At 64.7% G+C, this 55,576-nt stretch carries 55 protein-coding genes and 1 pseudogene (1 of these 56 running past the window's edge); 27 read left to right on the forward strand and 29 right to left on the reverse strand.

What is annotated here, in order from left to right:
- Nucleotides 1-59: 59 nt before the first annotated feature.
- Nucleotides 60-257 (reverse strand): hypothetical protein, encoded by a 198-nt coding sequence (locus AC20117_RS14320; RefSeq protein WP_139186724.1) that lies wholly within the window; start codon nucleotides 255-257, stop codon nucleotides 60-62.
- 145 nt (nucleotides 258-402) lie between these two features.
- Here AC20117_RS14320 and AC20117_RS14325 point away from each other — a divergent pair, with 145 nt between their 5' ends.
- The 3 genes and pseudogenes from AC20117_RS14325 to AC20117_RS14335 form a co-directional block, all read left to right on the forward strand.
- A complete protein-coding gene (locus tag AC20117_RS14325; protein WP_074702853.1) occupies nucleotides 403-981 on the forward strand; it encodes an IS607 family transposase in 579 nt (192 codons plus the stop codon).
- On the forward strand, nucleotides 978-2,567 hold the full coding sequence (locus AC20117_RS14330) for a zinc ribbon domain-containing protein (protein WP_074699160.1): 1,590 nt from the start codon (nucleotides 978-980) through the stop codon (nucleotides 2,565-2,567). The genes AC20117_RS14325 and AC20117_RS14330 overlap by 4 nt, the downstream gene beginning before the upstream one ends.
- Before the next feature lie 30 nt (nucleotides 2,568-2,597).
- Nucleotides 2,598-2,854, forward strand: a pseudogene (locus AC20117_RS14335) (M20/M25/M40 family metallo-hydrolase); the annotation flags it as partial.
- On the opposite strand, the gene AC20117_RS14340 reads toward AC20117_RS14335, so the two are convergent.
- The gene (locus tag AC20117_RS14340) at nucleotides 2,829-3,533 is read right to left on the reverse strand and encodes a potassium channel family protein (protein ID WP_170837929.1); all 705 of its coding nucleotides are present in this window, start codon (nucleotides 3,531-3,533) and stop codon (nucleotides 2,829-2,831) included. The pseudogene AC20117_RS14335 and the gene AC20117_RS14340 sit on opposite strands and share 26 nt — an antisense overlap.
- Entirely contained in the window at nucleotides 3,526-4,893 is a 1,368-nt protein-coding gene (locus tag AC20117_RS14345) for a TrkH family potassium uptake protein (protein ID WP_074702851.1), read from the reverse strand. The genes AC20117_RS14340 and AC20117_RS14345 overlap by 8 nt, the downstream gene beginning before the upstream one ends.
- Nucleotides 4,894-5,314: 421 nt before the next feature.
- Between AC20117_RS14345 and AC20117_RS14350 the strand changes: the two genes are divergently transcribed.
- From AC20117_RS14350 to AC20117_RS14365, 4 genes are read left to right on the forward strand one after another with little or no spacing between them, the layout of a single operon-like run.
- Complete coding sequence (locus AC20117_RS14350; RefSeq protein WP_074699158.1) at nucleotides 5,315-5,665, forward strand: PadR family transcriptional regulator; 351 nt, start codon at nucleotides 5,315-5,317, stop codon at nucleotides 5,663-5,665.
- A 2-nt stretch (nucleotides 5,666-5,667) separates the two neighbouring features.
- Entirely contained in the window at nucleotides 5,668-6,033 is a 366-nt protein-coding gene (locus AC20117_RS14355; protein WP_074699157.1) for a DUF1048 domain-containing protein, read from the forward strand.
- Nucleotides 6,034-6,058: 25 nt separating this feature from the next.
- On the forward strand, nucleotides 6,059-6,892 hold the full coding sequence (locus tag AC20117_RS14360) for an ABC transporter ATP-binding protein (RefSeq protein ID WP_074699156.1): 834 nt from the start codon (nucleotides 6,059-6,061) through the stop codon (nucleotides 6,890-6,892).
- Entirely contained in the window at nucleotides 6,889-7,653 is a 765-nt protein-coding gene (locus AC20117_RS14365) for an ABC transporter permease (RefSeq protein WP_074699155.1), read from the forward strand. The genes AC20117_RS14360 and AC20117_RS14365 overlap by 4 nt, the downstream gene beginning before the upstream one ends.
- A gap of 98 nt (nucleotides 7,654-7,751) precedes the next feature.
- Here the strand turns inward: AC20117_RS14365 and AC20117_RS14370 are convergent, their stop codons facing one another.
- The 3 genes from AC20117_RS14370 to AC20117_RS14380 form a co-directional block, all read right to left on the reverse strand.
- Complete coding sequence (locus AC20117_RS14370; RefSeq protein ID WP_074699154.1) at nucleotides 7,752-9,380, reverse strand: efflux permease Rv1217c-related protein; 1,629 nt, start codon at nucleotides 9,378-9,380, stop codon at nucleotides 7,752-7,754.
- On the reverse strand, nucleotides 9,380-10,285 hold the full coding sequence (locus AC20117_RS14375) for an ABC transporter ATP-binding protein (protein ID WP_074699153.1): 906 nt from the start codon (nucleotides 10,283-10,285) through the stop codon (nucleotides 9,380-9,382). Before AC20117_RS14375 ends, AC20117_RS14370 begins: the two co-directional genes overlap by 1 nt.
- Before the next feature lie 81 nt (nucleotides 10,286-10,366).
- Complete coding sequence (locus AC20117_RS14380) at nucleotides 10,367-10,969, reverse strand: dihydrofolate reductase family protein (protein WP_211482272.1); 603 nt, start codon at nucleotides 10,967-10,969, stop codon at nucleotides 10,367-10,369.
- A 48-nt stretch (nucleotides 10,970-11,017) separates the two neighbouring features.
- On the opposite strand from AC20117_RS14380, the gene AC20117_RS14385 reads away from it, so the two are divergent.
- Both AC20117_RS14385 and AC20117_RS14390 read left to right on the forward strand, forming a co-directional pair.
- Nucleotides 11,018-12,655, forward strand: coding sequence for a LuxR family transcriptional regulator (locus AC20117_RS14385; RefSeq protein ID WP_074699151.1), 1,638 nt, complete (start codon nucleotides 11,018-11,020; stop codon nucleotides 12,653-12,655).
- A 170-nt stretch (nucleotides 12,656-12,825) separates the two neighbouring features.
- On the forward strand, nucleotides 12,826-13,695 hold the full coding sequence (locus tag AC20117_RS14390) for an alpha/beta fold hydrolase (RefSeq protein WP_074699150.1): 870 nt from the start codon (nucleotides 12,826-12,828) through the stop codon (nucleotides 13,693-13,695).
- An 87-nt stretch (nucleotides 13,696-13,782) separates the two neighbouring features.
- Here the strand turns inward: AC20117_RS14390 and AC20117_RS14395 are convergent, their stop codons facing one another.
- On the reverse strand, nucleotides 13,783-15,762 hold the full coding sequence (locus tag AC20117_RS14395; RefSeq protein ID WP_074699149.1) for an APC family permease: 1,980 nt from the start codon (nucleotides 15,760-15,762) through the stop codon (nucleotides 13,783-13,785).
- 181 nt (nucleotides 15,763-15,943) lie between these two features.
- Between AC20117_RS14395 and AC20117_RS14400 the strand changes: the two genes are divergently transcribed.
- Nucleotides 15,944-17,782 (forward strand): DUF4118 domain-containing protein, encoded by a 1,839-nt coding sequence (locus tag AC20117_RS14400; RefSeq protein WP_074699148.1) that lies wholly within the window; start codon nucleotides 15,944-15,946, stop codon nucleotides 17,780-17,782.
- 393 nt (nucleotides 17,783-18,175) lie between these two features.
- Nucleotides 18,176-18,859: a response regulator gene (locus AC20117_RS14405; RefSeq protein WP_074699147.1), complete on the forward strand. Its 684-nt coding sequence runs from the start codon at nucleotides 18,176-18,178 to the stop codon at nucleotides 18,857-18,859.
- Nucleotides 18,860-18,885: 26 nt separating this feature from the next.
- Here AC20117_RS14405 and AC20117_RS14410 read toward each other — a convergent pair whose 3' ends face one another.
- On the reverse strand, nucleotides 18,886-19,113 hold the full coding sequence (locus AC20117_RS14410; RefSeq protein WP_074699146.1) for a hypothetical protein: 228 nt from the start codon (nucleotides 19,111-19,113) through the stop codon (nucleotides 18,886-18,888).
- Nucleotides 19,114-19,240: 127 nt separating this feature from the next.
- Nucleotides 19,241-19,774, reverse strand: coding sequence for a flavin reductase family protein (locus AC20117_RS14415; RefSeq protein ID WP_074699145.1), 534 nt, complete (start codon nucleotides 19,772-19,774; stop codon nucleotides 19,241-19,243).
- Nucleotides 19,775-19,925: 151 nt separating this feature from the next.
- Between AC20117_RS14415 and AC20117_RS14420 the strand changes: the two genes are divergently transcribed.
- Nucleotides 19,926-21,194, forward strand: a complete 1,269-nt coding sequence (locus AC20117_RS14420; RefSeq protein WP_236777314.1) for an FUSC family protein — start codon at nucleotides 19,926-19,928, stop codon at nucleotides 21,192-21,194.
- An 11-nt stretch (nucleotides 21,195-21,205) separates the two neighbouring features.
- Here the strand turns inward: AC20117_RS14420 and AC20117_RS14425 are convergent, their stop codons facing one another.
- Nucleotides 21,206-21,427 (reverse strand): hypothetical protein, encoded by a 222-nt coding sequence (locus AC20117_RS14425; RefSeq protein ID WP_074699144.1) that lies wholly within the window; start codon nucleotides 21,425-21,427, stop codon nucleotides 21,206-21,208.
- Between the two features lie 166 nt (nucleotides 21,428-21,593).
- On the opposite strand from AC20117_RS14425, the gene AC20117_RS14430 reads away from it, so the two are divergent.
- Both AC20117_RS14430 and AC20117_RS14435 read left to right on the forward strand, forming a co-directional pair.
- Nucleotides 21,594-21,935 (forward strand): hypothetical protein, encoded by a 342-nt coding sequence (locus AC20117_RS14430; protein ID WP_139186723.1) that lies wholly within the window; start codon nucleotides 21,594-21,596, stop codon nucleotides 21,933-21,935.
- A 188-nt stretch (nucleotides 21,936-22,123) separates the two neighbouring features.
- On the forward strand, nucleotides 22,124-22,870 hold the full coding sequence (locus AC20117_RS14435; RefSeq protein WP_074699142.1) for a GAF and ANTAR domain-containing protein: 747 nt from the start codon (nucleotides 22,124-22,126) through the stop codon (nucleotides 22,868-22,870).
- Nucleotides 22,871-22,912: 42 nt separating this feature from the next.
- Here AC20117_RS14435 and AC20117_RS14440 read toward each other — a convergent pair whose 3' ends face one another.
- On the reverse strand, nucleotides 22,913-23,269 hold the full coding sequence (locus tag AC20117_RS14440; protein WP_074699141.1) for a hypothetical protein: 357 nt from the start codon (nucleotides 23,267-23,269) through the stop codon (nucleotides 22,913-22,915).
- Between the two features lie 12 nt (nucleotides 23,270-23,281).
- Nucleotides 23,282-24,001, reverse strand: coding sequence for a GAF and ANTAR domain-containing protein (locus AC20117_RS14445; protein WP_074699140.1), 720 nt, complete (start codon nucleotides 23,999-24,001; stop codon nucleotides 23,282-23,284).
- A 270-nt stretch (nucleotides 24,002-24,271) separates the two neighbouring features.
- Between AC20117_RS14445 and AC20117_RS14450 the strand changes: the two genes are divergently transcribed.
- Together AC20117_RS14450 and AC20117_RS14455 are read left to right on the forward strand one after the other, a co-directional pair.
- A complete protein-coding gene (locus AC20117_RS14450) occupies nucleotides 24,272-24,997 on the forward strand; it encodes a GAF and ANTAR domain-containing protein (RefSeq protein ID WP_074699139.1) in 726 nt (241 codons plus the stop codon).
- 89 nt (nucleotides 24,998-25,086) lie between these two features.
- A complete protein-coding gene (locus AC20117_RS14455; protein WP_074699138.1) occupies nucleotides 25,087-25,353 on the forward strand; it encodes a hypothetical protein in 267 nt (88 codons plus the stop codon).
- 849 nt (nucleotides 25,354-26,202) lie between these two features.
- Here the strand turns inward: AC20117_RS14455 and AC20117_RS14460 are convergent.
- Together AC20117_RS14460 and AC20117_RS14465 are read right to left on the reverse strand one after the other, a co-directional pair.
- Nucleotides 26,203-27,204, reverse strand: coding sequence for an SDR family oxidoreductase (locus tag AC20117_RS14460; RefSeq protein WP_335644152.1), 1,002 nt, complete (start codon nucleotides 27,202-27,204; stop codon nucleotides 26,203-26,205).
- Between the two features lie 20 nt (nucleotides 27,205-27,224).
- Entirely contained in the window at nucleotides 27,225-28,313 is a 1,089-nt protein-coding gene (locus AC20117_RS14465; protein ID WP_074699136.1) for a substrate-binding domain-containing protein, read from the reverse strand.
- A 176-nt stretch (nucleotides 28,314-28,489) separates the two neighbouring features.
- Between AC20117_RS14465 and AC20117_RS14470 the strand changes: the two genes are divergently transcribed.
- The 3 genes from AC20117_RS14470 (at nucleotide 28,490) to AC20117_RS14480 (ending at nucleotide 31,024) form a co-directional block, all read left to right on the forward strand.
- Complete coding sequence (locus AC20117_RS14470) at nucleotides 28,490-29,953, forward strand: protein adenylyltransferase SelO (protein WP_074699135.1); 1,464 nt, start codon at nucleotides 28,490-28,492, stop codon at nucleotides 29,951-29,953.
- A gap of 129 nt (nucleotides 29,954-30,082) precedes the next feature.
- Complete coding sequence (locus AC20117_RS14475) at nucleotides 30,083-30,358, forward strand: hypothetical protein (RefSeq protein ID WP_074699134.1); 276 nt, start codon at nucleotides 30,083-30,085, stop codon at nucleotides 30,356-30,358.
- A gap of 15 nt (nucleotides 30,359-30,373) precedes the next feature.
- Nucleotides 30,374-31,024 carry an SGNH/GDSL hydrolase family protein gene (locus tag AC20117_RS14480; protein WP_074699133.1) on the forward strand — a complete coding sequence of 217 codons (651 nt, stop codon included), beginning with the start codon at nucleotides 30,374-30,376 and terminating at the stop codon, nucleotides 31,022-31,024.
- A gap of 249 nt (nucleotides 31,025-31,273) precedes the next feature.
- On the opposite strand, the gene AC20117_RS14485 is transcribed toward AC20117_RS14480, so the two are convergent.
- Together AC20117_RS14485 and katG are read right to left on the reverse strand one after the other, a co-directional pair.
- Nucleotides 31,274-31,741: a GNAT family N-acetyltransferase gene (locus AC20117_RS14485; protein WP_074702846.1), complete on the reverse strand. Its 468-nt coding sequence runs from the start codon at nucleotides 31,739-31,741 to the stop codon at nucleotides 31,274-31,276.
- Between the two features lie 99 nt (nucleotides 31,742-31,840).
- Nucleotides 31,841-34,132 carry a catalase/peroxidase HPI gene (gene katG / locus AC20117_RS14490; protein WP_074699132.1) on the reverse strand — a complete coding sequence of 764 codons (2,292 nt, stop codon included), beginning with the start codon at nucleotides 34,130-34,132 and terminating at the stop codon, nucleotides 31,841-31,843.
- A 291-nt stretch (nucleotides 34,133-34,423) separates the two neighbouring features.
- On the opposite strand from katG, the gene AC20117_RS14500 reads away from it, so the two are divergent.
- Nucleotides 34,424-35,539, forward strand: a complete 1,116-nt coding sequence (locus AC20117_RS14500) for a M20/M25/M40 family metallo-hydrolase (protein ID WP_236777315.1) — start codon at nucleotides 34,424-34,426, stop codon at nucleotides 35,537-35,539.
- 53 nt (nucleotides 35,540-35,592) lie between these two features.
- Here the strand turns inward: AC20117_RS14500 and AC20117_RS14505 are convergent, their stop codons facing one another.
- Nucleotides 35,593-37,278 (reverse strand): serine hydrolase domain-containing protein, encoded by a 1,686-nt coding sequence (locus AC20117_RS14505; protein ID WP_083339521.1) that lies wholly within the window; start codon nucleotides 37,276-37,278, stop codon nucleotides 35,593-35,595.
- Nucleotides 37,279-37,535: 257 nt separating this feature from the next.
- Here AC20117_RS14505 and AC20117_RS14510 point away from each other — a divergent pair, with 257 nt between their 5' ends.
- Nucleotides 37,536-39,005 (forward strand): NCS1 family nucleobase:cation symporter-1, encoded by a 1,470-nt coding sequence (locus AC20117_RS14510; RefSeq protein ID WP_236777316.1) that lies wholly within the window; start codon nucleotides 37,536-37,538, stop codon nucleotides 39,003-39,005.
- A gap of 91 nt (nucleotides 39,006-39,096) precedes the next feature.
- On the opposite strand, the gene AC20117_RS14515 is transcribed toward AC20117_RS14510, so the two are convergent.
- Nucleotides 39,097-40,164, reverse strand: coding sequence for an LLM class flavin-dependent oxidoreductase (locus tag AC20117_RS14515; protein ID WP_074699130.1), 1,068 nt, complete (start codon nucleotides 40,162-40,164; stop codon nucleotides 39,097-39,099).
- Between the two features lie 168 nt (nucleotides 40,165-40,332).
- Nucleotides 40,333-40,974 carry an isochorismatase family protein gene (locus AC20117_RS14520; protein ID WP_074699129.1) on the reverse strand — a complete coding sequence of 214 codons (642 nt, stop codon included), beginning with the start codon at nucleotides 40,972-40,974 and terminating at the stop codon, nucleotides 40,333-40,335.
- A gap of 129 nt (nucleotides 40,975-41,103) precedes the next feature.
- Here AC20117_RS14520 and AC20117_RS14525 point away from each other — a divergent pair, with 129 nt between their 5' ends.
- Complete coding sequence (locus tag AC20117_RS14525) at nucleotides 41,104-42,078, forward strand: GlxA family transcriptional regulator (protein ID WP_170837977.1); 975 nt, start codon at nucleotides 41,104-41,106, stop codon at nucleotides 42,076-42,078.
- On the opposite strand, the gene AC20117_RS14530 is transcribed toward AC20117_RS14525, so the two are convergent.
- Complete coding sequence (locus AC20117_RS14530) at nucleotides 42,057-42,779, reverse strand: class F sortase (RefSeq protein ID WP_074699127.1); 723 nt, start codon at nucleotides 42,777-42,779, stop codon at nucleotides 42,057-42,059. The two genes, AC20117_RS14525 and AC20117_RS14530, sit on opposite strands and share 22 nt — an antisense overlap.
- Before the next feature lie 24 nt (nucleotides 42,780-42,803).
- Nucleotides 42,804-43,655 carry a GVDTG sorting domain-containing protein gene (locus tag AC20117_RS14535; RefSeq protein WP_335644164.1) on the reverse strand — a complete coding sequence of 284 codons (852 nt, stop codon included), beginning with the start codon at nucleotides 43,653-43,655 and terminating at the stop codon, nucleotides 42,804-42,806.
- A gap of 107 nt (nucleotides 43,656-43,762) precedes the next feature.
- On the opposite strand from AC20117_RS14535, the gene AC20117_RS14540 reads away from it, so the two are divergent.
- Entirely contained in the window at nucleotides 43,763-44,437 is a 675-nt protein-coding gene (locus tag AC20117_RS14540; RefSeq protein ID WP_074699126.1) for an aspartate/glutamate racemase family protein, read from the forward strand.
- 23 nt (nucleotides 44,438-44,460) lie between these two features.
- On the opposite strand, the gene AC20117_RS14545 is transcribed toward AC20117_RS14540, so the two are convergent.
- Both AC20117_RS14545 and AC20117_RS14550 read right to left on the reverse strand, forming a co-directional pair.
- Nucleotides 44,461-44,673, reverse strand: coding sequence for a hypothetical protein (locus AC20117_RS14545; protein ID WP_074699125.1), 213 nt, complete (start codon nucleotides 44,671-44,673; stop codon nucleotides 44,461-44,463).
- A gap of 126 nt (nucleotides 44,674-44,799) precedes the next feature.
- A complete protein-coding gene (locus AC20117_RS14550; protein ID WP_074699124.1) occupies nucleotides 44,800-45,093 on the reverse strand; it encodes a hypothetical protein in 294 nt (97 codons plus the stop codon).
- Nucleotides 45,094-45,342: 249 nt separating this feature from the next.
- On the opposite strand from AC20117_RS14550, the gene AC20117_RS14555 reads away from it, so the two are divergent.
- Nucleotides 45,343-45,786 (forward strand): YkvA family protein, encoded by a 444-nt coding sequence (locus AC20117_RS14555; RefSeq protein ID WP_074699123.1) that lies wholly within the window; start codon nucleotides 45,343-45,345, stop codon nucleotides 45,784-45,786.
- Between the two features lie 25 nt (nucleotides 45,787-45,811).
- Here the strand turns inward: AC20117_RS14555 and AC20117_RS14560 are convergent, their stop codons facing one another.
- The 4 genes from AC20117_RS14560 to AC20117_RS14575 form a co-directional block, all read right to left on the reverse strand.
- A complete protein-coding gene (locus AC20117_RS14560) occupies nucleotides 45,812-46,939 on the reverse strand; it encodes an AI-2E family transporter (protein ID WP_074702838.1) in 1,128 nt (375 codons plus the stop codon).
- Between the two features lie 7 nt (nucleotides 46,940-46,946).
- Nucleotides 46,947-47,363: a GNAT family N-acetyltransferase gene (locus tag AC20117_RS14565; RefSeq protein ID WP_074699122.1), complete on the reverse strand. Its 417-nt coding sequence runs from the start codon at nucleotides 47,361-47,363 to the stop codon at nucleotides 46,947-46,949.
- Nucleotides 47,364-47,464: 101 nt separating this feature from the next.
- Entirely contained in the window at nucleotides 47,465-48,304 is an 840-nt protein-coding gene (locus AC20117_RS14570) for a glucose 1-dehydrogenase (protein ID WP_074699121.1), read from the reverse strand.
- Nucleotides 48,305-48,646: 342 nt separating this feature from the next.
- The gene (locus AC20117_RS14575) at nucleotides 48,647-48,823 is read right to left on the reverse strand and encodes a CsbD family protein (RefSeq protein WP_074699120.1); all 177 of its coding nucleotides are present in this window, start codon (nucleotides 48,821-48,823) and stop codon (nucleotides 48,647-48,649) included.
- Between the two features lie 525 nt (nucleotides 48,824-49,348).
- On the opposite strand from AC20117_RS14575, the gene AC20117_RS14580 reads away from it, so the two are divergent.
- Together AC20117_RS14580 and AC20117_RS14585 are read left to right on the forward strand one after the other, a co-directional pair.
- Nucleotides 49,349-52,372, forward strand: coding sequence for a DUF11 domain-containing protein (locus tag AC20117_RS14580; protein ID WP_074699119.1), 3,024 nt, complete (start codon nucleotides 49,349-49,351; stop codon nucleotides 52,370-52,372).
- A 139-nt stretch (nucleotides 52,373-52,511) separates the two neighbouring features.
- A complete protein-coding gene (locus AC20117_RS14585) occupies nucleotides 52,512-52,724 on the forward strand; it encodes a hypothetical protein (RefSeq protein ID WP_074699118.1) in 213 nt (70 codons plus the stop codon).
- Nucleotides 52,725-52,966: 242 nt separating this feature from the next.
- On the opposite strand, the gene AC20117_RS14590 is transcribed toward AC20117_RS14585, so the two are convergent.
- Nucleotides 52,967-54,148: a carboxylate-amine ligase gene (locus tag AC20117_RS14590; RefSeq protein WP_074699117.1), complete on the reverse strand. Its 1,182-nt coding sequence runs from the start codon at nucleotides 54,146-54,148 to the stop codon at nucleotides 52,967-52,969.
- A 550-nt stretch (nucleotides 54,149-54,698) separates the two neighbouring features.
- Here AC20117_RS14590 and AC20117_RS24085 point away from each other — a divergent pair.
- The gene (locus tag AC20117_RS24085; RefSeq protein WP_335644172.1) at nucleotides 54,699-54,854 is read left to right on the forward strand and encodes an acyltransferase; all 156 of its coding nucleotides are present in this window, start codon (nucleotides 54,699-54,701) and stop codon (nucleotides 54,852-54,854) included.
- On the opposite strand, the gene AC20117_RS14600 is transcribed toward AC20117_RS24085, so the two are convergent.
- On the reverse strand, nucleotides 54,839-55,576 hold the 3' portion of the coding sequence (locus AC20117_RS14600; protein ID WP_139186722.1) for a hypothetical protein. Its footprint extends 306 nt past the window's final position; 738 of the gene's 1,044 nt are visible here — the last part of the coding sequence; its start codon lies off the right edge, out of view; it ends in the stop codon at nucleotides 54,839-54,841. The genes AC20117_RS24085 and AC20117_RS14600 overlap by 16 nt on opposite strands.

The raw sequence follows: 55,576 nt of genomic DNA on the forward strand, positions 1-55,576 counted from the left end.
ATCGGTGGCGAATTCGAGACGCCTCGGGTAGCGCTCCTTGCCCGCCATCGCGTCCAGCGTCAGCTCAATCGCCTTGGCAACGGCGGACTCAGGTCCTCGCCGGAAACGGCATCCCCGGAATACTCGGGGATGGCCCGCACCCGCTCGACGAACGTCTCCTGCATCTTCGGCAGCTTGTCCTTTAGCTCGCCCACCAACTGCACCCAGCGGGCACTGTCAGCTGGGGATGCCAGGACTGTGACGGCCTGCCCTGACATCAACTCTGAGTGCATCGTCAGAATGGAATCCGGACTAAGATCATCGGCAAGGACAAACTGTCAGACCCGGAAACTAGTGTCGAAAATAGTTTTAGAAGTATGGACCATATATAGATAGAACTGCAGGGATGATTTTGTGGCTGACGTGAAGTTCTCGCAGTACGCGAAGAATGCTGGCATTGGCTATCGTGCTGCGTGGAACCGGTACAAGGCGGGGCGGATCGAGGGCGCTTGGCAGGACGAGCACGGAACGATCCACGTTCCTGACCCCGCGTCGGCCCTGGCTCCTAAAGCCGCCGTCTATGCGCGGGTCTCTTCGCACACCCAGAAGGAGGACTTGGAGCGGCAGGCGCAGCGGATGATTGACTACGCGCTGGCGCGTGGGCTTCAAGTTGTCTCGGTGACCAAGGAAGTGGCGAGCGGCGCCGACGACTCCCGCCCCAAACTGTCGAAGCTCCTGGCCTCTGAGGATTGGGGCACCCTCGTTGTCGAGCACCGGGACCGCCTCACGCGTGTCGGGTTCAACTGGTTTGACGTTCTCCTCTCCCGGCAGGGGCGCCGCATCGACGTGGCAAATCTCGCGCAGGAGCAGACCTCTGACCTGATGGACGACTTCTTGTCCATCATCTACTCCTTCACCGCACGCCTGTACGGGCTTCGCGGGTCCAGGAACCGCAGCAGGAAGCTGATCGCCGCGCTTGAAGACGAGGCCGCCGGCATATGACCGAAGCGACCGGGCTGCCCAGGGAAGCCATGAAGGTGCGGGCGTATCCGCTCCAAGCGTTTGCCAACGCCGGCAAACTCTCGCGCGTCCACGCGCTGCTGGGACCGTGGCGGTCCGCTCTCGGAGGCATGCAGTCCCAGCTTTACCGGCAGCTCCTCGACGGCCAGCCGCTGATGAAGCGGATGCCGACGAAAGTTACGGACCTCAGCTTCACGACGGAGCTGTCGGCCCGGCAGGTCAAGTCCATTTACAACCAGACGTTCCAGGCCATGAACTCATGGACCGGCCTGGTCAAGAACGCCGTTCGGGAGCTCATCAGCGGCTCCCATCTGGACGATGAGGCTCGCACCATCCTCTACCGGGTGAACGCCCGTAAGGCCTGGTTCGCAAAGGAGCTCAGCCTCCCGGTCCTGGTCAACCTTGGGACGGGCGAAGTCCGGCACAGTGACGGCAAGCCCGGCAAAGGCTGGGCCGCCCAGGATCTTCCGGTGCCTGCTGAACTGCTCAGGCTCTGCCGCCATATGGTCAAGCAGGTGGGCAAGCATGCTGTTTCGTTGCCGGACCTGTCCCGGGTGAACACGATGCTCATGGACGGCACCATAGCGCGGGTGGAGCCCTCGAAGGACAGCTCCTTCGATTACTGGCTGCGCATCTCGACGTTGCAGAAGGGCGACGTCGCACGAGTTCCACTCAGAGCCCACCGGCACTTCCGTGACGCGCCGGGCGAGGTGTCCGACTTTGTGCAGCTGAACGTCCTGAAGGACGGCTCCCTTCAGTTCGTCCTTCAGAAGAAGTCTCCGCTCGCGCAGCCGCGCCCCGACGGTGTCCACCTCGGCCTCGACTGGGGCATGAAGTCCCTGTTCGCGACCAGCGACGGCCGCCTGCTCGGCGTCGGCGCCATGCCGCATCTGATGGAGCTGGACCGGCAAACGCTGGAACTCGCCAAGAGCCTGCAGCGGCAGGGCATCCGACCCAAGACGAACCGCCGGTACCGCAACCTCCAGCGACGCATGGGCGAATACATCACCAACGAGGTCAACCGCATCCTGAACAAGCTCTCGACCGAGGACATCCAGGGCCTGGCCGTCGAGAAACTCGACGCCAGGGGCGGCGGCATGAGCCGGGACATGAACCGGCTCGTCACCCGCTTCGGCCGTGCCGCCGTCAAGAAAAAGCTCGCAGCGTTGACCGAGGACACCGGTCTCGACGTCGTCGAGGTCAACGCCGCGTACACTTCCAAGGAATGTTCCTCCTGCGGTCTCGTCCACGACGGGAACCGCAGTGGACTGAAGTTTCATTGCCGCTTCTGCGGCAGGAAAACCCACGCCGACATCAACGGTGCACGGGTCGTTCTGTCAAGACGTTCTTGGCATACCCAGGGCGACTCAAGAACCAAGTCACAGCGTGGGACTGTCCGCCGAAGGCTGGACGGTGCGTTTGAAGCCCGTTGGGGTTGCGCGCCGCCTACCGCAGGCTCGACAGGGAGCCGGATCCCCGGTTCCCGACGCCGCTCCGCAGTGCGGCTAGCCACGGCCCCTTCCCAGGCGCCAGTGCGAATGCGTGAAAACGTGGAGAAAGTTCCATGAATTCACGAACTGTGCATGAGCACAGTGTAGAAGATTGCCGTGGACCTGGGGCTGGCGTACGGGCGGGTCAAGACCTTGGCCGGGCACGACTCCACCAACATGAAGGACATCGTCCCCACGTTTATGCTGTTCGTGCCGTCCGTGGAGGGCATCTCGCACAACGAACATGAGTACATCCGGGACGAGGACATCGTCCCGGCCTGCATACGCTCACCGCCGTGGTGCAGCGCCTCGCCGAGGGTGGGCTGGAAGTGCCATCGGTCACCGATATGAGACGAGGGCGCTGAATGCTTCGGCTTTGTCCTTTGCTCCCTGGACGATGACTTGGTCGTCGTCGTAGAGCACGGTCTGCGGGGTGGTGTGTTCCCATTGTCCGCCCTTGCGCTTAACAGCGACCACGGTGACATCGTATTTTGAGCGAAGCTGCAATACCTCCAGTGGGCGGTCCTGTGCCACAGCCGGCGGGGTGGTGCGGATCATGACGAAATTGTCTTCGAACTCGACATAGTCCAGCATCGCTCCGCGGACCAGGTGCGCGACCCGGCGACCCATGTCGTGCTCGGGCCGAATCACATGGTGCACCCCGAGTTGTTCGAGGATCTCGGCGTGCGGTTCGCTGATGGCTTTGGCCCAGATTCCGGGTTTAGCGAATTTCAGGAGCCGGGATGTGGTGAGGATGCTGGCCTCCACATCGGTGCCGATGCCCACCACAGCGCGGTCGAATTCGTGCACGGAGAGCTGCCGCAGCACTTCGTCCTTGGTGGCGTCGGCGCGGACGACGTGGGTGAGCAGCCCGTTGAAGGACTGGACGGTTTCTTCGCTGTCGTCGATGCCCAGGACCTGGGTGCCCAGGGACTCAAGCTCCAGTGCCAGTGCGCCGCCGAAGCGGCCCAGGCCGATAACGACGACGGAGTCCGCCTCAGCGATCCGGTCGAAGGATCGTGTGGGGAAGGGGATCTTAGCCAATGAGGGGCCTTTCTTTCGGGAATTCGTACAGGATGGGCCGTGAGCGCAGCGCCAGCGCGGAAGCCAGCGTGACCGGGCCCAGGCGGCCGACGAACATCAGGATGATCAGGATGACCTGTCCGGCCGGCGGCAGCGAGGCAGTGATACCGGTGGACAGGCCCACGGTGGCGAAGGCGGAGACGGCTTCGAACAGCAGTTTCTCCATGCCCGCGTCGGAGAGGAACATCAGTGCCATGGTGGCGGTGACGACCAGGGCGATGGCCAGCAGCACCACGGTCATGGCCTGGCGGTGCACCGAACGGGAGAGCCGCTTGCCGAAGATGTTTACAGCGGCTTCGCCGCGGATTTCGGTGTAGAGAATGAAGTACAGCACGGCGAAAGTCGTGATCTTCAGGCCGCCCGCGGTGCCCGCCGGGCCGCCGCCGATGAACATCATGATGTCCATGCCAAGCCAGGACACTGGGTTCATCTGACCGATGTCGATGCTGTTGAACCCCGCCGTACGGGTAATGACGGATTGGAAAAAACCGGCCAGAATCCGTGCGCCCGGATCCAGTGCGCCGAGCGTCGCTCGGTTCGTCCACTCCACCGCGGTGAGGAAGACCGTCCCGCCGGCTAGTAGGATCGCCGAGCCCGTCAGCACCAGCTTTGTGTTCATGGACCAGTGGATCGGGCGCCGGTAGTGCCGCGCCAGCTCGAACAGAACCGGGAAGCCGAGCCCCCCGATGATGACCGCCGCGGCGATCGGCAGACAGATCCACGGATCCGCGACGAAGCCCATCAAGCTGTCCGAATACAGTGCGAAACCTGCGTTGTTGAACGAAGACACCGAGTGGAACACACCGTGCCAGAGAGCCTCGCCGGGCGAGTAACCGTAGCCGGCGATGAAGCGGGCGGTGAGCACCAGGGCCAGTACGGCTTCGGTGATCAGGCTGAACTTCAGGACGCCGAGCAGCACGCGCCTCACATCGCCGAAGCCAGTGCTCTTGGTCTCTGCCGCCGCCGAAATTCGCGCGCGCAGTCCCAGCCGCCCGGCCAGCAGCACGCCCAGCAGCGCACCGAAGGACATCACACCGAAACCGCCCAGCTGGATCAGCACCATGATCACGACCTGCCCGAAGGTCGTCCAGTAGACCGGCGTGTCCACAACGATCAGCCCCGTCACGCAGACCGCGGAGGTCGCCGTGAACAGCGCTTCCAGGAACGTAGCGCCGCCTGGGCCCTGCCTGGACATTGGCATCATGAGCACTGCAGTGCCGGCCAGGATCGCGCCGCCAAAGCCGAGGGCGATGACCTGCGCCGGATGCCGCGGACGGACCTGTTGCAGGAGGGCTGCACCGGCATGCGCCCTGGGCGTCAGCCGGTCAAGGGCCCGCCCGAAAGTTCTGCCGACCCGGCCAGCCGTTTTGGTCTTGGCGGTTGGGAGTCTGTTGCGAGGCTTAACCAATGTGGGTCCTGGGTCGGCTCTGTGGGTCGGATTCGTACGTGCGGACAATCTCCCGACGGGTTCCATCCGGGAGGCGGGAGGCCGGCTGCTGACAGAAGGAGACCAGGGGCAGGACTTGCGGAACAAGGGACTGGCTTGAACCACCCAAGATAGGTCTTCTTTCTAATGCGGTTTCTGAAGCGATTGATCACATTACTCCGAGGGAGGGGGCAAAACAGCGTAAAACAGCAGGTGGAGGCGTTAAGAAATCATCAAAAATTGGCGTGGTTCGACCGCTATTCAGTGGTACTATGTACTGGTAGTCAGCAACACTGAGTAGTTGAAGGCAGGTTCCATGGGCAAGCAGATGACCGAGATGCTGAAGGGCACGCTCGAGGGCATCGTCCTCGCGACGCTGGCCGTGCAGCCGGCGTATGGCTACGAGATTACGGCGCGGCTCCGCGAGCAGGGTTTCGCCGACATCGCCGAAGGCACCGTGTACGCGCTGCTGGTCAGGATCGAGCAGCGCGGTCTCGTCGACGTGGCGAAGGTCCCGTCCGAGAAGGGGCCGCCGCGCAAGGTCTACTCACTGAACGCACAAGGCAATGAGTACCTCGACGAGTTCTGGAAGGCCTGGAACTTCCTCACCGAGCGGATCGAGCGGCTCAACCACGACACCGAGCACCCGCAAGAAGAAGGAGATTAACCATGGCCGCAGAATGGATCGAGCAGATCACCGGATCCTTCGAGGACAAGAAGCGCTGGCGCCAGTACAAGGCCCGCAAGAAACAGCTGCCCGCGAGCTACCGGACCGCGATCGACGGGATCGAACGCTACCTCATGTACGCCGGGTCGATTGTCAAGGGCGATGTCTTCCTGCAGATGCTCGAAGATCTCGCCGACCTGATCGAGCGCGCCGCTGTTGACGGCACCCCGATCCGCGACATCGTCGGGGACGATCCGGTCGATTTTGCCGACACCTTCATCCAGAATTACTCCGACGGCCAATGGATCAACAAGGAGCGCAAGCGCCTGACCGACGCCATCGATCAGGCGGCGGACGACGAGGCGTGAACGCGCCGGGAATGGAGCAGCGGACATGACCACCAACCAGGCCCTCGAACCCGAGATCCGGGTACAGGGCATCGAGAAGTCGTTCAAGGACCTGCAAGTGCTCCGCGGCGTCGACTTCGAGGTAGCGGCGGGGAGCATTTTCGCCCTGCTCGGCTCGAACGGTGCCGGCAAGACCACGGTGGTGCGGATCCTCTCCACACTGCTGAAGGCCGACTCAGGCACCGCCATGGTCCACGGCTTCAACGTCGCCGCCCAGCCCGGCGATGTGCGGGGATCGATCAGCCTGACCGGCCAGTTCGCCGCGATCGATGACGTGCTCACCGGCCGCGAGAACCTCGTACTGGTCGCCAGGCTGCGCCATCTGGAGAACCCGGGCGCGATCGCCGACGACCTGCTCGCCCGCTTCTCGCTCACCGAAGCCGGGAACCGCAGGGCCTCGACGTACTCGGGCGGCATGCGCCGCCGGCTCGACATCGCGATGAGCCTGATCGGAAACCCGCCGGTCATCTTCCTCGACGAACCGACCACCGGACTCGATCCCCAGGCGCGCATCGAGGTCTGGCAGACCATCAAGCAGCTCGCCCGCAGCGGCACGACAGTGCTGCTCACCACGCAACACCTCGACGAGGCCGAGCAGCTCGCCGACCGGATTGCAATCCTGCACAACGGCAGGATCATCCAGAACGGCACGCTCGCCCAGCTCAAGGGACTCCTCCCGTCCGCCAAGGTCGAGTACATCGAGAAACAGCCCTCCCTCGAGGACGTCTTCCTCGCCCTCGTCGGCGACGCGGGCGAGACCGAAACCGCCGTCGACGACCGCACCAACGGCACGTTCGCGGCAGGAAGGGAACCGCGATGACCACCCACGTCCTCGGCGACGCCCGCGTCCTTACTGGCCGCTCGCTGAAACACATTCTCCGCAGCCCCGACACAATCATCACCACCGCGGTCACCCCGATCGCGCTGATGCTGCTGTTCGTCTACGTTTTCGGCGGCGCGATCAGCACCGGATCCGACGAGTCCTACGTGAACTACATGCTCCCCGGCATCCTGCTCATCACGATCGCCTCCGGCGTCGCGTACACCGCCTACCGGCTGTTCCTCGACCTGCAGGGCGGTATCTTCGAACGCTTCCAGTCCATGCCCATCGCGAGGCCCAGCGTGCTCTGGGCTCACGTGCTCACCTCCCTGGCCGCGAACCTGGTCTCGGTCGCGATCGTCATCGGCGTCGCGCTGATCATGGGGTTCCGCACCGGAGCATCAGCAGCGGATTGGCTCGCGGTCGCCGGCATCCTGATCCTGTTCACCCTCGCACTGACCTGGATCGCGGTGATCGCCGGGCTCTCGGCGAAGACCGTCGACGGCGCAAGCGCGTTCAGCTACCCCCTGATCTTCCTGCCGTTCATCAGCTCGGCGTTCGTACCCACGGACTCGATGCCCGGCCCGGTCGCGTGGTTTGCCGAGAACCAGCCCGTAACCTCCATCGTGAACATCATCAGAGCCCTGTTCGCGGAGGAGCCCATCGGCAGTGATATTTGGATCGGACTCGCGTGGCTCGCCGGTATCCTCGTCGCAGCGTACGCCTTTGCCATTGCCATTTACCGGCGGAAGATCAGCTAGGTTGAGCGCTGGCCGCGGACAACCGACCGCACGTGAATGCTCCCGGTGCCCCGGCCCCAGTCGGGGCGCAGTCGTGCAGCCGCCGTCGTCGTCGTTGTTTAGCTCGTGAGGTCGCGTCGCCTGAGCAGGCCGGCAGCCGCGGCGGCAAGGACGGCCGCGGCTCCAGTCAGGAGGAGCGTTGTGGTGATGGCGGCAAGGTCCAGGTTTTCGACTGGCAGGGCCGGGGAGTGCCGGAAGGGGCTGAGGTTCTGCAGCCAGCCGGGCAGCCGGAGCAGTTCCCCGAACTGGCCGAGGACCAGGCCTGCCGCGAGCAGCCCCCAGCCCAGCGGAACGGACAGCCGTGGCACAACGGCGAAGACCAGGGCGGCTGCCGCGGTGAATACGAGTGCCGCGGGAACATGGGCGAGGGCAGCCAGAACCATGGTTCCCCCGTTGCCGGTGGTGGTGCCCGTAACTTCCAGCGCGACTGTCGCGGCCGTTCCCGCTGCGGTGGATACAGCCGTGACCGAAAAAGCGGCGACGGCGAGATTCGCGGCCAGCCAGACGGAGCGGGGTTTCGGTGCAGCAAGGAGCAGTTCTGCCCGCGCCTCGGCTTCCTCGGCACGCATCCGCAGCATCGCCTGCACTCCGGCCGCAGCGCCGAGGACACCTGCCATGCCCAGCAGCGCGGCAGCGAAGACATCAACCACATCTGCCCGGCTTCCCGGCACCAGCCGGGCGATGAGCTCAGCGAGTGAAGGATTGCCGGCCACGGTGTCGGAAACAACTGGTCCGAGCGCGCCGGCAACGGTTCCCAACGCTGCCCCGCCCAGAGCCCACCCGGCCAGAGTCGCCCGCTGCAGCCGCCACGCCAGGCCAAGCATCGACCGGCTCGCCGCGCTGCCGCGGTCCCGGCCTGCCCGGTCGGGCAGGAGGCTTGCGCCGAGATCCCGCCGTTGCCGAATCCGGAGAGCCAGTACCGCCAGGACGGCAGCCGCCACGGCCGGGACGAGCAACGGTAGCGGGTCCGCAACAGTGAAGGGGCGCGAACGCTGTCCCCATCCGATGGGTGAGAGCAGGGACGGCCAGGCGCTGGTGACCCTCATGAGGCCGGACTCTGGCGTTCCAAGAGCGTCGCCGATCCCCCTGAGGAGGTACGCCAGGCCGACAAGGGCGGCGGCGGCCCCGTTGGCGCCGCGGCCGGAGGGCATGAACTGTGCGAGCACCGCCGCGGCGGCAACGAAGAAGAAGCCTGCGGCGCCGACCGCAAACCCGGCAACAGCTGAACCCGCGGCGGGAAGCCCGCCAGCGGCGAAACCCGCGGCAGCGAACGTCGACAACAGGACGTTGGCAGCAGCACCCAGCAGCAGGGTCGCGGCCAGCGGAGCGCTTCTGGCGATGGGGGAGGAGCCCAACAGTTCCGCACGCCCGAGTTCCTCTTCGCTTCGGGTGTGCCGGACGATCATGAAGGTGCTCATCAATCCGGCGAGCACCGCCATGAAAGCATAGCCCTGGAAAAATACGACTGCCCCGATTCCGGTCCCATCGGGGAGCCCGCGCAGAAACAGGAAGGCCGGATTGGCAACCGCCACTGCGATGATGCCCGCGCGTTCGGCCTCGGCGTCGAACTCGCTGCCCACCGCGGCGGCCGCGGCGAATCCCAAGACGGAGATGCCCAGGATCCAGATACATAGCTGCCAGCGGTCCCGTCTGGCCTGGGTCAGGGCCAGGCGCAGTGTCGCGCCCATCAGCGGGCCGGTCCATCCAGGCGGCTGTAGTGGCGCAGGAACAGTGATTCCAGCGACGGCGGCGCCACTTCGAGACCGTTGATCCCGGCTTCGGCAAGGCTGGCCAGGACACCGTCAAGGTCTGCCGCTTCGGCATCGAATTCAACCGTTGTCCCCTCGACGCGCAGATCGTGCACGTCCGGACGAGAGGTGACGGCTCCTGGTTCCCTGACACCGGTGGCACGCACATGTGTTCGTCGAAGATGGCGCAGATCCGCCAGCGAACCCGATTCCACGACCGTTCCTTTGCGGATGATCGTGACCCTGTCGCACAACTGCTCGACCTCGCCCAGAATATGGCTTGAGAGCAGAACTGTTGCTCCTTCAGCGCGGACGCGCCGGATCTGTCGGCGGAAGACAGTGTCCATGACCGGGTCCAGGCCGGCGCTCGGCTCGTCCAGCACATACAGGCGGGCCGGCCTTGCAAAAGCGGCAATGAGCGCGGCCTTCTGCCGGTTTCCCCTCGAATAGGTCCGGGCCCTGCGGCGGGGATCGAACTCAAACTCGTCAATGAGCTGTTGACGCAGACGCTCATCGGCGCCTCCGCGCAGCCCGGTCAGCAGATCGATCACTTCACCGCCGCTGAGATTCGGCCAGAGATTCACATCCCCCGGAACGTAGGCGATATCCCGATGCGTCTGCACGGCCTGTGCCCAGGGATCCAGGCCAAAGACCCGAACTGTTCCCGAGGTGGCACGGATATGGCCTAGCAGCACCCGCAGCGTAGTGGATTTCCCTGCTCCGTTGGGACCCAGGAACCCATGAACCTCGCCTTCTGCAACCGAAAGTCGAAGGCCTTCCAAGGCCCGGACACGACCGAAATCCTTCACGAGAGCTACAGTTTCAACAATTGACCCAGTACCCATGACCAGTCCCCTTCCGGGCAATGCCAACGCGGCCACGAGCGAACCAGCGTTCCGCAGCGCTGTTATCAGACCTGAGCGCAGTTAGTTGCCAGGCCGGTGGCGCACTGTGTAGGACAGGACGATGATGCCGTTCTTGAGGGCTTGAGTGTTCACCAGGTCCAGCCGCGCGGCGGGAGTATGTCCGAACAGCAGGCTGTCTGTATCGGTCCCGCCGATGAAGAACGGGTGGACCCACAACCGGATCTCGTCCAGCAAGCCATGTTCCATCAGCGCGCGCCCCAGCCGGCCGAAGCCATAGGTCACAATGTCCTTGCCGGGCTGCCCCTTGATCCGCCGTACCTCGGCGGCAGGATCGCCCGTGATGACGATGCTGTTCTCCCAGCTCGGCTCGACCAGCGTCGACGAGACAACGTATTTAGTCATGCGGTTGATCTGGTCGGTATAAGGATCCCCGGATTGTCCCTCCCACACGGAGGCGAAGCTTTCGAAGGTCTCTTTGCCCAGCAGGACGGCGTCGCACTGTTGCAGCAGCTCAAGCTGAAGATCCGAGCCGGCGTCGTCGTGCCCTTCTAGCTTCGGCCAGGTCTGGGGATTCTTGATGACCCCGTCGAGCGAGATGTAGGTCGAGTTGATAATCCGCCGCACGATGTCCTCCTGGCTCAGCGGTGCTGGCTGTCCCTCCACAGCGTACTCACCCCGGACGTAAAATGGAGCCCTCGATGAGAGGCAGTTATGGCCATCACGGAATCGCTCGAGCGGGGCCGCGCAGCTTGCACGGAGCATGCCTGGGACGACGCGTACCAATTCTTGTCGGACGCGGACGGTGCACGCTCTCTGGAAGCTGCCGATCTTGAGCGCCTCGGGGTAGCCGCCTACCTCACCGGCCGGGATGAGGCCGCCGTTGCGGATCTGGAGCGCGCCTACCAGGCGTACCTCGGACAGGGCGGAATCGAAAGGGCCGTGCGGTGCGCGTTCTGGCTCGGGATCACGTTGCTTCTGCGCGGCCAGCATGCCCGCGGCGGAGGATGGCTCGGCCGGGCTCAGCGGCTGGTCGAGGAACGGTTGCCCGGCTCGGTCGAGCAGGGGTATCTGATGATTCCGGCCGGCCTGCAGGCCTTGGAGGCAGACCCTGCAAGCGCCTACGAGACCTTTGACAAGCTGGTGGCCATCGCCAATGAGTTCGACGACGCCGATCTCACGGCCCTCAGCCGGCTCGGTCTTGGCCAGGCGCTGGTCGCGATGGGGGAGGCGGCGCGTGGCGTTGCCATGCTGGATGAGGCAATGCTCTGTGTGACCGCAGGGGAGGTTTCTCCGATTGCGGCCGGGATTGTCTACTGCGCCGTGATACTTGCCTGCAGGGACACCTTCGACTTGGGCCGCGCCCAGGAGTGGACGGCGGCTCTGAGCGAATGGTGCTCCAAGCAGCAAGGTCTCAGGCCCTACCGGGGCCAGTGTCTTGTGCACCGCTCGGAGATCATGCAGCTGCACGGCCAGTGGGAGGACGCGATGGCGGAGATACGCCGCGCCTGTGAGCATCTTGCTGCGCAGCCGGGGAACCCGGTCATGGGGATGGCTCAATACCAGCAGGCAGAGATCCTCCGCCTGCGGGGCAAGTACGCCGATGCCGAGCTGGCTTACCGCGAGGCCGCTGCCTACGGGCATAATGTGCATCCGGGTCTGGCCCTGCTGCGGCTGGCCCAAGGCCACGTACAAGACGCCCATGCGGCGATCCGCCGGGTGGCATCGGACGCGGCCGAGCGTCCGGTCGAGCGGGCGAAAATCCTCGCAGCGTACGTCCGGATCGCGCTCGCAGCGGGCGACACGAACGGGGCCAAGCAGGCCGCAGAGGATCTGCAGGAGATTGCCGCGCGGTTCGACTCCCAGTACCTGCAGGCCATGGCCGGATCGGTACGGGGCACGGTAATGGTCAGCGAAGGCGACTACACGTCCGCCTGCACCACGCTGCGTGCGGCGTGGCTGGCTTGGCAGGAGGTGGAAGCTCCCTACGAAGGGGCGCGGCTCCGCGTCATTATGGCCCGCGCCTACCATGCATTGGGGGATCATGACACTGCAGAAATGGAACTCGACGCCGCGGCTCACGTCTTTGAGCAGCTGGGGGCGGCACCGGACCTGAGGGAGATCGCAGAAGTTTCGAGACGTTCGACGGCGCAGGCACCCGGAGGACTGAGCGCCCGGGAAATCGAGGTGCTCCGGCTTGTCGCCACCGGCGCGACCAATCGCGGGATTGCGAATACATTGGTCATCAGTGAAAAGACGGTCTCCCGCCACATCAGCAATATCCTGACCAAACTCGGTCTGTCATCACGCACCGCAGCCGCGGCCTTCGCCTACGATAACGACCTCGCTTAACCCGGGCCCGCACGCCAACTTGCTGCCCAGCTGCTGCGGCTCCCGCCAGCGCCCTACACCAAATTGCCCATTACCCTTCGTCGGGCCGGATGGTCCGTCTTCCCGATGCGGCACACGAATGCCCGGTGGGATGCTCGAGCATAAGGAACGGTTTGAGGAAGGTGAGGACGATGAACAGGAATGAAGGGAACGGGATACGGGAGCGACTGCTCGCCGCGATCCCACTGACAGATAAGATCCGGCAGCTCAATGGCGTATCCACCGCGGTGCTGGAGGGCGGCGACGGCCCGCCGATCGTGCTGTTGCACGGCCACGGAGAGTTCGCGGCGGTCTGGCTCCGGGTGGTACCCGAACTCTTGAAGACGCATCATCTGGTCATACCGGATCTGCCCGGGCAGGGCGCGTCGGAATACACGGACGGAGGCCAGCTCGATGCGGAGGGCGTGCTCCAATGGCTCGATCAGCTCATCGATGCGACGTGCGATTCCGCGCCCGTGTTGGCCGGCCACCTGCTGGGCGGTGCTATCGCTGCCCGGTACGCTGCCGATCACGGCCATCGCCTCGCTCATCTGGTGCTCGTGGATACCATGGGCCTGGCCTGGTACCGGCCCGCGCCGAGGTTCGCCATCCCCATGGTGGGCTTCATGGCCCGGCCCTCCGCCAAGAGCAGGGACCGGCTCTTTGACCAATGCTTCCTGGATCGGGAGCAGCTCCGGCAGCGGATCGGCGACAGTTGGGAGCCGCTGATGGACTACGCCCTCGATCGGGTCCGAACGCCGAGCGTGCAGTCGGCAGTGCGCCGGCAGATCACGGGCTTGGGCATGCGGCCGATCCCGCCGGCGGACCTGGCCAGGATCGACGTTCCGACCACGCTGATCCACGGGCGTTACGACCTGCAAGTGCGTCTCAAGACTGCTGAAGAGGCGGCGGCCCGTTATGGGTGGGCGTTGCACGTGATTGACGACTGCCGCGACGATCCCGCCGCCGAACAGCCTGAAGCCTTCATCCATGCCATGCGCGCCGCGCTGGAACCTGCATAACAACTACCACCAGAACAACGACGACGCCGGCGCTCACCAAAGCGGTGAGCGCCGGCCTTCGCCGTTGCTAAGCCTCGACGGCGGAGCTCAGCCGGCATGGATGGCGGGACGGCGGTCCGGGTCCGGCTCGTTCTCGCGGATGATCTCGCGGACCACCGGCGCGGTGTCGCCCTGGCCGAGCAGCAGGTAGCGCATCAGGTGGGTGAGCGGATTGCCTTCCGACCATTCGAAGTAGGCGTGCGGCCGCACCCCGGTGGCATCGCGCAGCGCCAGCAGGATGGCGGCGATGGCGTTCGGTGCGGCGGGGCTCTTCACGCGCAGGATGCGATGGCCGCCCACATCGGTGCCGCGGACGTGGAGCGCGTCGCTGAAGCTTGACGGGTCGCTGACCTCGATCTCCAGGAACAGCACGTCTGCGCTTCCCGGCACCGGGTTGATGCTGCGCTGGGCGGCTTCCTTCGTGGCGTACTCCTGCTCGGTGGCCACGTGCGGCTTGTGCGCGATCAGATTCAGCCGGTTATCGTGCACCAGCGAATCCGTGATGAACCGCCGGGCCGTTTCATCGAACTCGATCCGGTCGGCCCGCAGCTCGGTGGTCCGGGTGACCCGGGAAACGAGCGACACCGCGATGATGCCGCCGATGAAGAACGCGGAGATCATCAGGCCGTCCGGCTTTTCAATAATGTTGGCTACCAGGGCATACATCAGGACCGCGGACAGCACCGTAAAAGCCAGCCCCGCCCGTCTTTGCCGCCGTCGTACGGTGGAAATAGCGACGGCGACCGATGCCGAGACCATCATGGCCAAAATCCCCGTGGCGTAGGCGCCGGCCTGGGCATTGACATCGGCGTTGAACGCGATAGTGATCAGGATGCTGACGCCGGTGTAGACCAGGACCACCGGCCGCACCGCGCGGCTCCACTCGGGAGCCATGCCATAGGAGGGCAGGTAGCGCGGGACGATGTTGATCAGGCCGGCCATGGCGGAGGCGCCGGCGAACCACAGGATCAGGATGCTGCTGATGTCGTACGCGGTGCCGAAGCCGTCGCCGAACCGCTCGTGCGCCAGATAGGCCAGGGCGCGGCCGTTGGCCTCGCCGCCCTCCGCGAAGGCGTCGGCGGGGATCAGCAGGGTGGTGACGAAGCTGCTACCCAGCAGGTACACGCTCATGATGACGGCGGCGGCCGTGAGGAGTTTGCGGGTGTTGCGGACGCGGGAGGCAAGCCGCTCCCCGGGAGTCCGGCCCTTCGCCGCGACCAGCGGCATCATGCTGACGCCGGTTTCGAAGCCGGAGAGCCCCAGGACCAGCAGCGGAAAGGCCAGCAGCGCGGGCAGCACCAAGCCGCCGAGGCCGCCCGGAGCGGTGGTGAGGGCATCCGTCCAGCCGGCGAGCACGCCCGGCGTCGTGAAGATCTCGAGCACGCCGGCGCCGATAATGACGGCGTTGAGCCCCAGGAAGACGGCCACCAGCGGGATCGCCACGGCCACGGCCTCGGTGAAGCCGAGCAGGAACACCCCGCCGAGGATGAGCAGCAGGACAATCGTCACGGGGACGGCGTGGCCGCGGAGCACCTCGGGCGCGTACGGGTTTTCGAGCAGGTGGACCGTCGCGTCGGCCGAGGATAGCGTGATGGTGATGATCCACGAGGTGGCGACGAAGCCCAGCAGGATCAGCACAAAGATCTTGCCCCGCCAGAACGGCAGCAGGTGCTCGAGCATCGCCACCGAGCCCTGCCCGTGCGGGCTCGCCTTCGCCACCCGGCGGTACATCGGGAGCATGCCGAGCAGCGTCAGGGCCACGATCAGCAGCGTGGCCAGCGGCGAGAGCACGCCGGCGGCCAGCGCGGCGATCGCCGGCAGGTAGGACAGTGTGGAGAAGTAGTCCACGCCGGTCAGGCACATGACCTTCCACCACGGCTGCTGGGTGCCGTGGGTTTCCGGACCCGCCGGCCCGACCGGGTGGACAACGTGCGCCGTCAGCCAGCGGGAAACGCCGTGGGCGGGCTTGTGCTGCGGACCCGGCCGGGGAACGCTGGCGGGGATGGAGTACTGAGTGGAAGTGGCCACTGTGATGCCTCTTTCTGGTCCGGATCCGGTGGGGATCCGGGGCAAAAGCCTACAACTGTACAACGCCGAAAAGGCCGGAATTCCGTGTTCCAGGGCGTTAAGAAATCATCAAAAATACGACGGCGCCACGGCGCTGAGCGCGGCTGACGACAGCGGGTGGCCGGTCAGGCAGAATGGGCGCATGACGGACATCGTGCCGGAGCGCGAATGCGTGCTCGTCGGGCTCAGCGGCGGCCCCGAGGGGCAGGCGCTTCTCCGCCGGGCGGCACGGCTCGTGGCGGGGAGGGCCGACGGCGAACTGCACGCCGTCCACGTCCGCGCGACGGGCAGGGCCGGAACGGAATCGCCCAAGGAACTGGACCTGCAGCGCAAGCTGGTCACGGAGCTCGGCGGCACCTACCACACGGTCGGCGGCGGCGATCCGGCGCAGACCCTGCTCGACTTTGCCCGCAGCATCAACGCCACCCAGATTGTGGTGGGAGTGCCCCGCGGCATGTTCAGCCGGGGGACCGGCGCCAGACTCGTCCGGGCTGCCGGTGACATCGACGTGCATTTGGTGGCACAGGAGCATGGTGGCAGCTACAGACCGGCCCGCCGGCCGAATGATCTGGGCCGGCTGCGGCTGGTCGCAGGCTTTGTTCTGGCCGTGTTCCTGCCGCCGGCCCTGCAGTACCTGCTGGGGCATTGGCCGCATGACCATTTCGCCACCGATCTGCTCATCCAGTTGACCGGTACCATCGCCGTGGCGCTGCTGGGCGGACTTTGGCCCGCCGTCACCACCGCGGTCCTGAGCAGCCTGATCGTGAACTACTTCGCCGTCCAGCCCGTGGGCAGCATGGACATCCGGGATCCGGAGAACATCCTCACGCTGCTGGTGTTCCTCGCCGTCGCGGTGTCGGTATCGCTCGTCGTCGGGCTTTCGGCGCGGCGCAGCCGGGAGGCCTCCGCGGCCGGGGCCGAGGCGGCGGCGCTGGGGGAGTTGAGCCGCAACGCGGTGGCCACCCAGGAGAGCGTGCCCGAGTTCCTCGAGCGCGTCCGCGAACATTTCCAGAGCGACGGCGCGGGGCTTTACGTCCGCAAAGATAACGACGGCGAACCGGACGCCTGGCACCCGGTGCACAGCGCCGGCATCGTGCCTTCGAAACTGCAGGACGCCGACAACCTGGAACGCATGGACGCCACCCGGACCCTCGCACTGACCGGGCGGATCCTCAACCAGCGCGAGCGGCGGCTGCTGACCGCGTTCGGCGCCCACCTGCTGGCCATGCTGCAGCGCGACCAGCTGATGGCAAGCCGCCGCGACGTGCAGCGTCTGGCGGAGGGAAACCAGATGCGCACCTCCATCCTGCGGGCGGTCTCGCACGATCTGCGCACCCCGCTGGCGGGCATCAAGCTGGCGGTCAGCAGCCTGCGCCAGGACGCCGTCCAGTTCCCGCCCGAGGAAGAAGCGGAACTGCTCGCCACCATCGAGGACTACACGGACCGGCTGGACTCGCTGGTGGGCAACCTGCTGGACATGTCGCGGATCACCGGGGACTCGATGGCGCCGTTGATCCGCCCTGTCCATTGGCAGGACGCCGTCGCGGACGCCCTGCGCGGACTGCCGGCCGAGCACGTGCTGGTCGACCTGCCGGACAACATGCCGCCCGTCGACGCGGACCAGGGCATGCTCGAGCGCGTCATCGCCAACATAGTGGAGAACGCGCTGAAGTATGCTCGCGGCTCGGACGTTCGGATTACCGGCCTGATCGGCGGCATGGGCAGCGCCACTGTCGACGGCCGCCCGGCCAGCGAACTGCGGATTATCGACGCCGGACAGGGCGTGCCGGCGGAACAAGTGATCAGCATGTTCCGGCCGTTCCAACGGCTCGACGACGCGCCCGCCGGCACCGGGATCGGGCTCGGCCTGGCCGTGGCCAAGGGTTTCACCGAGGCCATGGGCGGCAGGCTGCTGGCCGAGCACACGCCCGGCGGCGGGCTGACCATGGTTATCCAGCTGCCGCTCTCGACCGGGGTCTGACCAGTCGCAGCTTGCCCAGGCGTTGGAAATACGTAAAGAACTGGCCCGGTGCCGTCAGGAAACCATCAACACCGGACTTTGAGGGAGTTCTACGGCGTTGACTTGAAGGGACGGGGAATGCGCAGGACGGGGGACTACCTCATCCGGCAAGGCAGCCCGTCCGAACAGATGGAGTTCTCGTGATGGAAGCGGAGTTGTGGCAGATCCTGTTGGTGCTGGCCGTGGGCGGGACGGCGCTGGTTCTCCTGTTCCGTTCGCTGCTCCGGTCAGGCACATGGTGGCGCTGAGCGATGCGGCGCTGAGCAGTTGGCTGCGCTGAGGGCGGCAAAACCGCTGCTGCCCTGACAGAATGGGCCCAGCACAGCGTCCGGCCGGCACGGCAGAAGGAGCCCCATGACCAACGTGCTCATCGTCGACGACGAGCCGCAGATCCTTCGCGCCCTGCAGATCAACCTCAACGCGCGGGGCTATCAGACACTCCCCGCGGCAGACGGCGCCTCTGCCCTGGACCAAGCGGCCAAGCATGCCGTCGACGTCGTAATTCTGGATCTTGGGCTGCCGGATATGGATGGCATCGACGTCATCCGCGGGCTGCGCGGCTGGACGGACGTGCCGATCATCATTCTCTCCGCGCGGCATGCCTCGGACGAGAAGGTGGACGCCCTGGACGCCGGGGCCGATGACTATGTCACCAAGCCCTTCGACCTGAATGAGTTGCTGGCCCGCGTGCGCGCCGCCACGCGCCGGGTGGGAGGGGCGCCGGAGAGTCCCACCGTGGAGACCGCGGATTTCGAGATCAGCCTGATCGATAAGCGCGTCACCCGCAACGGAGAGGCGGTCCGGCTGACGCCGATCGAGTGGAACATTCTGGAACTGCTTGCGCGGAATCCCGGCAAGCTGATCTCCCAGCAGCAGGTCCTGACCCATGTTTGGGGACCTGCCTACACTAAGGAAACCCAGTACCTGCGGGTCTATATCGCGCAGCTGCGCCGCAAACTCGAACCGGATCCGGCAAAACCGCGCTACCTGCTCACCGAAGCAGGAATGGGCTACCGCTTCGAACCGGGCACTATCTGACCCGCGACCTGACGCGGGACCGCTGGCTACTCGCCTCCGCCGCCCCCACCGGAGTCGCAGGAGGAGCTGCCGGAATCGTAGAAGCCGAGCCCGCCAATGGTGCCTGCCCCGTATGCTCCGGGTCCCACCCAACCGGCATCGGCGCGGCGCTCTGCCCGGACACGCCTGGCTGCCACGCGGTCAGCGCGGGTTGACATTAGCAGCCACACGACGGCGGCCACTACGAGGACGATCATGATGATGGCGAACTCCATGTGAGACTCCTGTCGTTGGCCTCAGCGTAGGGGCTGAGCAACCGGTAGACAACGGTCATGCGTCATTGAAGCTGACGTCGGACTGCATCCGTGCCAGGAAAGGTGCTGGATCCCGGCAAACGGACCATTAGGTCCGGGCGCGCAGGGCGGACCACGGGTCCAGGGCGTAATAAGTCTGCCGCTGGTAGACCAGCGGCGGGGCGGTCGAGCCGCCATCGAGAATCTCCAGGACCTGGGCGGCCAGAACGACGCCGGTTCCGGCGGGCATCCGGTCAAGGGTCTTGCCGCGGAGCACTGCGCCGACGCCGCGGATGATCGGTTCGCCGGTCGGCGCGGTGTACCAGTCCATGTTGAACCCGAAGCGGTGCGAACCGGGCCGCGCGAATAGTTCCGCGAGCCCGCGGTTGGCCGTAGTGAGCAGATGGACGGCAAGCGTTTCGCCGGTCAGCAGTGCAGCTCCGGATTCGCTTCTGGGCATGATGGAAAGCGCAAGCACCGGAGGTTCCGCAGATACGGAGATCACGGAAGACGCGGTAATTCCCGCCGGCCCGTCCGGTCCGGCAGCGGTGACGATCGCTACCCCTGAGGGATGGCCGGCAAACGCGGCGCGGAAGGCGGCGGCGAGGCCCGGACGCTGGGCGTCCGGCGGCAGGGGCACCATCGTTGCTCCTTCCTGTTCAGGGACCGACGGTCGAAAGCCCTTACCGCCCATGCTAGGACGGCAAAGTTCGCCGCGCCAGAGAACGCCGACCGACAGCCGCCGGTTGCCGAAGTCGAATAAGTAGCGCCATAGTCGCCATCTTCGGCGACGATTGAATAACAGCGCCGGCCGTTTCGACGTCGGCGCGAAGCCGCTTTTGCTGAAGGAGAACTGCGTGTGCCCTACATCGGAAAGATCCGGCCCGGAGCCGGCCTCCGGAGCGGCCAGGACCGACACCGGAAGAGACAAGCGGCCACGCGCCGGGAAGCGGCTGCTGCAGTTGGTGCAACGCCCCGAATTCGTCACCGACCTGCTGCAAATCCTCAAGGGCGTTATCGCGGCGACGGGTGCCTGGTGGCTCGCGGTGATGGTCTTGAAATCTCCCCTACCGTTCCTGGCTCCCTGGACGGCGCTGTTGACCGTGCATGCCACGGTGTATCGGTCGCTGTCCCGCGGGGTGCAAATGACCGTTGCCTCCGCAGCCGGCGTTGGGCTCTCGTTTTTCATTGGCAACTACCTTGGCGTCAGTATATGGACCTTTGCCCTGGCACTGTTCGTCGGTCTGGCCGTAGCCCGCGTTCGGTATATCCGCGACGAGGGAGTCGCGGTCGCAACCACGGCGATTTTCGTGCTCGGCAGTGGTTTCTCCAGCCAGGAACCGTTGCTGCTCAATCGATTGGTCGAGGTTGGTGTGGGAGCTGCGGTGGGTATCGCAGTCAATATACTGATCGTCCCCCCGCTGCGGGAGCAGCAGGCCGCCCGGCACGTCGACAGCATCAACCGCCGCATGGGTAGCGTCCTGGTCAACATTGCGGACGAATTTTCCGACTCGTGGGACACTGGCAAGGCCGAGGCGTGGTTCAGCGAAATCGAAACGATGACCGAGGAGTTGCAGTCTGCGTGGCAGTGGGTGCGGTTCGCCCGCGAAAGCCGGCGTGGCAACCCCCGTCACCACTTTCCGATGTCGAGCAAGCCATACAACCGACGACGGCGATCTGGAGACGCCGACCAAGACGTCAACTACGAGGAAATTCTTTATCGTGTTGATGAAGGAATCTCGCATCTCCGCCATCTGGCCCGTACGTTGCGCGATGCCGCCTACGCTCCCGGTGAGTGGGACACGCGGTTCCGGAGGCAGTGGGTGACTATTGTCCGCGACTCCGGCCGGGTCATCGCGGATCCTGATGCGGAAGTGGAACCTATCCGCGACCGGCTGTCAGCCCTGGCCTCAGATATGTCCGATGACGAGGATTTACCCCGCAGCGCGTGGCCAATCTACGGTTCACTCATCGCCAGCATGCGCCACATCATCGTCATCGTCGATGATGTCGCCTCCTCACGGGAGGCCCGCGAAGCCACGAGCGGAAATCAGAAGGCATAACGCCGGCAGCTTTAGGGTATTTCCTGCTCATCTCCGGGCAGGACAGGATCGGGTGATCCGCCCGGCATGGCGGGATCCGTGGGTCCGCTGGGGATACCCGGCGCAGGAGACTCAGTGGTTTCCACCACGTCCTGCGGTGTTTCCCCTGGCTCCGTGTCGTCGCATCCCGCGAGGAAAAGCGCGCTAAGGGCTACGACCGCCGAAAGCTTCTTAGCTGTTTCCTTGGCGTCCATGTTCCGCTCCTGCGATGGATCCTGAGTTCGCTTGGCCCCTATACAACAGAGTGGCAGCCTGGCCTACCCTTCACAAGGGCCACGAGCCCGTGGTCCTGGCGCTATCGCGGCATCAGCAATTTCCGAAAGAACATCGGTTTCCGTAACATGGCTAACAGGTTCTGCAGTGGGCTGGAACAACAATCTGCGGAGTCATCCCATGCCCCATAAACTGCGCCTGCTGGTCAAGCTCGACACCGAGCCAACTACCGCCACACTTGCCGTTACCGGCTGCCTTACTGAAAACAACTGTCTGGCCCTGCTGCCTATCATCCGTCGACTCAGGGCCATGGTTGATGGCATGACCATCACCGTTGATCTGAGCACTGCTAAGCATGTCGAGGCAGCCGCTGTTCGCATATTGGAGGAAACGGGACCGGAGGTCGCCGGTTACCGCGGTGGCGGCAAAGCCTTCCTGACCCTGCCGACTGTCCTTCCATCCTGTCAGCCGGTGAAATGGGATGCGTAAGCCCGAGGCCCGCGCTGTGGAAGTGACGGGCGGGCACCTTGCTCATGTGATTGCCCGCTGAGGGAAGGTCGCAAACCTGTTGGGCAGCTGTAGTCTGAAAGAGCCGGGATTCAGCGAGCGGCCCCATGCTTTGGGATGTCTTCCCTGTTCCGGGTGGTTGCAGGAGACCGATCAGGAACGGGGCTGTCATGACCGATACGCCAAACTCTGTATCCGAGGCAGGCATCCTCGAGTATCTGCAGGACCTGGTGCTTAACAGCTCCGATGTCGAGGAGTTCCTAGACGAACTCGCCCGCTTCTCAGCAGTCATGCTCTCCGTGCCCGGTGGGACGAGGTACTGCGGGATCACTTTGGTGCGGCGGAAGAGAGCCGTAACCATCGCCAGCAGCGATGGGAATGCCCGGATATTGGATGAACTGCAGAACACGTTCGGTGACGGTCCTTGCCTCACTGCCATCCGGGAGAAGGAGTGGGTACTTGTGCCGGATGTCGGCGCCGAGCGCCGCTGGCCCGAGTACATGGCCGTGTGCGCTGACCACAACGTCGGATCCATCCTCGGGATCCCGTTTGACCTCGACGGGGAAGGGGAAGCGGCATTGAACTTGTACGCCGGAACTGCGGATGCCTTTTCCGTCGATACCATCGATCGGATCGCGGAGTATGTGCGGACGGCGTCGAAGGCCTTGAACCTCTCTGTCCGCATGGCACATCTGAGCGACGCGCGGGACAACCTGAAGGCCGCAATGGAATCACGGACCACGATCGACCTGGCCATGGGAGTGATCATGGGACAAAACCACTGCAGTCAAGACGCCGCTTTCAAGATTCTCAGGAACGCTTCCAGCGCACGCAACGTCAAGCTCCGCGAGATCGCGGCCTCTATTGTCGCTACTCTCAACCAAGGCGGGAAAGCGGAAACTCGGTTCGACGAGTAAGCGGGCACCGTAATCCGAGGCCCTGCCTGGGATGCCTGGTTCCTACTCCGCGTCCCGCCGTCCTGAACGCTCATCCCCGACCGATGGCTCTTCTTCGGAGGTCGGCTGCTGCTCGTCCCGCCGATCCCCTTCGTCCCCGGCCCCTATCAGCTCATCGGAATACGGGGCACGGGGACGGGGGATGCTGTCGATGAGCTCATTTGCGGCCATGGCCAGCAGATCGCGCTGGGTTTCGGGTAGGGACAGTAAGCCCTGCAGGTAGGCTTCCAGTTCATATTCCCCGGCCGATCCGCCGAGGCTGAAGTAGTGCAACCACAGGTCCCCGGTGCTGATGCCTGCGGCCTGGACGGCGGAGCGGAGCATGGCCCGTTGTTGCGGTTCGTACGGATCAAAGCCCATCCTGCGCCACCGTTACTGGCTGGCGGCCGGCGTCCCGGCCACGAGGGAAGCGCTGAACTGCTGCAATGGGACGCGGGCTTCACGGGCCTGAAGCATCAGAGCCTGCAGTGCTTCGTCGTCGCCGATGCCATGGCGTTCCATGAGCACGCCGCACGCCCGGTTAACCAGGTCCCTGCTGTGCAGGGAAGTCTGCAGGGACCTGCTGATGCGATGGGGAAGTTCGCTGGCCTGCACATGGGCAAGCAGCGTCGCGGCCGGAGCGGCGAACCGTTCCAGCATGCGTGCAGTCGCGTCCGTGTAGGCCGAGGGGAGGGCAGCATAGACCTTCAGGGCACCGATGCATTCATTCTGTGAGATCAGCGCGGTGCTGATCACAGAGCGAATGGGCAGGGATGCCACGGCCGCGCTCCATTGCGGCCAGCGTGGTTCCGTCGCCACGTCCTGAATGATCACGGTTTCCTCGGCCGCCCATGCGGTCAGGCACGGGCCCTGGCCTAGCTGGTACTGGAGCGCATCAGCCTCTTCTACGACCCGGTCGGTGGCTCCGTTGCTGGTCCTGCGACCGCGGGAATCCAACAGCGAGACTCCTGCGCCGATGCTTCCGGGCACAGCGTCTTTGATCGCCTGGGCCAGGAGTTGCACAGCCCGGTCGACCTTCTCCGCGGTAAGCAGCAGGCCTTCGATCCTCGCGATCACCAGCGAGAGTTCATCTAGGGGAAGTTTGCGGTCCATGGGGTCCTCCGTCGGGGCTCGAGGCGAACCAGCCCCGCATCATTCCTACCCGACGGAAAGTACGGCTTGCAAAAGAGGTGCACCACTTCCAGCATACGCACATTCCGGTTCCTAAGAGGCTCTTTTCCATGATGGCAAAGCCCCCTAAAAACGATTTGGAGATGTAGGCTGAAGGCAGCCGTGGTGCAGTACGCGGCCCCAACTTCCCGGGTTCCGTCCTTAATTCCAACGCGACGGAAGCCTGCAGCTAATTAGAAACGGGGCCTTCTCATGGCCGAGGCGACGAACGAGCTATTCGATACGGGAATCACCGAGCACCTGCAGGACTTGGTGCTTCAGAGCTCGGATGTTGAGCACTTTCTGCATGAATTGGCCGCTTTTACGGCTGCGAGGCTCGGCGAGCCCGGACAGAAAATCTATTGCGGGATTACGCTTGTGCGGCGGAAGAAATCAGTCACGATCGCCAGCAGCGATGAAAATGCCCGGGTGCTGGATGACCTGCAAAACACCTTCGGGGACGGTCCGTGTCTTACCGCCATCCGGGAGAGTGAAAGCGTGCTCGTTCCGGATGTGCATACCGAGCATCGCTGGCCTGAATACATGGAAGCGTTGAAGGACCACGGCGTCAGGTCCATCCTTGGCGTCCCATTGGGCTTGGACGGCGAAGCGGGCGCAGGCCTCAACCTCTACGCCGGGTGGGCCAACGGCTTTTCCGGCGAGGCCATCAAGCGGGCAGAGAACTATGCCCTGAGGGCGTCCAAAGCATTGAATCTTGCCGTTCGAATGGCTCATCTCATCGATGCTCGGGACAATCTGAAGGCTGCCATGGAATCGCGGACCACCATAGATCTGGCCGTCGGAATTGTCATGGGGCAGAACCGCTGCAGCCAGGAAGCCGCCTTCAAGATCCTCAAGAATGCGTCCAGCACGCGTAACATCAAGCTTCGCGAAGTTGCGGCGACCATCGTCGCCTCTGTTACCGCGACCGTGAGATAGAGACTCCGTTCGACGAGTAGATCGCCGGCCGGTACCGGCTTCTTTATTGAACCGGCCGCTTCAATACTTTCTCGGGAAGGTACGGACAAGTGAACGAAGCAGACCAGCAGATATTGACCGCGGCAGTTCTGTCCGAAGTGGGCTCAGGCGTGCCTATGCTCTGGATCCATTACCTGAGCATCGGCGGAAGTGACTCCGAAGATGCGATAGCGGCGTACATCGACGGCCAGGGCGTCCTGCCCGTCAAGGAGCGTGACCTGCTCTCCCAAGCACTCAACGAACTGGTCATGGATTCTCCCTTGTCGCTCCAGGCGCCCTGCAGCGACACTCCTCTCGCATTGGAACCTGGTTCCTAGGGCAGCTACCGCAGCCTCCGGAACCTTCCGCCCCTCGGAATAGCAGCGTCCAGCCGCACGGCAGCAACAAAGCCCGAGGACGGGGAACCTGAACCAGGGGACTGCGGGCGCACAGCCAGAGTTCTGATTCCATCCGGTGCAGCCGGGGTGAAAGTCAACAGGGTACTTCGGCCAACGTTGTCTTTCGAAGTGCATTGGTAACGGGTACCGGCATTGTCCTGCAGCAGGATGCCGGATAGAGCCGTGGCTTCCACCGCCGTCGGGCAATGGACGTGGACGATGACGCTGTCGTCCCAAAGCTCCAACGAGGTGACCAGGAACCGCCCATGGACATCGAAGTGCTGATATGTACAAGACTGAGGAATAACGACGGCGAGTGGTCCGCCACTGTACAGGTCGGCCCCTGCTAGCGGAGCGGGCCGGTGGCCGGTGCGGACTTCTTCTCCGGTGGTCATGACGAGTACCGGTTGGACGCAACATACTCCAAGGCACGCTGCCTTTCCGGCCTTGTGAGGTTTTGTGATGCCCCGCAACCAGCGCAGACCAGCACGCCGGAACTGTCGGCTGTGGCCGCTGCTTGGATGACGGGCTCTATCAGGCGGTGTTCGGCGATTTGGTCACAGGCGGGGCAATGGATTTCAAAGGTTGCCAGAAGGCGCGAAGCCGGGCGGCCTGGCTGGAACATAATATTCCTCCGTGCTTACCTGAGCGGCGTTCAGCCTATGTTGCCGTGAGGGCCGCTGCAGGAGGGGTGCCGCGGCAGTTGCTTAGCTGCTAGCAGAAGGTTCATTTATTTCACGCCCAAACCACGAAACGGTCAAGACGTTTGTGCACATTGATTTTCGACGGTCATCCGGGGCGGCGGGCCAGAATGCGTCTCAATCCCTTGGCCACAGCACCGATTAGCAAAGCCCCAGCCATTTTGCGCACAGCAGTTTTTCTTCTACCGTGCCAACCACCTTCCATTGTCGCCGCAGGACCAGGTGGCAGGGGCTCGTAGATGCTTCCCGCTGTCAGTGGGGCCGGCTCTTTACGGGACAGTTGCGCGCCGTCGACGAGCACTGCCATGACGCTTTCTACGGCCCGCGGAGTGAGCCTATGCTGCAATGCCATGGCACGTCCCAGCGGCCCGACGACTGTTTCTGCGCGCGGTGAAAGCGCGACGTCGACAATGGTGCGGGCTGCTTTTTGAGGTGCGTAGACCGGAGGCATGGCGAGTGCCTTCCGCCCGGTGTAGTTAGCCCCGTGCTCAAAGAAGGGGGTGTCGATAGTCGAGGGCAGCACCGTACAGACTTTGATCCCCTTCCTGCCAGCAAGTCGTAGTTCCGAACGCAGGCTGACGCCCAAAGCCCGGACAGCGGCCTTGGACATCGAGTAGGCCGAGCTATAGGGCTGCGCGATTTCCCCTATGACCGACGAGACGTTCACAATGACGCCGTACCCTTGCGCCTGCATCTGTTCCAGCGCGGCCCTGCAGCCGTGGACGTAGCCCATGACGTTGACATCCATGACCCGCCGGAAGTCTGCGAGAGGTACGTCCAGGAACGGGGCAAAGAAGCCCACAGCCGCGTTGTTGACCCAGATATCTATCCGGCCGAATCGGTGCACTGCCTGCTCTGCCAGACGTTTTACCGCCTCGGCGCCGCTGACATCTGTTGGGACGGCAAGGGCTTCGCCACCCAATCGTTCACACTCCGCCGCTAATCCATCCAAGGCCGATTCGCGCCGGGCGGCGAGGACCACCTTGGCGCCCTTCCGGGCGAAGCGAAGAGCAGTGGCGCGCCCTATGCCACTCGAAGCTCCAGTGACAACGACGACGGAATTTCTTGCTCGCACGGCGGTTCCTTTCACACGGGGGCCGCCCGGCGCAGTTACTTGACCAGTTGGGAAAGTTCGGGGTGGTCTGCATAGACGTCCGGGGCATTCTCCTGTGTCACCGATTCCGGCTCCAGCAGGTAGGCCGGAACAACTTTTTCGCCATTGTCGTACGTTTCCGTGTCGGTCGCTGTCGGGTCGTCGTCCTGAGCCAAGGCTTTGATGATGGCCGTCGCCTGCAAGACCAGCTCCTGATCATCTTCATACGTGGTGGCATACTGTTCGTTGCTCATCATGGACTCCACGGCAGCCGGCTCCGAGCCGGTTCCCGTGACAACCGGCATGTCCTTCCCTGAACCCTCCACAGCCGAAAGGACAGCCTGTGCCTGGGCATCAGTTGCTGCCAGTACGCCGTGCAGATCCTCGGACGCATAGCTGTCGGCGAGCAGCGTTTCAACGCGCGAGGCGGTTGCCTCCGACGTCGAATCCTGCGCAGCCACCTGGTCGAAAGCCTGCTGGCCGGAGGGAATGCTGATTGTCCCGTCGTCGATCTTCGGCTGCAGGACACCCATGGCGCCGTCGAAGAAGGCCTGCGAGCCTGGCTGTTCCGCAGGGCCGGCGAAAATCTCGATGTTGTGCGGGCCGCCGCCGCGCTCGGCCAAGCCGGCCAGCAGCGCCTGCGCCTGCAGCTCACCGGACTTTGAATGGTCATAGGCGACAAAGTAGCCGACATTGGGTGTCCCGGTTATCAGCGTTTCATAAGAGACCACCGGGATGCCCAGTTCGCCAACCGCTTCCAGTCCGCTAGCCACTTGGGCCGGATCAGCCGGGTCGATGATGAGGACTTCCGGACTGCTCTCGATCATGGTTGTGAGCTGTTGTTGTTGCTCCTGCGCGTCCGCGGCTACTTGGATGTTCGGCTCGAAGTTTGCTTCACTGATGGCCGTTTCGAAAGCCTGCTGCAGGTTTTCCGCGTCATCGCCGGACAAGAGAATGCCAATATTGGACCCCGTCTCGAACCCGCCCGCACCGGCTGCCTCAGGCCCGTCGCCGGTGGAGCCTCCGGTATCCGATTGGTTGCACGACGTCAGCAGCAACGCGGTCAGGACGACAGAGGCCGGCCCCGCTTTGGTTAGCTTGCGCATGTTTGCCCATCCTCATCTATGCTCGCCAGATTAATAAGACTACTTACTTTTGGTTCTATCACAGGCGACGGGAATGGAGAAGCAGGAATTCGGGAGCGGCCGCCCGGGGCCAATGGGGGAGCGCGGGGAAGGCGCCTCAACCTCCGTAGCCCCGCGGTCAAAGGTACGCTGGATAGATGAGTGCCGCAGCCCCGTCCACCGTCACTTTTGGCGCCCGCTTCGCCCGTGAACTCACCGAGCTGGCCATCCCGTGGCAAGCGGAGGAAGCTCCCGAGCCGCAGCTGCTCGTGCTCAACGAGCCGCTGGCCACGGAGCTGGGCTTCGACCCTGCCTCCTTGCGGAACGCCGGGGGCCTGCGCCTGCTGATCGGCAACGCGGTCCCCGAGGGCGCAACTCCGGTGGCCCAGGGCTACGCCGGCCACCAGTTCGGCTTCTACTCGCCGCGCCTGGGCGACGGACGCGCTCTCTTGCTCGGTGAGATTGCCGACGCCGACGGCGGCCTTCGGGACATCCACCTCAAGGGTTCCGGCCGCACGCCGTTCGCCCGCGGCGGCGACGGCCTGGCCACGGTCGGCCCGATGCTGCGCGAGTACGTGGTCAGCGAGGCGATGCACGCCCTGGGCATCCCCACCACCCGCTCCCTCGCCGTGGTCGCGACGGGGCGGCCGGTACGCCGCGAGACCTTGCTGCCGGGAGCAGTGCTCACCCGCGTGGCAAGCAGCCATCTGCGCGTGGGCAGCTTCCAATATGCCCGCGCAATGAACGACGACGCCTTGCTGCGCCGCCTGGCCAATCATGCGATCGCACGCCACCATCCCGGAGCGGCGGAGGCGGATAACCCCTATCTCGCCCTGTTCCAGGCGGTGGTTGCCGTGCAGGCGTCGCTGGTGGCCCGGTGGATGCTGGTGGGTTTCATTCACGGCGTGATGAATACCGACAACATGACTATCTCGGGGGAGACCATCGACTACGGGCCGTGTGCCTTCATGGACGCTTTCGATCCGGCTACCGTCTACAGCTCGATCGACGAAAACGGGCGCTATGCCTACGGCAACCAGCCGCTGGTGGCGGAGTGGAACCTCGCCCGCCTCGCGGAGGCTCTGCTGCCCCTGCTCCACGAGGACCCGGAGCAGGCCGTCGCGCTCGCGCAGGAATCGCTCAGCGCCTTGCACGGCCAGTACAGCGCCGCCTGGCTGGCCGGCATGAAATCCAAGCTCGGTCTGCCCGAGAGTCTCGACGACGAGGCCGCCTCGCCGCTGGTGGACGAGCTGTTCACCCTCCTGCAGGAGCGGCAGGTCGACTACACGTCCTTCTTCCGAAGCCTCGCCAAGGCGGCCCGCGGCGACGCCGAGCCTGCGCGCTCCATGTTCCTGAGCCCGGCAGCCTTCGATGCCTGGACCGAGCGCTGGCGCGCCCTCGACCCGGACGCAGACCTGATGGACCGGACCAACCCGGTCTACATTCCCCGCAACCACCTCGTCGAGGAGGCCCTCGCCGCCGCTGTCGACGGCGACCTGGAGCCGTTCAGCCAGCTCCTGGCTGCGGTGACCGCGCCTTTCGAGGAGCGCCCCGGCCTTGAGCGGTACGCCTCCGCCGCCCCGGAAAGCTTCGGCCCGTACCGGACTTTCTGCGGCACCTAAAGCCAGGCCGTGGCGCTGCTGCACCCGCTTCGCGGGACGAGTCTTGAAAGCGGCGAGCCGATGATGGAAACTGGTAAGCACGCTTAGCACCTTGGGGGCCCTCCGGAACTCAGCCTAAGGAGCAGGACCATGACACCCACACCCAAACAGCCCCTGACGGATGACAGCATCAGGGTCCGCCAGCTCAGCCACTACCAGTTCACCTGGGTAGCCGGCGACCCGGGAAAGCCGGGAACCTGGACCTTGCAGCTGGTCCTCGATGAAGGCGCCTGGGAGGAAGTGCTGACCATCGACGCCGACGACGCCGACAACCTGCAGGATCTTCTCTTCACCGCGGAGACCGTGTACTACGACATCGGCCGGCAGACCCTCATGTTCGGTACCACCAAGGCCGGCCAACACTAGGAGCAACCGAACTCTTTGCACTCTTCAACCGGCCACGTGGTCCTGCTCGGTGACTCCATCTTCGACAACAAGGCCTACGTCGGCGGCGGTCCTGACGTCGTTCATCAGCTCCGCGGTGAACTTCCGCCAACGTGGCAGGTAACCCTCCTGGCCATCGACGGTGACGTCATCTCAGGAGTCCTCCGGCAGCTTCGTTCCCTGCCGCGCGACGCGACCCATCTGGTGATCAGTGCCGGCGGGAACGACGCGCTGGGATTCGCCTACCTGCTGCAGTCGCCTGCGAGTTCGGTCGCCGAGGTTCTCGGCTGGTTCGGCGACGCGCAGGACCGGTTTGCCGCGGATTATGAAGCCATGGCGGAAGCGGTCGCGGCTACCGGGCTGCCCGCCTCGGTCTCGACCATCTATGACACTCCCGCCTCCGGGCCCGACTACCGGATCATCAGGACGGCGGCGTCCTTCTTCAATGACTGCATCACCCGGGCAGCCTTCGCCCGCGGCCTGTCGCTGATCGATCTCCGCCTGATCTGCAACGAGGACGGGGACTACGCCGATCCGATCGAGCCGTCGGTCCAAGGCGGCGCCAAGATTGCCCGCGCCATTGCCGCCGTCGTCGGTCTCCGCCGAGGGTCCGCCGCCTCCACCGTTATCGGGGGGACGGCAGGATAGGAGCAAGGGCGCACCCCAGTTATCGAGGACTGGGGCATGGTTACTGTGGTGCTGCCCAACATTGGGGGCCACAATGGTTACGGCGGAAGCGGCCGCGAGAGTGGTTTGGTTCCGTCCGCAGCGTCTTCCTTGGGGGCGGCCGTATACGCGGCCGGGGTGGGAACACCCGAGATCCGCGGCAGAAATGGCTTGAAGCGAGTTGGCTTGGGGAGGCCTGGCTTCAGGCCATTTCGCATGTCCGGGCAGGTCCTAGAGCTCGCGAAGGTAACAGAGCATTCTGTAGTCCTTGCCTGGCTGAATGTTGGTGAAGCCGTGGCGTTCGTAGAAGCGGCGGGTGTCGGTATCAACCTCATCGACGTTGATGTGCATTTCGGCTGCGCCCCGCTCACGGACCCGCAGGAGCGCAGTCTTTAGCAAATCGGTCCCGATGCCCTGGTCCCGCAGGTCGGGTTGCACGTAGAGCTCCTCGAGCTGGGCTAGAGTCCCGTCGTAATACGGCGTTGGGCGCAGGGTCAGGAACGCGAACCCGGTCGGAGCCTCAGCAGTCCCGGACAGGAGTACAAGCACGTTATCGCGGACCAGCAGGGACCTGAAGCGGGCGGCGAACTGCTCGGCGGTAGGGCCGGGTGTCTCAAACTCGTTGTTGAAGTCGTACAGCAGGCGACCGACAGTGCTCGCCTGCTCGGGCCCGGCAAGGAAGACATCGGTCACGGCCATGAAGCCATTCTGAGGGTTGGCCTGCAGGTCTGGAAGGCCCGGACGCTGCTGGACGGCTGTCCGGGCCGGCCGCATGTGCAGCCGGCCCGGATGCCTCCGTCAGCGCAGGTCGAAGCGGTCGAGCTCCATGACCTTCACCCAGGCTGCCACGAAGTCCTTGACGAACTTCTCCCCGCCGTCGTCGCTCGCGTAGACCTCGGCCAGCGCGCGGAGCTGGGAGTTGGAGCCGAAGATCAGGTCGACCGGTGTGGCAGTCCACTTTAGCTCGCCGGTGGCAACGTCGCTGATCTCGTAGACGTTCTCCTCGGCCTCCGATGCCATCCACTTGGTGCCGGGAGAGAGGAGGTTGACGAAGAAGTCGTTGGTCAGGACCTGGGGCCTGTTGGTGAGAACGCCGTGGGCGGTGCCGTCGACGTTGGCGCCGAGGGCGCGCATGCCACCGACGAGGGCTGTCATTTCCGGCGCGGAAAGGTCCAGCAGGTACGCTTTGTCCACTAGGAGGGTCTCCGGCTGGAGCTTCTCACCCGGACGGATGTAGTTGCGGAATCCGTCCGCCCGCGGCTGCAGGTATTGGACCGACTCGACGTCGGTCTGCTCCTGCGAGGCGTCGGTGCGGCCGGGGCGGAAGGGGACTGTGACATCGAAGCCGGCGTCCCGGGCTGCCTTTTCCACCGCTGCGCAACCGCCGAGGACGATCAGGTCCGCCAGCGACACTTTCTTGCCGCTGGTCTGGGCGGTATTGAACTGCTGCTGTACCCCCTCCAGCGCCTGCAGGGCATCGGCGAGCTGCTCGGGCTGGTTAACCTCCCAGCTGCGCTGGGGCTCCAGCCGGATGCGGGCTCCGTTGGCGCCGCCGCGCTTGTCGGTCTTACGGAACGTGGAGGCCGAGGCCCAGGCCGTGCTGACAAGCTGCGGGACGGACAGGGCATCCAGGAGCTGGGCCTTGAGCGAGTCCGTGTCCTGCTCATCGATCAGCTCGTGGTCCACCGCGGGGACTGGGTCCTGCCACAGCTGCGGTTCCGGAACCCACGGCCCGAACATGTGCGGGCCAACCGGCCCCATATCGCGGTGCAGCAGCTTGTACCAGGCCTTGGCGAACGCCAGCGCGAACTCGTCCGGATTCTCCAGGAACCGTCGCCCGATCTTTTCGTAAATCGGGTCGAAGCGCAGCGACAGGTCCGTGGTGAGCATCGTGGGCCGGTGCTTCTTCTCCGGGTCGTGGGCGTCCGGGATGATCTCCGGGGCGTCCTTGGCTACCCATTGGTTGGCGCCGGCGGGGCTCTTGACCAGCTCCCACTCGTGCTCGAACAGGATCTCCAAGAAGCGGTTGCTCCACTGCGTCGGCCGGTCCGTCCAGGTGACCTCGAGCCCGGAAGTAATTGTGTCACCGCCCTTGCCCGTCCCGTAGGTGCTGAGCCAGCCGAGTCCCTGGTCCTCCAGGTTTGCGGCCTCGGGCTCGGGGCCCACGTGGGCGTCAGCGTCGGCTGCGCCGTGGGTCTTGCCGAAGGTGTGGCCACCGGCGATGAGCGCAAAGGTCTCCTCGTCGTTCATTGCCATCCGTTTGAAGGTCTCGCGGATGAACGCTGCCGCGAGCTTGGGATCCGGGTTGCCCATGGGACCTTCGGGATTGACGTAGATCAGACCCATTTCCGTCGAGCCGACCTCCGGGGCCATCGTGCCCTCGCCGACATAGCGTTCGTCGCCCAGCCACGTGTCCTCGGGCCCCCAGAAGATCTCCTCCGGTTCCCACACGTCCTCGCGTCCGAAGGCGAAGCCGAAGGTCTTGAAGCCCATCGACTCGAGGGCGACGTTGCCTGCGAGGACAAGAAGGTCGGCCCAGGAGAGCTTCCGGCCGTACTTCTGTTTCACCGGCCATAGCAGCCGCCGGGCTTTGTCGAGGTTGGCGTTGTCGGGCCAGCTGTTCAGCGGCGCGAACCGCTGGCTGCCGTCCCCCGCGCCGCCGCGGCCGTCGTGGACGCGGTAGGTGCCGGCAGCATGCCAGCTCATGCGGATCATCAGGCCGCCGTAGTGGCCAAAGTCCGCAGGCCACCAGTCCTGGGAGGTGGTCAGGACCTGGATGATGTCCTGCTTGAGTGCCTCGACGTCGAGCTTCTGGAACTCCTCGCGATAACTGAACGTGGGGCCGAGCGGGTTGCCTGCCTGGTTATGCGCGTGGAGAACGGAGAGGTCGAGCTGGTTCGGCCACCAGTCCGCAACGGTCCGCGGCCGGTGCGCCTTGGGCTGCGGTGAGTCGATCGCCGGGTTCTCGCTCTCGCTGCCATGCGAGGTCACGCTGTCAGGGGCGACCGGACACCCAGCTTCGACCTTGCGGTCCAGACCCTGGGCACTTCCCGGGGTGGGGATCGGGGGATGGTCCTGTCGATCGGTCATGTGCTTCCTTCCATATGGCCGAGGCCAAGGTCGGACTCGGGCAGCCGGTCTAACCCTCCCATTTCACCATGAAGGAACGCCGCGGGGGAGAGCCTTTCGGCGAATTGCATGAACACCCGTACCTTGCGACAACCTTGTTTGCCGTCATTGCCGTTCTGTTTCACAGCAGCCTCACAGTTTGGCCACAGTAGGGCCTTATGGCCGGGCCGGAACGTGGAGGTAAGGCAAGCAACATTCATTAGATTCCACGTCCGCACCATCGTGTAGCAATGCACATCTGGGGGAGTCGACATGCGACTTGCAAGATCCGTTCCGCAGCGTTTCCAGAACCATCCGCAGCACCGCACGAAATTGTGGACCGTTGCGTTGTGCGCGGGACTGGTCGGCGGTGTTGCCGCATGTTCGGACGACCCGCGGCCGGCTGTGGGCTTGGAGGCCCCGCCGGACCCGTCTATCGTGCGGGAGGTAGTGGAGCCCAGCGGGCTGCGGGGGCATCTGGAGGCGCTGCAGGCGGCGGCCGACGCTAACGGTGGGAACCGCGCCGCTGCCACCGGGGGCTATGAGGCGTCCGCGGCGTACGTCGAGGAGCAGTTGCGTGCGGCGGGGTACGAACCGCGCCGGCAGGACTTCAGCTACGACGGCCAGGACAACCCCGTCGACACGTTCAACATCCTGGCCGACACCGGCAGCGGCTCGGGCAGTGTGCTGGTGCTCGGCGCGCATCTGGACTCGGTCCAGGAGGGGCCCGGACTCAACGACAACGGCAGCGGGGTCGCCGCGGTGCTCGAGGTCGCGCTGCGGCTCGCCGAGGAGGGCGCCGTGCCGCGGGAGCGGATCCGGTTCGCGTTTTGGGGCGGCGAGGAGGACGGGCTGTACGGCTCGGCATACTATGTCGAGGAGCTCTCCCGCGCGGAGTCCGCCGCGCACGTCGCGTACCTGAACCTCGACGTGGTGGGCTCGCCGAACGCAGCGGTGTTCGTGTACGACGGCGACGGCTCCGACAGCGAGGAGGCCGGGCCCGAGGGGTCGGGGGCTGTCGAGCAGGTTTTCCTGGACATCCTGCGCGCCGAGGGGGTCGAGGCGGTGCCATTCGGATTCATCGGGGATTCGGACTACGACGCGTTCGTGCAAGGTGGCATTCCGGCCGGTGGCCTGTTCACGGGCGACGCGGGCACCAAGAGCGAGGCCGAGGCAAGCACATTCGGCGGACAGGCCGGACTGCAGTACGACGAGTGCTTCCACCTCGCCTGCGACACCATCGAGAACGTGGACATGGCCATGCTGGAGCAAATGACCGAAACGCTCATGAGCGCGACCGTCTCGCTCGGCCGCATCGAGGGCGGCCTCGACAAGCGGCCGGCGACCGGGGAGAACGCCGGGGCGACACCATCCGGGCCATCATCGTGATGAGTGCCATCACCCGTGGGTCTCCTAGCGGTCGTGCTGGATAGCCCAAAGTACTACGGCAGTGCCACCGGGCGGGGCGTCCGCAGCCGGGACAGCAGCCAGACCGTCCGGGGGAGCGAGCAGACGATGGCCAACGTCAGTGCCGGGACAAGTGCGGCGCCGACGTCGGGAAACTGGCGGATGATGACGGCGAGGTAGGTTTCGAAACGGGCCGGCGCGTAAACGAATGCCAACCAGACGAGGAATGCGTCGAGGGCTAATGCCCCACTAGCCCAGAGGACTAACCTCCAACTGTGCCGGGCCGTGCGGACGAGCCTATTTCCGGACGTGCGATTCCGTATGAGGACGCCGAGTACCAGCGCAAGGCTCGCCAGTTCGGCGAGCAGCAGCGCCAGGGCAACGGCCCAACCGTACTGCTGCAGCCAGTCCTCCTTAGCGGTCAGAGGTTGGGGCGGCTGCCCGTGAAGAATCCGCAGGACGTTGCTGTCCAGCGTCTGGAGCCGGGACGGCGCGGACGTATCGTTCCCATTGATCAGCAGGGCAAGGCCCAGCCCGGAGGACGGAACCAGAGCCTGGTAGGTGTGCGTGTTGCCCCACTCACCTTGGTGCTCCAGCAGCAACGGCAGGTCGTCCGCAGCTGGCGACGCCAGTGGGTCCGTGGATTCCAGCAGGGGGCGGGCAAACCAGGCCATGGCATATCTTTTGGATTCATCCACGCGGACCTGCGGTGTCAGCAGCGTCTCCACACTTTCCGGCCGAAGAACGCGGCGGTCCAGATAACGTCCGTCCTCCAGCAGGGCGATCAGTTCGTGGCCCAAGTCCTGTGCAGAGGAGTACATGGTGGTCGAGGGCATCCCCGTGGTTGCCGCAGGCACATCCGTCTGCCGCCAGAAGGTGCCGAACCACAGCGAGTATCCAGCCGCCAGGTAGTCCGCACGTGCAGCTTCCCTCGTGGTGTGGCTGTTAGCCATGTCCAAGGGCGCGAACACATGATCCTGCATGTAGTCCCCGAACGGCTGGCTGGAGACCGTCTGCACCAAGAGGCCCAGGATGTTGTAGTTGGCATTGGAATAGGTGAAGCTCTCGCCGGGATCGTTGAACAGGCTGGCATCTGCCAGCTCCCGCACGCCTTGTTCGAGCGCGTCCGGGTCCTGCGTGTCCGAGGCGCCGAAAGCCGAGCCGTCGGCCGTGGACAATCCGCTGGTCTGATGGAGCAAATGCCGGACGGTGATCTCGGCCGCGCGGTTGTCCGCCATGCTGAACCACGGCAGGTACGTGCGCACAGGTTCATCCAGCTCCAGCCGGCCGGCCTCCACCTGCTGCATCACGGCGATGGCGGTCAGGGATTTGCTGGTCGACGCCAGAAGCACCGGCGTCTGTGCGGTCATCGGCCGCCCCGAATCGTCGGCGCGGCCAAACGCCGCCTGGTGTACCTGCCGGCCGTCACGGACAATAGCGACGGCGACTCCCGGAATTCCGACGTCGTCCATCTGTTCCTGCAGATAGTCGTCAACTGCCGCAAAAGCTCGATGCTCCGAACTGGGTTCCGGCCAGGGGAGGACCGGTTCTGGTGGCCCTGTCCCGAGCGTCGCCGCGCCGGCCGCTGAGACCGCCGACCAGATTCCAAAGGCTGCCGCGCAGACTGCGAAGGCGAGGACGCAAGCGGCCGCACAGGCGAGGGCGAGGGCGGCCGGATAGTGCCACGGAGCCGTCCCCCTCCGTTCGCGGATGTTGCCCATACCCGCTCCTGTAACTCGGGCTGCGGTTCATTTACCGTAGGGCCGGGCTTGTCGGACCGCAATAGTGCGGGACCCACAGGTCTATGAACGTGCGCCGCGAGGAAGGCGCGGAATGCTGGTTCTGGCAGTTCTACCATTGACGAAATTGTGATGCAAGTCATAAAGTTTCTTTTTACGGAAACAAAGTTCCACGATACGGTTTACGTCTCGGCTCCCGGGGCGGGGAAGTGACAGCCATGACTGCTAGGAACAACGACTTGGGTGATTCCGACCTGGCGGTCCGCAACGCCGATCCTTCCCTGTATAACGAAGATCTCGCCCCGCTACCGGCGTCACAGCGAACCTGGGGCTGGTTTGCCATCTTCAATGTCTGGTCCAACGACATCCAAAGCTTGGCCGGGTACACCTTGGCGGCGAGCCTGTTTATCACCGCAGGCATCAATGGCTGGTGTGTCTTCGCTGCCATCCTCCTTGCCGGTTTCATCGTGAAGCTCCTGGTCGATCTCAGCGGACGCCCCAGTGTCAAATACGGCTTTCCTTATCCCGTCCTCGCACGTGCCTCCATGGGTGTGCGCGGCGCGCAGTTCCCGGCGATCGTCAGGGCAGTCGTCGCTGTGTTCTGGTACGGCGCGCAAACGTACTTCGCGTCCACTGCCATTGCCTTGGCGCTTAATGCCGTTCTGGGCAACCCTGAAGGCGCAGAATTCCTGGGCATGAACTGGGCCTCCTGGGCATCCTATGTGCTCGCCTCCGTGCTGCAGGTTGCACTTTTCCTTGGCGGCATCGACCGGATCGCGAACTTCCTCAACATCGTCGGGCCTGGCGTCTATGTAGTGATGATCGCTCTGCTGATAGCGATCTGGGTGCAGGTCGGGCCCAGCCTGCCGCAGGCCGTGGGCACGCTCTTTTCCAATGACGATGTGACCGGCTGGGCAGCAGTCGCCGCGTTCGTGGGAGTCGTGGGCACGATGATCGCTTACTTCGCCGCCGTCGTCATCAACTTCGGGGACTTCGCGCGCAACGTCCGCAGTGAACGGGCCATGCGGTTCGGCAACTTCACAGGCCTGCCGCTCAGCTTGGCGCTCTTCACCTTCCTGTCGGTGTTCATTACGGCCGGCGCCTACCTCCTCTACCAGGACGGCGAGGGCAACCCGCTGACTAATCCTGCCGACATCGTCGGCCTTGTGGACAACGTCCCGCTGACAGTTTTGGCGGCCGTGACCTTCCTCGTTGCGACGCTAGGCATCAATGTCGTGGCAAACTTCATCCCACCGTCATACTCGCTGTCCAACATCAACCCAGCCAGGATCTCGTTCCGTACGGCAGGTATGATCACCGCGGCTGCCGGCTTCGTCATTGGTGCGCTCTGGGTAGCCGTCATCGCGAACATCGGCCTGCCGCGGTTCGTTGACACCCTGGGCGCGGTGCTCGCACCGCTCTACGGCATCATCATCGCCGACTACTACATAGTGCGGAAGCAACGGTTGAACCTGAACGACCTTTACTCCGCGGACCCGAATGGGATCTACCACTTCACCCGCGGCTGGAACCAGCGTGCAGTGGTGGCCTCCGCCATCGCCAGCGTTTTCTCCATCCTGACTGTATGGCTGCCGCAGTTGGCGCAGCTAAGCGGTTTCGCCTGGGTTTTCGGCGCGGTCCTCGGCGGGCTCTTCCATTGGCTCGCCATGCGCGGCCACGTGGTCATAACGTCTGCCGACGACCGCTGACATATACCTGCATCACAACTGACTGGTGGCACTGGACCGAGCCGTCCCGCCGTTATCGCCGCGGCGGAGACGGGTGAGCCCCTTCCGAGGCTTAGCGGGTGGGCAGGCCGTAGTGCTCGGCGACCAGTTCGACCGTGCGGGCGTGGATCGCGCGTGAATGCCCTCCGGTAACCAGCATCAGTTCGTCGGCTCGGGTTTGCTCGTGGAGTTCTTCAAGTCCTTCGGCAACTTCGCTGACGGTTCCGTGGAGGGTGCGGTCGGTCCATTCATCTAGGAATTGCCGCTCTTGGAGCGTAGCGGGGTAGTCTTCGACGTCTTTCGGATGGAGGATGGAAAAGCCCTGCTGCTTGAACATGCGCATCATGCCCATGGCCGAGGTTGCCGACTGGCGCCGGGCTTCGGCCGGGTCGTCGTTGGCAATCGCTCCCACACTGATCAGGCTGTACGGCTTGTCCAGGAACGTGGACGGGCGGAAGTTCTCGCGGTAGATCTGCATGGCATTGAGGACGTCGGCGCTGCCGAACTGCAAGGCGAAGGCGTAGGGCCGGCCGAGCCGCGCGGCCAGGTGTGCGGAGTAGACCGAGGAACCCAGGATCCAGACATCAGGACCGGTCTGGGTCCGCGGGACCTGGTTCTGCTCGTCCTGCCAGGGCCCCGGCACGGCGTGCACATGCTGGTAGGGGTGGCCCTGCGGGAAGTCGTTGCCCATGAATCCGAGCAGTTCTTCGATCTGTTCGGGGAACTCGTCGTTCGCCATGTGGTGCCGGCGCAAGGCCATCGCGGTCGCGCCGTCGGTGCCGGGCGCGCGTCCCAGGCCGAGGTCGATGCGTCCCGGGGCCAGTGTCTCGAGCATTCCGAACTGCTCGGCGATCATCAGGGGCACGTGGTTGGGCAGCATGATCCCGCCCGCACCGAGCCGGATGTTCTCGGTCTCGCCGATCAGCCGGGCCACCATGAGTTGAGGTGACGACGTCGACGCGCCGGGCATGGCGTGGTGCTCGGACATCCAGAACCGGTGGAATCCCCGGCGGTCGGCCAACTGCGCCAGCGAAATGACATCCTCAAATACTTCCTGCGTTGAAAGGCCGACGCCGGTTATGGCGTTATCGAGCACGGACAGGACGAACGGGGCGGTGCCGGACGGGGCTGGGCGATTCATGAACTACCTAACTTCTCACGGATATGTAACGCTTTTGGCGTGATGTCCAAGATTACCCGCTTGTCACGTTAAATATCAACTTATGCCGTGAGGGGGTCGATGAGCGGACTTTCTTGCGGGCGCCGCGGCGTGAAGCAGCGACGCCCGCAAGGCGGTCAACTTCTCGGATTACGAGCGGGCCAACGCAGCCGCGGCGCCGTCGGCCGCGGACTCGACCAGGTTGCTCTTGGCCAGCGGCTTCGCGGTCTCGACGGCGCGCGCCCAGTCGTCGGTGGACGCCACGGCGGCGAAGTTCGAGTTGAGCAGGGCCATCAGGGTGGTGTGCACGGTCTTCGCGTCGACCCTGCCGGCGCTGTTCGAGATGTTGATGGCGCCAGTCGCGTCCGAGAGGACCTCGGTGTTGAATGCGTGGATCTCAGCGTCGCTGGCGGAGGCGATGATGCAGTTGTTGGTCATGTATCCGACGAGCGTGATCGTGTCGATCCCGTTCTCCCGGAGCCACTCCACCAGGCCGGTGCCGGGGAAGATGGAGCTGTACTGCTTGACCACAGACTTCCACGTGTCGGACTTGCGCTCTTCCAGCGAGGAGTGAAGCTGGAACTCGGTCATCGTCGGATTGAACACAGGCGCTTCGTCGCCGGCCGAGTGCTGGACAGCGACCACCGGGATATTCGCCTTCTCCGCGGCATCGACGGCCGCCGCGATGCGCTGGATCGATTCCTCGCGCGGCGGGTACTGGATGGGCAGGAGTCCGGTGAAGTATTCCTGCTGGGCATCGATAACAATCAGGGCGCGACGGGGAGCCGTCATGTCTACCTCCTGGGTGGTTGGTGGGCGCGGGTTTTGCGCTCTTTCCCAGTCTCGCCGCCCCGCATTCGTGCGACAATTGGCACAAGTGCACATAAACGATGAAAACAGGCCAACCAGGAGATGATGGGTTTGCGGATCGCTGTTTACGCCTTCGAGGGGGTCACGATGTTCCACCTCGCCGTACCGCAGATGGTGTTCGGCGAGGTGGCCCGTCAGGGACTGGCCGAATGGGAAACGGTTCTATTTACGGACGACGGCGATGCCATCCGCACCGCGGAGGGGTACCAGATCGGCGGGTTGGCCGGCCTCGACGCCGCTGCCGCTGCCGATGTGGTAGTCATTCCCTCCTGGGACGAGAACGGAAAGCGTCCATCAGGGGAACTGGCCGGTGCGCTACAGCAGGCGCATGGGCAGGGTGCCACCGTCGTCGGACTTTGTCTCGGGGCATTTGCCCTCGCCGACAGTGGACTTCTCGCCGCCCGCCCTGCCGTCACCCACTGGCACGCGCTCGACGCGTTCAGCCAGCACTATCCCGACATCCCGGTTGACCGAACTGTCCTCTACATCGACCACGGCGACGTGCTGACCTCCGCTGGCACGGCTGCGGGGATCGACGCCTGCCTCCACATTGTCCGTTCACGCCTCGGAGCGGAGGCGGCGAACCACGTTGCCCGCAGTCTCGTCGTTGCACCGCACCGCAGCGGTGGCCAAGCCCAGTACATCGAGCGCCCCATTCTGCACCCCGGCGGCACGAACCCCATCGCGGAAGCGCTCGACTGGGCGATCGAGCACCTTGGCGACAAGATCAGCGTTGATGATCTTGCCAAGGCTTCGCACATGAGCCGCCGCAGTTTCATCCGCGCCTTCCGGGCGGCAACGGGAACGACGCCGGCAACCTGGCTTCGGGCGCGACGCCTGGACGAAGTCCGGAGGCTCCTGGAGATCACAGACCTTCCGATCGATCGCATCGCAGCCCAATGCGGGTTCTCGAGCCCCATCACCATGCGGCAGAACTTCATGTCCGAGTATGCGACGACGCCTTCGGAGTACCGACGGCGCTTCAGCGCCTCAGCCCCTTCGCCCTACTCGGCGAGCGAGGCGTAGACCACGTAGTTGTCTTCGAAAATGCCGGTGTCCGGGTTGTAGCCCTCGCAGGTAATCAGGCGCAGTTCCGGTCCCTCGGTGTTGCCGTAGACCTCGAACGTGGGGAACTGGTTCTTCTGGTATTGTTCGCCGCGGTCCACGGTGAAGAGAACGCTGATGCCGTCTTCGCGTTCGATGCGGATGCTGTCGCCCTTGGCCAGCTCCGGCAGTCGGGCGAAGACGCCCGGGGTCTGGCTGAGCGAGTTCACATGTCCCAGCAGGACGGCCGGGCCGGGATCCCCGGGGGCGGGGGAGCCGGAGTACCAGCCGGCCGGGGCACCGGCATCCTCCGGCGGCACTTCCAGCGTCCCGTTTTCCTGCAGGCCCAGATGGAGCAGCTCCGAGGAGACGCCGATCTTCTCGATCTGCATCGACACCGGCGCGGCTGCAGGGTCGGCAGCCGGATTGCTTGGCTTCGCCGCCGGCGCCGGGGCGGAACTGGAGCCAGCCGCGGAACCGGGGGCAGCTGTGGAACCGGACGGGGAGCCGGCTGCACGTTTAGCGCCGGACGTGGGGTCAGAGGCGGGGGCGGGCGCCGTCGTCGTTGTTTGGGTTGGTGGTGTTGGGCTGGAGGGCGGCGAGGTGCCGCAGGCGGTCAGGAGCAGGGCGGCCGTCGCGGTCAGCAGTGCTGGTCCGCGGCGGCCTTTTCTACCAATCGTCATGGCTGGTGAGCTGTCCTGCCGTGCCTAGGACTTGGCCATGCTGCGGCGGACAATCCATGTTCCGCCTGCCGCCGCGGCCAGCACCAGGCCGCCGCCGAGGGCGAGCATTTCGGTGGTGTTGTTCTCCGTGACTTCCACGCCCGTGTCCGGGGCGCCGTCGGGCATTGCGCCCATCTGGGAGGCGGCGAGCGTGCCGCAGGCTGCCGGCGAGGTCGCGGCCAGCGGCAGCTCGGGAACGAGGTCGCTCATCTTCTCCTGCGCCTCCGCGCTCAGGGTTGCCGGATCCAGGCCATGGACAACGACGACGGCGGTGCCCGCCTCGAGCGCGGCGGCGGTGTCCGCATTGAGCTCGAACGTGCGGTCGTAGGTGTAGGCGCCGCCTTGGCCGCCGACCTCGAGGGTCAGTCCGGCGTCGGGGCTGGTGTCGCCCGAGGTGGTCAGCGTGGTGCCGATGTGGCCGTAGAAGGGGTGGCCTTCGGTGGTGGAGACCACGCCGTCGCCGTCGGTATCTGCCTCCGGGCCGGGGCAGGTACCTTGGGCGGCGATGTGGATGTGCTGGACGTGCGGGTAGGGGGCGTCGTTGAAGGTTTCGGCCAGCCCGGACACATCCATTTTGACGTGGGCCTGGTTGCCGGTGACGTCGACCATGACGGTGCCGGAGGCGCTGCTGTTGTTCATCGCGCCGAGGTTGGCCTGGTAGTGGTCGGAATCGCCGTGGGCCATGGCGGGGGAGCTGGCCAGGGCGACGGCGCCCAGGGCCAGGGCGGGAATGGTCATCAAACGCATCTTCTTGTTCACGAAAGGATCCTCCAGAATGCGGGTTGCAACGCTCCCGTTGTGGAGCGCATACAAGGTCTTCGGAGTGACCCGCACCACGGATTGGATTCTTTTGAAGAACGCGAAAAATTACCTCGGCGAAACGTTGCGGCAACGTCGAACGGACAGCATGGAAAGGGACAAACAACCGGGGACAGGGAGTCACAATGAAACGTGTTGGATTGATTCGCACTCTATCTACCGAGGCTCGAGGGCTGCTTCAGCTCCACGGACAGATCCTGCAATCGGCCTTTCCCTTTGCTGTGGTCTCCCGAGCCGTTCCGTTCCAGCCCGAGGCGGTGCACGACGCCGAATCCTGCGTCCGCGCCGCCCCCAAGGTGGTTGCCTTGGCCAAGGAGCTGGCTCCCACGGTCGACGGCATCATTGTCAGCTGTTCCGCCGATCCTGGTCTGGCAGAAGCACGCCTGGCCGTGGACGTCCCGGTGGTTGGAGCCGGGGCAGCGGGCGCAGCGGCGGCCTTGGCCATGGGTGCTCGCGTTGGCGTCCTCGGCCTAACGCCGGAGGCGCCCGAAGCGGTTGCCTCCGTCCTGGGCGCCCGCCTCCTCGCGGTTGAATCACCGCAAAGCGTCAACTTCAGCAGGGAGCTGTTGACGCCGACCGGAGTCTTCGAGAGTCTCGACGCCGGCCACAGACTGGCGGATGCCGAGGCCGACGTGATTCTGCTGGCCTGTACCGGCTTCACGAGCATGGGCATCGGCAAGGAACTGCACCGGCGGCTCGGTCTTCCCGTAGTCGACGGTGTCCTGGCCGCCGGGGCAGCCCTCGCTGCTGCCGAGTCCGGACGCGCAATGTCGCCAGCTTCGGTAGGTACGGCCGCGTAGCCGAGGCCGGACGCTGGAGACGCTCACCCCGGATTCTGCAGGCCGGTCAGCCATTCGCGGGCCATGTCGAGGACCTGCTCCGGATCGCTGGTTGTCTCGATCGCAGGCCGCGGCCGGCGTGGACCACGGATAATGCGCGCCCGGAAACCATTGTTGCCGGATTCCTGCCAGGCCCGGATGACGAGCGTAACGGGAACTGCGTTCTTGCCAAGGCCTTCGTCTGCTGTGCTGGTCATGATCAACCACTCCCTCGATGCGTTGTGTGCGAGTGGGATCCACAGTAGGAAGTGGAGTTATGTTTTACCTATGAAGCGGCCCTGCCCTGGATATGAGTGGTGGGCTCAGCGCTCGTAGTTCGCGGCTCAGAGATCGGAGTCGAGCGTGAATCCGCAGCTGCAGCGGTAGGTGCGGACCGTTGTTGCCTCGGGTTCAGGCAGGACCGTGTCGGCGGTCAGAATCATGAGGGGTGCGGTGATCGGGAGATCGGCGGCGTTGACCAACTGCATCGGTTCCCCGCAGTGGACATGCTCGGCGATGGTCCGGGCCAGTGCCTCGTCTTCCTGGCAGACTGAGGAGGCTTCAGCAGCGGGAGCGGAGTTCCCTGTGCAGCCGCGCCACCGCAGGCCTTCTGACGAGAATGCTTCTACTGCGGTCATACTGATTTTTCCCCAGGCGTAGGCAGGACAGGTCCTCGGTGCATTCGATGGCTCCTTAGTCCGGCCGGCTTCGTTGCCGGCGACAACATCAATCGTACGGCTCGTGCTGTCCTGGTGACAGGGGGTATCTCGGGTCCGCAACCTTTCCGTAATCTGCCAGGACCAGAAAACAACGGAATCGCAACGCTCCACCGCGGCTGCAGAAAGCACGTGTGGAATTATTCAACCGGGCGAGCAAAGGCAGCGTTTATGCAGTGGTGGGAAGTCCTGGCGGGAATCGTCGGCGGATTCCTGCTGATCTACGCCGCGTTGTTGTTTCTGCTGTGGCAGTATGCGCGGAGAAACCCGGAAACGGTGGCCTTGCGCGATGCGCTTCGGTTGCTTCCTGATCTGCTGCGACTCGTTCACAGCCTGGCCAAGGACCACGCCTTGCCGGCCGGCGTGCGGCTGCGTCTGTTGTTGCTGCTCGTGTATCTGGCTTCCCCCATCGACATCGTTCCGGACTTCATCCCGGTCCTCGGCTACGCCGATGACGTGGTCTTGGTTGCCCTCGTGCTGCGTTCGGTCATCCGTGCCGCCGGGTCGGAGCCCCTGGGCCGGCATTGGCCCGGAAACGACGCGGGCCTGCGCATCATCCGCAAGCTTGCCGGCCTCCCGTCGGCGCTGGTCGACGAAGACCCTGAAAACCCCTAACAAGGAGCAGCCGGCTGCGCTGGGATCACGTCGGCTCGGATCCCGCCGGCGGCAGGTCCGGATTCAGGTCTTCAACCCGCGGGTCCTCCGCGGTCCACACCTGCAGTATGGCCCAGACGACGGCGGCCAGCGGCACCGAGAGCACGGCGCCGATAATCCCGGCCAGGATGGTACCCGCGGTGAGCGCGAACAGGATGACGAGCGCGTGCAGCTTCAAGGCGTTGCCCATCACTATCGGCTGCAGCAGATCGCCCTCCAGCTGATTTACCGCAATCACAATGATGACAACAATCAGCGCCACTACTGGGCCGTTCGCCACCAGCGCTACCAGCGCGGCGAGGATGCCGGCCACGGTGGCACCCACCAGCGGGATGAATGCGCCAAGGAACACGATCATGGCCAGCGGGATGGCCAGCGGAACCTGCAGGATCAGCAACGCGATTCCGATGGCCGTGGCATCCACTAGCGCTATGATCGCCGTACCGCGGACATAACCGCCCAGGACCTCCAGCGTGCGGGAGCCGGCCCGGCGCAATTTGGCCGCACGCCGTCCGCCGAACGGGCGCAGGAAAAAGTTCCAGATCTTCTCGCCATCCTTGAGGAAGAAGAACAGCACCACCACCATCAGCGTGGTGCCGGCGATGAACTCGGTGACCGCCGAGAGACCTGTAAGGGCGCCGGATCGGACCTGCTGGCTGGTGGCAAAATCGATCAGCGCCTCGCGAGCCTCGTTGATCTGTGCCTGATCGATCGGTAGCGGGCCGGTCAGAAGGAAGGATTGCAGCTCGTCGAGACCGGATGCGGCGGCGGTGACGAGCTCGTCCCATTCACTCCGGACCGCCATCACAATTACCGTGGTCGTCGCGGCCAGCAGCACCAGCAGGCTCAGGAAGGCGATTACCGTGGCCAATGCTCCCGGCACGCCCTTCCGGCGCATCACGTTCACAAACGGTCCGATCGCCGCGGCGAGGATCAGCGCGATCATCACCGGGATGACCAGCAGGCGGATTTGCAGCAGCCCGTAGATGGAGACCGCTACAAGGGTCAGAATCAGAAGGACTTGGGCCGCGCGGCTCCCCGCGCGGCCCAATCCATCATGCCATGCCCGTGCACCCGGCGAAGCTTGGTCCTGCCTGCTGACGTGGCTGCTCATGCAGTCCTCAGGCGGCGGCCGGCTGGGCGTGGCGGACGGCCCGCCGGCGGGCATTCCGCTGTTCCTGCGCCCGCGCCAGCTGCTGCTGGCGTTCGGCCTCCTGTTTGTCGGCAATGAGAGACGAGTGCAGGCGCACTCGCTCATCGTGGGGGACCAGCATCAGATAGTTGGGCAGCGTGGCGATCATATGCCGGACCTTGGGACAGAACGGCCGGACCGCCAGGCGCCTGCGCTGGGCATCGGATAGTGCGCTGGTGATCAGGCTGGAGGCCAACGCCTTGCCCATCCGTCCGCCTGGGACATCGGTAAAGAGCAACCAGATCTCGCCGTCCTGGATCTGGTAATGCAGAGACGCCACCACGACTCCGTCAATGTAGGCATCGAACTGTGAGGCGCCGAAATTGTCCCGTACTACAGGCTTCATGGGGGTTCGCCTTTCTCGTAAGCATGCTTTCTTTTCCGTACTCGAAAGCAAAGCATGCTTACTAACTCGATGCAAGACAGATCGGTCTCTTTTTTGGTTTGCTACAGAATTGGTCGGCCGCCGGTGACCGCAATCCGGGCGCCGGAGATATAGCTTCCGTCCTCGGATGCCAGCAGTACGTAGGTCGGCGCCAGTTCGGCGGGCTGTCCGGCCCGGCCCAGCGGAGTGTTGCTCCCGAAGGATTCGACTTTCTCCGGCGGCATGGTCGACGGGATCAGCGGAGTCCAGATCGGACCCGGGGCAACGCTGTTAACCCGGATGCCCTTCTCGCCCAGCAGCTGCGCCAGGCTCGCGGAGAAGTTGGCAATTGCCGCCTTGGTGGCGGCATAGGGCGCCAGCGTGGGGTTCGGCATATCCGAGTTCACTGAGGAACTACCGATGATCGAGGAGCCCGGCGCCATGTGGGGGAGTGCCGCCTTGACCAGGTAAAACATCGCATTGATGTTCACCTTGAAGGTGTGCTCCCACTCCTCGTCGCTGATCTCCTCGATCGTCTCGTGCGTCATCTGGTAGGCGGCATTGTTGACCAGAATGTCGATCTTGCCGAACTCCTGCACGGCCGTGTCGACGATCTTCCGGCAGTGCTCCGCGGTATCCAGGTCGCCGCGCACCAGGACTGCTTTCCGGCCGGCCTCCTCCACCAGCCGGGCCGTGTCGCGGGCGTCCTCGTCCTCGCTCAGGTAGGAGATCAGCACATCGGCGCCTTCGCGGGCGAACGCGATGGCTACGGCCCGGCCAATCCCGCTGTCGCCGCCGGTGATGACCGCGGCCTTGCCCTTGAGCTTGTCCATGCCGCGGTAGCTCTCTTCGCCGCAGTCGGGCACCGGCGTCATCTCGGACTGGATCCCGGGTACTTCCTGCTGCTGCTTGGGCTGGTTCATGTCGGCCTCCTATTGGAATGCTTGATCGGGTTGCTGTCCGACAATAGTAAGCAGACTTACAAGAGGCACGACGGCGGACGTCGCCTTTGGCGCTGGCAAGCCGTTGCGCCCGGGCTTGAGCCAATCTTGAGCACGGTCCCAACCTTGAGCAAACTTTGAGCCGAAGCTTCGCGAAGCCCGGCGCGTTCCTTGAGGTCGAACCGTCAAAGTAGTCAATATCAGCCGGAAAGCGCAGAACTAAGCTGATCCGCCCTTCTTGGGGGAGGGCGGATCAGCTGCCAGGTGAAAACGCAAAGAGGGTGCGGCCACGTGGTGGCCGCACCCAATTGAGTAGTGATTCAGTCAGTCTTTCTTGAAAGCGTCCTTGACCTTCTCGCCGGCGTCCTTGAGGTCTGCCTTGGACTGGTCCGTCTGGCCCTCGGCCCGCAGGCTCTCGTCGTCGGTGGCGTTTCCGGCTGCTTCCTTGGCCTTGCCGCCTGCACGCTCTGCGGCGTTGCCGATCTTGTCATCCAAACCCATGGTGTTTCTCCTACGGTCGATGGTTGCTGCCGGTGTATCACCCGGCAGACCGGACATTCCTAACCCTACTTACTATCTCCATCGTCCGCCAGCGCTGGAACTTTGAATCGTTGTTGACCCGGCCGCCGCAACCTTGCGTTAAACGCATCGTATAACCCGTTTTTCCGCGTGCTTATGCGGCACAGTCGGGTAACGACTATGGTTTTTACAAGCAGCGATTGGTAGCTTGGACGTATTGGAAAGAGTCCTGCTGGGGAGCAGGACACTCGCACGCGGTGCTCGGGGCGGCACCAGTTGGCGTGATGCGGGAACGCGCACCGTACCGCATCACCATCCGCCGCGGCCCTTCATGGGGGAGGACCAACGCACCGTACCCTGCGGTTCCGCAGGGCATGTGAGGTAGAGGTTTGACGTCGGAACCGGGAGGCAGCGAAGCCGCCCGGTGTGACTGCGTACAACCGCTTGGGGGAGTTCATGAGGTATTTCCCTCTCCGGGGAACCGGAGGTGAGAGGTCCAGTTCCGCTGTGCCCCGGCACCGCCGGCGCGTAGCAGCCAGGAGCCGCGGCAGTGTCCGGGCGAAATCCGGCCGGCAGACCGCGCTGACGACAACGCGAACAGCCCTGGCCACGGCAGTCATGTTCGCCATGCTCGTGCTCGGCTGGCCCGCCGCCGCAATGGCCACGCCAACGCCATCACCCACCGCCACCGCTACGGCAACAGCTCCGGCCGATGATAACGGAGCCGCCAGGACGGTCAAGGAACCCACGGACGATTCCACCACCCGCGAGCTGAGCACGCAGGCGCCGGAGCTCTCCGGCATCTCACCATCGCCCACGCCGCAGACCTCGCCCACCGCTCCGGACACAACGGCTCCGGCGGAAACAACGACGCCCGCGCCGGACCCGGCTCCGGCAGGCACCACGCAGCCTCCCGCGGATCCGGCCACGCCACCACCAACAACGACGACGCCGGAAGAGGTCGTCCCGACCACGCCGCCTGCCACCACCACGCCGCCGGTTGTCAGCCCGCCGCCCACCTCGGTGGAGCCGCCGGCAACGGTTGACCCGCCGGCCACCGGCGGAACCACCACGCCCCCGCCTCCCACGGACGGCGGCAACGTCGACATTCCCGTCCCGCCGCCCGTCGACGAGATCGACCCGGGCACGCCCACGGAAACCGAGGCCCCGCCCGCGGACACCGGTGAAGGCAACGAGGAGACCCCGGACAACACCGGCGGCGAAGCCACCCCGGAGACCCCCGGCACCCCGGATGGTGCAGGAGAGCCCGTCGCGGTCGCCCCGAACGTCACCGTCATCGAAGGCGCGCCCACGCCCAAGCAGGACGCCAACGGCAACAGCCTCGAAGAGCCCGAGCCCCGCGACGATGACGATGACAATGACGGCATCAAGAACGCGGACGTACTGGTCAATGTGGACTGGCAGGTCAACGGCCGCTCCGCCAGCCACGAGGAAGTCACCAGCCTCGGTGTCAGCGCCCACCTGATGCTGGCCCCGGCCGCCACCAACGGCGCGCAGTTCGGCGTCCCGGCTATCGGCTTCGAGGACGGCGGCAGCGTCACCATCAAAGAGGGCTTCTCGCCCGGCCAGCAGTGCCGGCTGCTCTCCCGCTCGCTCGCCGGCAAGGCCCTCCCGGACGGCGGCACCACCGTCCCGCTCAAGGCAGGCGTCAACTCCTTCACCATCTCCAACGCCCTGGACTGCGCCAACCAGGAAGGTGACCTGCAGCTGCTGAAGACCGCGGGCACCCCGGTCCCGGTTCCGGGCGCTGCCGGCAGCTGGAGCATCGGCTACGACATCACCGTCACCAACACTTCCCGCAGCTCGGACAACACTTACAGCCTCTCGGACACGCTCGGCTTCGGTCCCGGCGTCACCATCAAGTCCGCCACCTGGACCCGCACCGGCGGCGCCCCGGCGTCGGGCTCCTGGGACAGCCCCGATGCCAACCGGACCACCGTCCTCGCCCCGGCCGGCACGGTGATCGGCCATAGCCCGGACGGCAGCACTGTCCACACCTACAGCGTGCACGCCGTGGTTGGCGTGCCCGCCGGTACCCGCGCCGCCCACCTGGACTGCCGGATCGACAGCGGCAGGGGCACCGGGCTGACCAGCTCCGTGCAGCTGAACGGGCTCAGCGCCGAGGCCTGCCAGCCGCTGCCCGTGACCCTCAAAGCGACCAACAGCTGGAACATCAATGGCACCGTGTACGCCGGCGGCAGCCAGCCCGATGGATTCGCGGCCGAGCTGGTCCTGCCGGACGGCGGGGGAGAGCCGGCCCCGGGCAAGTGGGGCACCGTGTATGAGTACGACGCCGGCACACGCCTTGCGCTCGGTGCCAACCTCACGCTGCCGGCCGGCTGCGCCGTGGCTGACTCGGACGGCCTCGGCAAGATCACCAAGCTGATGGTCGGCAACGAGGTCGCCGTCACCAACACCATCGACTGCCAGCAGCAGCTCACCCTGATCAAGGCCGTCGGCCCGCAGCCGCCGGTCGGCATCAGCCCGGATGACTGGAAGCTCTCCGCCACCCCGGCCGGTGGCGAAGCAGCTGCCGTCGCCGGTGCCACCGGTATTGCCGGCAGCGTGGCCGCCGGCACCGCCTATGACCTTTCCGAAACGGCCGGCTTCATTGGCGGCACGGAGTTCCTCGCCAGCGAGTGGTCCTGCGAACTGGACAGCGGCAGCGGCACCCTGCACCAGGACGGGACCATCGTGGTCCCTTCCTACGGGCAGAGCATAGTCTGCTCCATCGTCAGCAGCTGGGAAGCCCCGGCCCTGAATGTCACCAAGTCCGCCCGCGAGCCGGTCAAGGTCACCGGCGCCGGGGAGGGCGTCTGGGACGTGGTGTACGAGGTGTCCGTGGAGAATCCGTCCGTGGTTGCCGGTGCCACCTATAACCTGACCGACACGCTGGACTTCGGCGCCGGCGTGGACATTTTGAACGCGCGATGGATGCTTTTGGGAACACCCGACGGCGGCGAATGGCCTGATCCCGAAGCGGATCCTGCCGCTGTGCTCGCCACCGACCGCAGCCTGGAACTGCTGGACAGCCACCTCTACCTGGTCAACGTCCGCATCAAGCTGGATCCGAGGGTCCCGGCCGAGCAACTGGACTGCGTGGCCGACGCCGCATCGGGAACCGGCCTGCGGAACACCGTGCAGCTTGACGGAGAGGGCGGCGGCAGCATCTGCATCCCGGCGCCCGTCGGGGAGTCCGCTATCCCGGCAGCGCCGAAGGAAGGCGAACCGGAAGTCAGCCCTCGGAATGCCGAACGGGCAGAAGCCCGCTTCCTGCCCGTTCCGCCGCTCGGCGGCGAGCCAAACGAGGACCAGCAGCCGGCCAGCCCCGGAGACTCGGAGACCGAGGCGCAGCTAGTGGCAGCGGAGGGCGTGCTTCGTCCGCAGCTCCTACAGCTGGATCCCGCGTTCGCTCTGTCCGATACAGGTACCTTCTCCGCCATCGCCGCGGCGATGCTCCTGATCGGCGCGTACGGCGCAGTACTCTTCGCAGCCCGCAAACGCCCCTGAACTCGTCCGGGAGCAGGCAATTTACCTGTTGCTCACCTTCCCGCAACCTTGGTGCTAGGCAGCAGGACGAGCAGTGGCGTAGGGTGGATTCACCCTCGCACGCGGCACTCCGGGGACGCATCGAGCATAAGGAGCACGAATGTTAGACAAGCCCTACCTTTCGCCGAAGGAAGCCTTCCCCTCGCATCTGGAAACTCTTTCCCGCGAGGAGTTGGATCTGCTGGCGCAGCAGTTGCAGGAGGAAGTCTTCCGGGAGTGCAACGCGGGGGCGGGTGAGGCAAACCCGGAAACCTTGCTGCGGCAGTCCTTGGTGGAACTTGAAGTGGCGGCCCGGGACAACAACGGCGAGTAGCCTTCCGTCCGGAAGCAGCGTGCCAGCAACTGAAACCGGATAGCTACGGCTTCCGTGCCCGGTCGAAAAGCCTGAGCACGGTTTCAGTTCTGGGCCAGCAAGTGTGCAACATCCTTCCCCTCCGGCTGCTCCCGCCAACCCGCCCAGCACCAGGTCCACCGTGACGTGCCTCCGTTTCACGGGTACAGCCGCGGCCAGCTCCTCGTTCACTGCTGAGGTTTGCTCCTTGTGGTGATGCCTGGTCATGATGTTCCCTTTCGCCCGGTTGCGCTATGGATAATGCCAAAGTTCTGGGGATGGGTCCGGCGGACGGCTTCGGCAACAACGCCCTCCAGCGAACCGGTCCGCTCCAGCGCATCGCGCTGCTGCCGTGCTCCGGTTCCCCTGTGAAGCAACTGTCCGTACAGCTGCTGCACTTGGGCGTCATCTCCGTAATCCGTGAGGGCCTCGCCGACGTGCTCGAGAAGCAAGCCGACAACGTAGGCCGCCTTGCAGGGCATACCCGTTACGGGGTGCAGCAGATCGCCTTCGGTTCCCCATCTGCTCGCCTGCCACGCCGCCAGCCGCAGGATGGCAACGGGTACAGGTTCCGGAGCCTTGCCCGACTGCCAGCCCCGGACGGCGGCCTCCACCAGTGCACGGGCGAGGGCCGCGATCAACACCGTGTCGTCCGCGTCCAGACAGACGTCGCTGACGCGGATTTCGACCGTCGGATATTTACTGGACACGCGGGCGTCGAAGTAGAGCATCGCTTTATCGAGTACGACGCCGGTCGCCAAGATATGCTCGATCAATCGGTGGTAGGCAGCCGCCGAGCCCAAGATCTCCAACGGGCCGGTTAACGGCCACCGTGACCATGCCTGTCCTCGGAAACTGGCGTAGCCGGTGTCGACTCCCTGCGAGAACGGCGAGTTGCTGCCCAGTGCTGCCAGGACGGGCAGCCAGATTCGGATGCGGTCCAGAACCGCCACACCTTCCTCGTCCGAGTCCACGCCGACGTGGACGTGGCAGCCGCAGGTCAGCTGCTCCCTGGCCGTCAGTCCATAACGGGCGGTCATCGTGCTGACACGAGCATCCGGTGCAGCGTGCGGAACCGCTGGCAGGGGCGAGGTGGCCAAGGCAACCGTCCGTGCGCCAACCTCCCTGGCACACGCGTCGGCCAGCGCTCTCCCAGCCCTGATATCAGCGCTGAGCTCTTTCAGGGAGCTGTGCGGCCTGCTGATGACTTCAATCTGCTCCTGCTGGAATTCCGTTGCCAGCAGGGGACCGGTAAATGCCGTAGAGGAGGGACCCGCAGGAAGGTTTTGCGCCGTTTGCGGCTGCTGCCAGCGATAGCGGTACATGAGTGAGCTGGCGCGGGGAATCACATGTCCCCTGATGGGGTCAACTAACAGCAGCTCTTCTTCGACTCCGAAACTGCGCATGCAACCGGCCGTTCTGTCATTGGATGGTTCGTGCCTGGAATTTCAACACTAGGAGTCCTACACGACCGCGACAAGGCTTGCATTCTTGTTGCTGTCCGTATCGATTTTAGAAACAGAATTCGAGTTCGTTGATTGCTAGATCCGGTAAGTGTTCGCGACTACTCAACTGTTCCGGTTCTATTGCGGCTGTTAGACTCTCCCGTTATGGGGATGAAACGGCTTTACCGCGACATATCACTTAATCGTTTGTGCAGCACTGACCTGTTGCCGCGCCGTGTCCGCTGGCGTGCGTTGCGCACCTTGGGCATGAACATTGAGGGAGCCTGTACCGTTTCCCCTGATTGCTGGTTTGGTGGCACGGACGTGACTATCGGCTTACACTCGACAATCAATTACGGGGTGTTCTTCGATACGTCCGCGCCCATCACGCTGGGCCAGCGGTGTGACATTGGGATGCAAGTCATGTTCTGCACCAGCACCCATGAGATAGGCCCCTCTGATCGTCGGGCTGGCCCGGCTGGCGGCGCACCTATCATTCGTTGGTGACGGCGTGTGGATTGGTGCACGCGCCACCATCCTGCCCGGTGTGACCATTGGCCCCGGCGCAATAATCGCTGCCGGGGCCGTAGTCACCAAGGACTGTGAGCCGCATACGCTCTACGCCGGGAACCCAGCCAAGCCCGTCAAGTCCTACGCGGTGAGTTGAGCGTAACGCCAGATGCCGCCGGACCTGATGTAGAGCCGGTGGTTCGTGGTGTCAACGCCGCCGATGGTTCCATCCACGGCACCAGACGGGAAGTCCGCGTCTGCGAGCGGACCCGCCTTGGTGAGAACGGAAATACCCGAACCGACCTGCTGTACGTCTGCATAATCCAGACGACGGCAGTTGCGAACCACAATAGGCGAAGCGGCACCGACGAAGAGCGCGGTCTGGGTTATGCCCCTGGTGTAACAGTGCACGAACGTGATGCCGGAGTGCGGGGTCGCCCCGTCCTTGAAGAACAAGGAACGAGCCTTGCCTTTGGTCGTCGCGTTGATGATGGTGGATCGGAGAACCGTCAGCTGTGTGGGGTTCACTCCATCCAAGACCGTTACCAGCCCGCGGTAGATATCCGAGGTTGCCACATCGACGGCGATCACGCCGTCGATGACGGTTCGCACTGGCGGGTTGTCACCCAGTGCGGCATCGCTCTTAGTGAAGACGATTGGGGCGTAGTATGTTTCCCTGATTATGGGGTTCTTGATGACCACGTCCGCGACGGCGCTGCCTGCTGCGATCCGGATACCGTGCCCCATGGACCCGCTGCCGGTGTCGGTGATGCGCTGGATCAGCAGGCCGTCTATGACCAGCCGGTGAGCGTCGCCTATTACCCATACGTGCGACCCTGCATGCGAGACTTCGCCGCCTGTGATGCGGCAGTCAGGGGC

Source organism: Arthrobacter crystallopoietes, from assembly GCF_002849715.1.
GTDB classification, from domain to species: Bacteria; Actinomycetota; Actinomycetes; order Actinomycetales; family Micrococcaceae; genus Crystallibacter; species Crystallibacter crystallopoietes.

Bases quoted from the DNA above. Each gene is read 5' to 3' on its own strand.
- AC20117_RS14375 (WP_074699153.1), bottom strand. From the start codon at position 10,285: ATGGGTACTGGGTCAATTGTTGAAACTGTAGCTCTCGTGAAGGATTTC.
- AC20117_RS14360 (WP_074699156.1), top strand. From the start codon at position 6,059: ATGACCACCAACCAGGCCCTCGAACCCGAGATCCGGGTACAGGGCATC.
- AC20117_RS14320 (WP_139186724.1), bottom strand. From the start codon at position 257: ATGTCAGGGCAGGCCGTCACAGTCCTGGCATCCCCAGCTGACAGTGCC.
- AC20117_RS14400 (WP_074699148.1), top strand. From the start codon at position 15,944: ATGACGGACATCGTGCCGGAGCGCGAATGCGTGCTCGTCGGGCTCAGC.
- AC20117_RS14545 (WP_074699125.1), bottom strand. From the start codon at position 44,673: ATGACCAGCACAGCAGACGAAGGCCTTGGCAAGAACGCAGTTCCCGTT.
- AC20117_RS14575 (WP_074699120.1), bottom strand. From the start codon at position 48,823: ATGGGTTTGGATGACAAGATCGGCAACGCCGCAGAGCGTGCAGGCGGC.
- AC20117_RS14450 (WP_074699139.1), top strand. From the start codon at position 24,272: ATGGCCGAGGCGACGAACGAGCTATTCGATACGGGAATCACCGAGCAC.
- AC20117_RS14415 (WP_074699145.1), bottom strand. From the start codon at position 19,774: ATGGTGCCCCTGCCGCCGGACGCCCAGCGTCCGGGCCTCGCCGCCGCC.
- AC20117_RS14385 (WP_074699151.1), top strand. From the start codon at position 11,018: ATGGCCATCACGGAATCGCTCGAGCGGGGCCGCGCAGCTTGCACGGAG.
- AC20117_RS14475 (WP_074699134.1), top strand. From the start codon at position 30,083: ATGACACCCACACCCAAACAGCCCCTGACGGATGACAGCATCAGGGTC.
- AC20117_RS14440 (WP_074699141.1), bottom strand. From the start codon at position 23,269: ATGGGCTTTGATCCGTACGAACCGCAACAACGGGCCATGCTCCGCTCC.
- katG (WP_074699132.1), bottom strand. From the start codon at position 34,132: ATGACCGATCGACAGGACCATCCCCCGATCCCCACCCCGGGAAGTGCC.
- AC20117_RS14350 (WP_074699158.1), top strand. From the start codon at position 5,315: ATGGGCAAGCAGATGACCGAGATGCTGAAGGGCACGCTCGAGGGCATC.
- AC20117_RS14570 (WP_074699121.1), bottom strand. From the start codon at position 48,304: ATGAACCAGCCCAAGCAGCAGCAGGAAGTACCCGGGATCCAGTCCGAG.
- AC20117_RS14520 (WP_074699129.1), bottom strand. From the start codon at position 40,974: ATGACGGCTCCCCGTCGCGCCCTGATTGTTATCGATGCCCAGCAGGAA.
- AC20117_RS14485 (WP_074702846.1), bottom strand. From the start codon at position 31,741: ATGGCCGTGACCGATGTCTTCCTTGCCGGGCCCGAGCAGGCGAGCACT.
- AC20117_RS14355 (WP_074699157.1), top strand. From the start codon at position 5,668: ATGGCCGCAGAATGGATCGAGCAGATCACCGGATCCTTCGAGGACAAG.
- AC20117_RS14435 (WP_074699142.1), top strand. From the start codon at position 22,124: ATGACCGATACGCCAAACTCTGTATCCGAGGCAGGCATCCTCGAGTAT.
- AC20117_RS14515 (WP_074699130.1), bottom strand. From the start codon at position 40,164: ATGAATCGCCCAGCCCCGTCCGGCACCGCCCCGTTCGTCCTGTCCGTG.
- AC20117_RS14365 (WP_074699155.1), top strand. From the start codon at position 6,889: ATGACCACCCACGTCCTCGGCGACGCCCGCGTCCTTACTGGCCGCTCG.
- AC20117_RS14530 (WP_074699127.1), bottom strand. From the start codon at position 42,779: ATGACGATTGGTAGAAAAGGCCGCCGCGGACCAGCACTGCTGACCGCG.
- AC20117_RS14555 (WP_074699123.1), top strand. From the start codon at position 45,343: ATGCAGTGGTGGGAAGTCCTGGCGGGAATCGTCGGCGGATTCCTGCTG.
- AC20117_RS14470 (WP_074699135.1), top strand. From the start codon at position 28,490: ATGAGTGCCGCAGCCCCGTCCACCGTCACTTTTGGCGCCCGCTTCGCC.
- AC20117_RS14390 (WP_074699150.1), top strand. From the start codon at position 12,826: ATGAACAGGAATGAAGGGAACGGGATACGGGAGCGACTGCTCGCCGCG.
- AC20117_RS14505 (WP_083339521.1), bottom strand. From the start codon at position 37,278: ATGGGCAACATCCGCGAACGGAGGGGGACGGCTCCGTGGCACTATCCG.
- AC20117_RS14425 (WP_074699144.1), bottom strand. From the start codon at position 21,427: ATGGACGCCAAGGAAACAGCTAAGAAGCTTTCGGCGGTCGTAGCCCTT.
- AC20117_RS14550 (WP_074699124.1), bottom strand. From the start codon at position 45,093: ATGACCGCAGTAGAAGCATTCTCGTCAGAAGGCCTGCGGTGGCGCGGC.
- AC20117_RS14590 (WP_074699117.1), bottom strand. From the start codon at position 54,148: ATGCGCAGTTTCGGAGTCGAAGAAGAGCTGCTGTTAGTTGACCCCATC.
- AC20117_RS14445 (WP_074699140.1), bottom strand. From the start codon at position 24,001: ATGGACCGCAAACTTCCCCTAGATGAACTCTCGCTGGTGATCGCGAGG.
- AC20117_RS14330 (WP_074699160.1), top strand. From the start codon at position 978: ATGACCGAAGCGACCGGGCTGCCCAGGGAAGCCATGAAGGTGCGGGCG.
- AC20117_RS14465 (WP_074699136.1), bottom strand. From the start codon at position 28,313: ATGCGCAAGCTAACCAAAGCGGGGCCGGCCTCTGTCGTCCTGACCGCG.
- AC20117_RS14405 (WP_074699147.1), top strand. From the start codon at position 18,176: ATGACCAACGTGCTCATCGTCGACGACGAGCCGCAGATCCTTCGCGCC.
- AC20117_RS14410 (WP_074699146.1), bottom strand. From the start codon at position 19,113: ATGGAGTTCGCCATCATCATGATCGTCCTCGTAGTGGCCGCCGTCGTG.
- AC20117_RS14560 (WP_074702838.1), bottom strand. From the start codon at position 46,939: ATGAGCAGCCACGTCAGCAGGCAGGACCAAGCTTCGCCGGGTGCACGG.
- AC20117_RS14565 (WP_074699122.1), bottom strand. From the start codon at position 47,363: ATGAAGCCTGTAGTACGGGACAATTTCGGCGCCTCACAGTTCGATGCC.
- AC20117_RS14500 (WP_236777315.1), top strand. From the start codon at position 34,424: ATGCGACTTGCAAGATCCGTTCCGCAGCGTTTCCAGAACCATCCGCAG.
- AC20117_RS14585 (WP_074699118.1), top strand. From the start codon at position 52,512: ATGTTAGACAAGCCCTACCTTTCGCCGAAGGAAGCCTTCCCCTCGCAT.
- AC20117_RS14540 (WP_074699126.1), top strand. From the start codon at position 43,763: ATGAAACGTGTTGGATTGATTCGCACTCTATCTACCGAGGCTCGAGGG.
- AC20117_RS14370 (WP_074699154.1), bottom strand. From the start codon at position 9,380: ATGGGCGCGACACTGCGCCTGGCCCTGACCCAGGCCAGACGGGACCGC.